48 protein-coding genes (1 of these 48 running past the window's edge) are annotated in these 57,671 nt (G+C 60.7%); 22 read left to right on the forward strand and 26 right to left on the reverse strand.

Annotated features, from left to right (window positions below; all coding sequences use genetic code 11):
* A partial coding sequence (locus BR24_RS00505) for an integrase core domain-containing protein (RefSeq protein ID WP_496539554.1) occupies nt 1-316 on the forward strand: 316 nt, incomplete at its 5' end.
* A 466-nt stretch (nt 317-782) separates the two neighbouring features.
* On the opposite strand, the gene BR24_RS00510 is transcribed toward BR24_RS00505, so the two are convergent.
* Nucleotides 783-1,454 carry a recombinase family protein gene (locus tag BR24_RS00510; RefSeq protein ID WP_496539555.1) on the reverse strand — a complete coding sequence of 224 codons (672 nt, stop codon included), beginning with the start codon at nt 1,452-1,454 and terminating at the stop codon, nt 783-785.
* A gap of 419 nt (nt 1,455-1,873) precedes the next feature.
* Here BR24_RS00510 and BR24_RS00515 point away from each other — a divergent pair, with 419 nt between their 5' ends.
* From BR24_RS00515 to BR24_RS00525, 3 genes are read left to right on the forward strand one after another with little or no spacing between them, the layout of a single operon-like run.
* Complete coding sequence (locus tag BR24_RS00515; protein ID WP_496539556.1) at nt 1,874-4,315, forward strand: DNA cytosine methyltransferase; 2,442 nt, start codon at nt 1,874-1,876, stop codon at nt 4,313-4,315.
* 1 nt (nt 4,316) lies between these two features.
* A complete protein-coding gene (locus BR24_RS00520; protein ID WP_496539557.1) occupies nt 4,317-5,783 on the forward strand; it encodes a hypothetical protein in 1,467 nt (488 codons plus the stop codon).
* Nucleotides 5,783-6,232 (forward strand): very short patch repair endonuclease, encoded by a 450-nt coding sequence (locus BR24_RS00525; protein WP_496539558.1) that lies wholly within the window; start codon nt 5,783-5,785, stop codon nt 6,230-6,232. The genes BR24_RS00520 and BR24_RS00525 overlap by 1 nt, the downstream gene beginning before the upstream one ends.
* Nucleotides 6,233-6,825: 593 nt before the next feature.
* Here the strand turns inward: BR24_RS00525 and BR24_RS00530 are convergent.
* The 5 genes from BR24_RS00530 to BR24_RS00550 form a co-directional block, all read right to left on the reverse strand.
* Nucleotides 6,826-7,653, reverse strand: a complete 828-nt coding sequence (locus tag BR24_RS00530; protein ID WP_496539559.1) for a DUF4198 domain-containing protein — start codon at nt 7,651-7,653, stop codon at nt 6,826-6,828.
* A 93-nt stretch (nt 7,654-7,746) separates the two neighbouring features.
* On the reverse strand, nt 7,747-8,067 hold the full coding sequence (locus BR24_RS00535) for a hypothetical protein (RefSeq protein WP_496539560.1): 321 nt from the start codon (nt 8,065-8,067) through the stop codon (nt 7,747-7,749).
* Between the two features lie 3 nt (nt 8,068-8,070).
* On the reverse strand, nt 8,071-10,581 hold the full coding sequence (gene feoB / locus BR24_RS00540) for a ferrous iron transport protein B (protein WP_496539561.1): 2,511 nt from the start codon (nt 10,579-10,581) through the stop codon (nt 8,071-8,073).
* Nucleotides 10,578-10,802 (reverse strand): FeoA family protein, encoded by a 225-nt coding sequence (locus tag BR24_RS00545; RefSeq protein ID WP_496539562.1) that lies wholly within the window; start codon nt 10,800-10,802, stop codon nt 10,578-10,580. The genes feoB and BR24_RS00545 overlap by 4 nt, the downstream gene beginning before the upstream one ends.
* Before the next feature lie 56 nt (nt 10,803-10,858).
* On the reverse strand, nt 10,859-11,083 hold the full coding sequence (locus BR24_RS00550) for a FeoA family protein (protein ID WP_496539563.1): 225 nt from the start codon (nt 11,081-11,083) through the stop codon (nt 10,859-10,861).
* A gap of 247 nt (nt 11,084-11,330) precedes the next feature.
* On the opposite strand from BR24_RS00550, the gene BR24_RS00555 reads away from it, so the two are divergent.
* The gene (locus BR24_RS00555) at nt 11,331-11,810 is read left to right on the forward strand and encodes a Fur family transcriptional regulator (protein WP_496539564.1); all 480 of its coding nucleotides are present in this window, start codon (nt 11,331-11,333) and stop codon (nt 11,808-11,810) included.
* Between the two features lie 80 nt (nt 11,811-11,890).
* Here the strand turns inward: BR24_RS00555 and BR24_RS00560 are convergent, their stop codons facing one another.
* From BR24_RS00560 to BR24_RS00570, 3 genes are all read right to left on the reverse strand, one after another.
* Nucleotides 11,891-13,150 carry a DUF4857 domain-containing protein gene (locus BR24_RS00560; RefSeq protein WP_496539565.1) on the reverse strand — a complete coding sequence of 420 codons (1,260 nt, stop codon included), beginning with the start codon at nt 13,148-13,150 and terminating at the stop codon, nt 11,891-11,893.
* 170 nt (nt 13,151-13,320) lie between these two features.
* A complete protein-coding gene (locus BR24_RS00565) occupies nt 13,321-13,818 on the reverse strand; it encodes a hypothetical protein (RefSeq protein WP_496539566.1) in 498 nt (165 codons plus the stop codon).
* A gap of 8 nt (nt 13,819-13,826) precedes the next feature.
* Entirely contained in the window at nt 13,827-14,714 is an 888-nt protein-coding gene (locus BR24_RS00570; protein ID WP_496539567.1) for an ABC transporter ATP-binding protein, read from the reverse strand.
* A 253-nt stretch (nt 14,715-14,967) separates the two neighbouring features.
* Between BR24_RS00570 and BR24_RS00575 the strand changes: the two genes are divergently transcribed.
* The 15 genes from BR24_RS00575 (at nt 14,968) to BR24_RS00645 (ending at nt 29,473) form a co-directional block, all read left to right on the forward strand.
* Nucleotides 14,968-16,068, forward strand: a complete 1,101-nt coding sequence (locus BR24_RS00575) for a sensor domain-containing diguanylate cyclase (protein ID WP_496539568.1) — start codon at nt 14,968-14,970, stop codon at nt 16,066-16,068.
* Between the two features lie 59 nt (nt 16,069-16,127).
* Nucleotides 16,128-17,321 (forward strand): PP2C family protein-serine/threonine phosphatase, encoded by a 1,194-nt coding sequence (locus BR24_RS00580; protein WP_496539569.1) that lies wholly within the window; start codon nt 16,128-16,130, stop codon nt 17,319-17,321.
* On the forward strand, nt 17,318-17,851 hold the full coding sequence (locus BR24_RS00585; RefSeq protein WP_496539570.1) for a SiaB family protein kinase: 534 nt from the start codon (nt 17,318-17,320) through the stop codon (nt 17,849-17,851). The genes BR24_RS00580 and BR24_RS00585 overlap by 4 nt, the downstream gene beginning before the upstream one ends.
* A 26-nt stretch (nt 17,852-17,877) precedes the next feature.
* Nucleotides 17,878-18,264, forward strand: coding sequence for a DUF1987 domain-containing protein (locus tag BR24_RS00590; protein WP_496539571.1), 387 nt, complete (start codon nt 17,878-17,880; stop codon nt 18,262-18,264).
* Nucleotides 18,265-18,287: 23 nt separating this feature from the next.
* Complete coding sequence (locus tag BR24_RS00595; protein ID WP_496539572.1) at nt 18,288-19,649, forward strand: methyl-accepting chemotaxis protein; 1,362 nt, start codon at nt 18,288-18,290, stop codon at nt 19,647-19,649.
* Nucleotides 19,650-19,812: 163 nt separating this feature from the next.
* On the forward strand, nt 19,813-22,023 hold the full coding sequence (locus tag BR24_RS00600; RefSeq protein WP_496539573.1) for a heavy metal translocating P-type ATPase: 2,211 nt from the start codon (nt 19,813-19,815) through the stop codon (nt 22,021-22,023).
* A gap of 4 nt (nt 22,024-22,027) precedes the next feature.
* Entirely contained in the window at nt 22,028-22,351 is a 324-nt protein-coding gene (locus tag BR24_RS00605) for a heavy-metal-associated domain-containing protein (protein WP_496539574.1), read from the forward strand.
* Nucleotides 22,352-22,361: 10 nt separating this feature from the next.
* Nucleotides 22,362-22,913 carry a hypothetical protein gene (locus tag BR24_RS00610; RefSeq protein WP_496539575.1) on the forward strand — a complete coding sequence of 184 codons (552 nt, stop codon included), beginning with the start codon at nt 22,362-22,364 and terminating at the stop codon, nt 22,911-22,913.
* A gap of 26 nt (nt 22,914-22,939) precedes the next feature.
* A complete protein-coding gene (locus BR24_RS00615; RefSeq protein ID WP_496539576.1) occupies nt 22,940-23,425 on the forward strand; it encodes a magnetosome protein MamC family protein in 486 nt (161 codons plus the stop codon).
* 12 nt (nt 23,426-23,437) lie between these two features.
* Nucleotides 23,438-23,833: a YtxH domain-containing protein gene (locus BR24_RS00620; protein WP_496539577.1), complete on the forward strand. Its 396-nt coding sequence runs from the start codon at nt 23,438-23,440 to the stop codon at nt 23,831-23,833.
* 4 nt (nt 23,834-23,837) lie between these two features.
* Nucleotides 23,838-24,083, forward strand: coding sequence for a hypothetical protein (locus BR24_RS00625; RefSeq protein WP_496539578.1), 246 nt, complete (start codon nt 23,838-23,840; stop codon nt 24,081-24,083).
* Entirely contained in the window at nt 24,080-26,227 is a 2,148-nt protein-coding gene (locus tag BR24_RS00630; protein WP_496539579.1) for a heavy metal translocating P-type ATPase, read from the forward strand. Before BR24_RS00625 ends, BR24_RS00630 begins: the two co-directional genes overlap by 4 nt.
* Entirely contained in the window at nt 26,227-26,961 is a 735-nt protein-coding gene (locus BR24_RS00635; protein ID WP_496539580.1) for a FeoA family protein, read from the forward strand. Before BR24_RS00630 ends, BR24_RS00635 begins: the two co-directional genes overlap by 1 nt.
* The gene (locus BR24_RS00640) at nt 26,958-27,398 is read left to right on the forward strand and encodes a Fur family transcriptional regulator (RefSeq protein WP_496539640.1); all 441 of its coding nucleotides are present in this window, start codon (nt 26,958-26,960) and stop codon (nt 27,396-27,398) included. The genes BR24_RS00635 and BR24_RS00640 overlap by 4 nt, the downstream gene beginning before the upstream one ends.
* Entirely contained in the window at nt 27,395-29,473 is a 2,079-nt protein-coding gene (locus BR24_RS00645; protein ID WP_496539581.1) for a heavy metal translocating P-type ATPase, read from the forward strand. Before BR24_RS00640 ends, BR24_RS00645 begins: the two co-directional genes overlap by 4 nt.
* Before the next feature lie 70 nt (nt 29,474-29,543).
* Here BR24_RS00645 and BR24_RS00650 read toward each other — a convergent pair whose 3' ends face one another.
* The 3 genes from BR24_RS00650 to BR24_RS00660 form a co-directional block, all read right to left on the reverse strand.
* Nucleotides 29,544-29,789 carry a hypothetical protein gene (locus tag BR24_RS00650; protein WP_496539582.1) on the reverse strand — a complete coding sequence of 82 codons (246 nt, stop codon included), beginning with the start codon at nt 29,787-29,789 and terminating at the stop codon, nt 29,544-29,546.
* Between the two features lie 246 nt (nt 29,790-30,035).
* The gene (locus BR24_RS00655) at nt 30,036-31,610 is read right to left on the reverse strand and encodes a 4Fe-4S binding protein (RefSeq protein ID WP_496539583.1); all 1,575 of its coding nucleotides are present in this window, start codon (nt 31,608-31,610) and stop codon (nt 30,036-30,038) included.
* A 1-nt stretch (nt 31,611) separates the two neighbouring features.
* Nucleotides 31,612-32,541: a DUF362 domain-containing protein gene (locus BR24_RS00660; protein WP_496539584.1), complete on the reverse strand. Its 930-nt coding sequence runs from the start codon at nt 32,539-32,541 to the stop codon at nt 31,612-31,614.
* Between the two features lie 577 nt (nt 32,542-33,118).
* Between BR24_RS00660 and BR24_RS00665 the strand changes: the two genes are divergently transcribed.
* Nucleotides 33,119-34,744 (forward strand): glutamate synthase-related protein, encoded by a 1,626-nt coding sequence (locus BR24_RS00665; protein WP_496539585.1) that lies wholly within the window; start codon nt 33,119-33,121, stop codon nt 34,742-34,744.
* 115 nt (nt 34,745-34,859) lie between these two features.
* On the opposite strand, the gene BR24_RS00670 is transcribed toward BR24_RS00665, so the two are convergent.
* The 13 genes from BR24_RS00670 to BR24_RS00730 all read right to left on the reverse strand — a co-directional run bounded on the left by BR24_RS00670 (nt 34,860) and on the right by BR24_RS00730 (nt 55,645).
* A complete protein-coding gene (locus tag BR24_RS00670) occupies nt 34,860-35,135 on the reverse strand; it encodes an amphi-Trp domain-containing protein (RefSeq protein ID WP_496539586.1) in 276 nt (91 codons plus the stop codon).
* A gap of 107 nt (nt 35,136-35,242) precedes the next feature.
* Complete coding sequence (locus BR24_RS00675; protein WP_496539587.1) at nt 35,243-40,051, reverse strand: AAA family ATPase; 4,809 nt, start codon at nt 40,049-40,051, stop codon at nt 35,243-35,245.
* A gap of 173 nt (nt 40,052-40,224) precedes the next feature.
* The gene (locus BR24_RS00680; RefSeq protein WP_496539588.1) at nt 40,225-40,734 is read right to left on the reverse strand and encodes a hypothetical protein; all 510 of its coding nucleotides are present in this window, start codon (nt 40,732-40,734) and stop codon (nt 40,225-40,227) included.
* A gap of 25 nt (nt 40,735-40,759) precedes the next feature.
* Complete coding sequence (locus BR24_RS00685) at nt 40,760-44,698, reverse strand: efflux RND transporter permease subunit (protein ID WP_496539589.1); 3,939 nt, start codon at nt 44,696-44,698, stop codon at nt 40,760-40,762.
* A gap of 16 nt (nt 44,699-44,714) precedes the next feature.
* A complete protein-coding gene (locus BR24_RS00690; RefSeq protein ID WP_496539590.1) occupies nt 44,715-46,838 on the reverse strand; it encodes an efflux RND transporter periplasmic adaptor subunit in 2,124 nt (707 codons plus the stop codon).
* A gap of 85 nt (nt 46,839-46,923) precedes the next feature.
* A complete protein-coding gene (locus BR24_RS00695; RefSeq protein ID WP_496539591.1) occupies nt 46,924-48,309 on the reverse strand; it encodes a TolC family protein in 1,386 nt (461 codons plus the stop codon).
* Between the two features lie 411 nt (nt 48,310-48,720).
* Entirely contained in the window at nt 48,721-50,235 is a 1,515-nt protein-coding gene (locus BR24_RS00700; protein WP_496539592.1) for a two-component system sensor histidine kinase NtrB, read from the reverse strand.
* A 99-nt stretch (nt 50,236-50,334) separates the two neighbouring features.
* Complete coding sequence (gene divK, locus BR24_RS00705) at nt 50,335-50,694, reverse strand: DVU0259 family response regulator domain-containing protein (protein WP_462966113.1); 360 nt, start codon at nt 50,692-50,694, stop codon at nt 50,335-50,337.
* A gap of 252 nt (nt 50,695-50,946) precedes the next feature.
* A complete protein-coding gene (locus BR24_RS00710) occupies nt 50,947-51,651 on the reverse strand; it encodes a DUF1641 domain-containing protein (protein WP_496539593.1) in 705 nt (234 codons plus the stop codon).
* 18 nt (nt 51,652-51,669) lie between these two features.
* On the reverse strand, nt 51,670-52,905 hold the full coding sequence (gene sqr / locus BR24_RS00715) for a type III sulfide quinone reductase, selenoprotein subtype (protein WP_496539594.1): 1,236 nt from the start codon (nt 52,903-52,905) through the stop codon (nt 51,670-51,672).
* Between the two features lie 84 nt (nt 52,906-52,989).
* Complete coding sequence (locus tag BR24_RS00720; RefSeq protein ID WP_496539595.1) at nt 52,990-54,609, reverse strand: FAD-dependent oxidoreductase; 1,620 nt, start codon at nt 54,607-54,609, stop codon at nt 52,990-52,992.
* 13 nt (nt 54,610-54,622) lie between these two features.
* Nucleotides 54,623-54,880, reverse strand: coding sequence for a hypothetical protein (locus tag BR24_RS00725; RefSeq protein ID WP_496539596.1), 258 nt, complete (start codon nt 54,878-54,880; stop codon nt 54,623-54,625).
* A gap of 339 nt (nt 54,881-55,219) precedes the next feature.
* The gene (locus BR24_RS00730; protein WP_496539597.1) at nt 55,220-55,645 is read right to left on the reverse strand and encodes an RrF2 family transcriptional regulator; all 426 of its coding nucleotides are present in this window, start codon (nt 55,643-55,645) and stop codon (nt 55,220-55,222) included.
* Between the two features lie 323 nt (nt 55,646-55,968).
* Here BR24_RS00730 and BR24_RS00735 point away from each other — a divergent pair, with 323 nt between their 5' ends.
* Entirely contained in the window at nt 55,969-56,607 is a 639-nt protein-coding gene (locus BR24_RS00735; RefSeq protein ID WP_496539598.1) for a hypothetical protein, read from the forward strand.
* A gap of 50 nt (nt 56,608-56,657) precedes the next feature.
* Here the strand turns inward: BR24_RS00735 and BR24_RS00740 are convergent, their stop codons facing one another.
* A protein-coding gene (locus BR24_RS00740; RefSeq protein ID WP_496539599.1) for an EAL domain-containing protein crosses the window boundary here: on the reverse strand, nt 56,658-57,671 show its final stretch. The gene runs 2,049 nt beyond the window's last position; the window shows 1,014 of its 3,063 coding nt (coding positions 2,050-3,063); its start codon lies beyond the right edge, outside the window — the gene reads right to left on this strand; it ends in the stop codon at nt 56,658-56,660.

The raw sequence follows: 57,671 nt of genomic DNA on the forward strand, positions 1-57,671 counted from the left end.
CAGCACAGCAATGGAAATGTGGGCTGCCGAGCACGGCGTTGAGCTGGACTTTATCCAGCCGGGCAAGCCGACACAGAACTCATATATCGAGCGCTTCAACAGGACATATCGGGAGGAAGTATTGGATCTGTATATCTTCGACAGCTTGAGCGAAGTCCGCCAAAGCACCGAGGAGTTTGTCAGGGAGTACAATGAGGAGCGGCCTCATGAATCTCTCGGCAACATGACGCCAATCGAATTTGCAGCCCAGAGGGCAGGGGGGACCCCCTGCCCTCTGGGCAACCTCAAAAAACCGGTCGGAAATCTCTACACTTAACTGGCCCTAAGATGGGGGGACTTTACAACTCCATTGATGGAGTCGGATTCCAAAAGAGAAACCCGCCAAGACGTGGTGTGTGCGTCCTGACGGGCTGTCTTCTTATGCTTTGGTGCAACCTAAATCGTTGCTTGTGCTTTAGTGCAACCTAATTGCCTGCTTGGTCGTTAGTGCAGGATGAATTTTTGTGGGCTGTCTTATTGTGCGTTAGTGGCACCTAAATCAGGTGGTTTGCTTGTGCTTTAGTGAGTGCTAAATATAATTGCTTGAAATGTAAGGAGAATGAGGATGAGCGAGGATGTGCCCATGTGCGTTCGTGTCCAAAAATACAACCTCCTGGCATTATTGAATTTGTGAGGGTGTCTTGGAAAGACGGTGACCGAAGAAAAGAATGTATCAGTTGTGGCTGTTTGCTTGTGCTTTAGTGTCGGGTTATGGGAAATCCAGGAATGGCGGTGGGTTCAGCCTAGACGCCAAGTCGTTTCAACACGCGCTGCACCCCGCACAGCGTCCAGGCGCAGCCCCTGGCCGTCTTGATCCCCAAGGCGTTGAGTTCGTCCACCATCTTGCGCTGGGTCATGCCTGTCGCCTTGAAGCCCTCCAGTGTTGGCTTGAGACGTTCCGCAAAGGTGTCTGCAGCTTCCACTCTGGCCTTGTTCAACTTGTCCACCTGGGGATTGCCCAGCTTTTTCCCTTCGGCCTTGGCCCTCGCCAGCCCGTTCTTGGTCCGTTGGCTGATCAGGTCTCGCTCGAGTTCTGCAGCCATGCCGAAAGCCCACACCAGCACTTTGGTTTGCATGTCCATCTCACCATTGACCTTGGTCTGGATGCCCTGCTTGATGATATGAAGTCGGACCTTGCGCTGCTTGGTCAGCTCATCGAAGAGGCTGAACACCTCCTGCATCGACCTCGCCAGCCTGGAAAGCTCGGACACGATCAGGGTATCCCCACGCTTCACCGTGTTCATGAGGACATCCAGCTTCCGTTGCTTCTCGTCCTTCCTGGAACTCGCCTTGACCTCAAGCCAGCCGTCCACCTCCAGGCCGTTCTCCTGGGCATACTGGCTGATCTCAAGGCGTTGGTTCTCCAGGTCTTGCTGGTCGGTGGAGACTCGTAGATAGGCGTAAACGTTGGGCATGTGGTTTCTCCGTATAGTGTACGCGGTAAATGCTTTGCCACGATTACTGTTCCAAATCATGACGGAAATAGCCGATTTGACATCATCATAAGGCGATCGTTTGTTTAATGTCAACGTGGTGTTGAATTTGGTCAGTCAATTTTGTGGGATTGTCTTTATTCTGTTTAGTCGCACAGCGTTGTTCTTGGTTCCCAGGGTAAAGTGGATGTTGGCATGTTTTGTATGTGTGTAGTTTTTGTCGTCCTAGTTGAGCGAGGTGGGGGGCAAGGGGGGGAGATCGGTTTATATGTTTAAAGAAAGCTGCTCAGATTTTTGCGTTAAAAAAACAAGTTTAGATTATTTCCAGAAATATATTGAGCACTAGCTTGAGCCTGTGTATTCTTCAAAGCGCTATAGCAAATAAGTTTATGGGAGAATGCATGAATCCGTCCAAAGCAATTAAAATTATAAGAGAAAAATTCGGATATACCCAAGAGGATTTAGCTTCCCGGTTGGGAGTATCTTTTACATCTGTTAATCGTTGGGAGACAGGCAAATCCAATCCTCGTAAAGATACTGCAAAGCGTATTGAAGAGTTGTTGCAAAAGGCAATAGGTGAGCGAAGACCTGTGGAGCGCAAGGGACGGCAGCCCAAGGCTTATTCACTTTTTTCGGGTGCTGGAGGGTTCCACCTAGGAATGGAGGCAGCAGGCTTCGACGTTGTTCTTGGGCTTGACCTGAATCCTCACGCAGAGAAAACGCATAAAGAGAATTGGCCCGATACACCTTTCGTCTGTGAGGATATACGCAAAGTCACTCCAGAGATGTTGTTAGAGGCAAGCGGGGGAAAGAAGCCTGACTTTGTTTTCGGTGGCCCTCCGTGTCAGGGGTTCAGTACGTTGGGTGATAAACTCTCGTGTGATCCAAGGAATGAGTTGTTCGGAGCATATTTCAATGTTGTCTCTGGCTTGTCCCCCAAGTGCTTTTTGATGGAAAATGTGAAAGCTCTGTCAACAATGTATAAGGGACGGTTCCTAAAAGAGATTATTCGGAAATTCACCGAGGAAGGTTATGCTGTCTACAAAACAATCATTAATGCAGCAGACTATGGGGTGCCTCAGGTCAGAAATAGGGTCTTCTTGTTTGGTACGCGTTTAGATCAACCATTTGTTTTTCCAAGGAAGACGCACGGCTGCAACGGAGACAAAACCCTCAAGCGCTATGTGACTGTGGGTGAAGCAATAATGGATTTGGTTGATAAGGGAGACGAAGTCTCAAACCATATCGCATTAAATCATTCGGACGTTGTTGTCAGAAGATACCAGTACATCCCCGAAGGGGGACGTTTGCCTGCACCCGAAGAGCTGCCAGAAGATATTCGCAGGAAAAATTTCGGAAATACTTACAAGCGGCTTCACAGGAAAAAGCCATCTTTAACCATGGTTCCTGGGAATAATGCATTCCCTGTTCATCCTGTCTTGGATAGGAGCCTTACACCCCGTGAGGCCGCGAGGATTCAGACATTCCCTGATAGTTTTGTTTTTGTCGGGGATCGTCGAAATCAGTGCATCCTTGTGGGCAATGCTGTGCCCCCATTACTGGGCGAAGTGCTTGGCCGACAGGTTTTAGCGCACATGGCGGGCGATATTCGTGAGGAAGACAAGCAATCCCCTGAAAGGGTCATCGTCGCTAACAGCAGCAAGTACAGTCAGCTTGAAGCCAGCCTATCTCTCCCAGACTTGCAAGCGCAGGGCGACGAGATGAGTTTTGTTGATTTGTTTGCTGGAGCAGGGGGATTTACGATTGGCTTTAGTCGGGCAGGCTGGAAGCCTTTGCTGTGTGTCGATAACAACAAGTCAGTTGTAGAGACGCATGCCTTTAATTACCCTAATGTCCCATTTTTGAATGCAGACTTGTCAGAAGAGGAAGTCCAATCATTAGTCATAGAAGCCGCAGCAGGGAAGGATGTTGGGGTCATCGTTGGTGGACCTCCATGTCAGGGGTTTTCTGTCTTTGGCAAAAGGCGTTTCGTGAACACAAGAGGTTATGATCCTCATAAAGACCCAAGGAATAAGTTGGTATACTCATACTTGGCTCTTGTTGAGAGAATCCAGCCTCGTTGGTTTGTGATGGAAAATGTCCCCGGTCTAGCAAACCTGGATAACGGTCTTTTCCTTGAAGCTGTTGTAGAAGAGTTCAAGTCCATTGGTTACGACAACACTGAATGGATGATTATGAATTGCGCAGACTATGGTGTCCCTCAATTGCGCAAGCGTTTAGTCGTCGTTGGTAACCGTACCGGTCATATTATTCCTTGGCCTAAGAAGAAGTTTTTTAACGATCCCAAAGATTGGCAGGATAAATATAGAACTGTTGGCGAGGTCATCTCTGACCTTTCAACAGAGAAGTCTTATGAGAAGCAAACCTGTCATGTTCCAATGAAGCACAAGCCCCTGCTAGTAGAGAGATATACCTACATACCTGAAGGGGGTAGGCTTAATGTTCAGGAGCTTCCAGATCATCTCAAATTTGGATACAGAACCGATAAGGTAAAGAACTACAGCCATATCTTTAAAAGGCTCCATAGAGAGAAACCCTCAATAACAATGGTTCCTGGACATAATGCTTTCCCCATTCACCCCTGGCTCAACCGAGCGTTGACAGTGCGAGAGGCTGCAAGGATTCAGACTTTCCCTGACGCAATTGAGTTCAAAGGGTCGAGGCAGAATCAGTGTATCCAGGTCGGCAATGCATTTCCTCCTCTGTTAGCGGAAGTGCTTGCTGCCAACATAAAGAAAGCAGAAATTAATGGTTGGGTTCCAGGAGATGTGCCGCCCCTCGCTTATTACTCTTTAGTGGAAAAGCCGGAAGAAAGGAGCTGATATGAGTCACGATATGTATGCCTCGTGGGCAACGACAGAAATTGCAGCTATATACAAAAATGACCCTGGTTGTTGCTACACAACGCCTCCAGACGCAAAAGATTTATCGGTCGTAGCTACCAGGGAGAGTGGAAGGTCATGGCCGATCAGTGATGGGGTGATCAGCGTAGAGCACAACAAAGATGAGTATAATGTTGCCCTTGAAATTAAGAGGACGAATGAGGGGCTTCATGGAACCCTTACTGCAATTGGGCAAAGCCTTGCCTATCTTAATAAAGGCTTCGCGGGTTCTTTGATTGTGATCCCTGATGCCTATGATAGTCATAGCACTCCAGGCGAACACGTTGCGAAGGTTTTAGCTTCAGTTAATGAGAATGTGCCTGTTGGTGTTTACACCTACTCTGATCCTGACCCACAGATCGCCTCTCCGTTTAGAGGGAAGTTGAATTGCGTTCGGCCTTTGCAGCTTGATACTCAGCAAATAGCGGCTGAAAAGCTTGAAGTTGGAAAGACTAAAACCTTGTGGGGGCATGTCAGGGAGGGGAGTACCGACCTGGACGCTTTCTATAAGTATTTGCTTACAGCCCGTCGATTGCCAATGGACTCTCCCCCAGAGCCTACTCCTAAGCTACCTGACGAGCTCGTACGAGCTGTTGCCAAGTTGCGGCCAGGAATTGATCCCGTTAAATATCTTAGCAATGCTACCGGTGATGATTTCCACGATGTTGTTTGGAGGAATTTTTGGTTTGAGAATATTCTTTACGATGAGAATATTCCAATTCAGCAACAGGTGAAGGGGACGGCTCCTTGCAATGACCGCCCATCAAAGATTCTTCAACAGAATGGTAGCCCTAAGTATTTTTTTTCGGGCAGGAAAGATTCCATTAAAAACAAGCTGACAGTAGCTCTCGTGACTAAGAAAATTAGCGAAGATGAAGCATGGAAGAAGTACGCCCAAAACCTACATTTCAGGGCGCATAGTTATCGAGAGGATGTTGATTCAGGGTTGTCTGCTTTAGGCATGCTTGAGGATGACGGCAAGCCCACAGGACTTGGCTATGCTTTTGTCGATGCATGCGAGCGTAGTGGGGATAGCAATTCGGGCAAGCCGATGGCTTTGTTCAGGAGCGCTTTGGTGCAGCATGGTGGGTACGGCGTGTTTTTGCATTACGTGTACAAACTGTCAGAAGAACTGTTTTCAAAAAAACCGATGCACTATGCAATCCTGAAGAAAGCGAAAGTTAGTTTTAATGGTACTGACTATAGCTATTGGTTGGAAGACAAGCTGGCAAACGAGTTGGCTGTAATGAGAACAGTCTCAAAACGGGGCGGCCAACAAAGGAAGCCATTTCAAGCAGAATTCGCTGTGCTGAGAAAGGCAGGGCTGGTTAGCGGCTTCAGGGTCGGGGTAGGATTAAATATCGACTGGCCCTTGCTGCAAGATGCTTTGGAGTATGACCTTCCATAATGGCAGACATCTTTTCTAAGGAAGCCCGCCATGCGATAATGGCTGGAATTAGGGGGAAGAACACAAAGCCGGAGTTGTTGATTAGGAAGGCCCTTCATTCAAAAGGGTTTAGATTTAGGCTTCATGACAAGCGGCTTCCAGGAAGGCCGGATATTGTCTTGAAGAAGTGGAAAGCAGTTATTCAGGTCCATGGATGTTTTTGGCACAAGCACGACTGTGAAGGATTTCGGTGGCCCCAAACCAATAAAGCTTATTGGCGAGAGAAGATCACTAGAAACGTCGAGCGAGATCGTGACTCCATTTTGAGATTGAACGAGTTGGGGTGGAGAGTCTTGGTTGTGTGGGAGTGTGCTCTAAAAGGGAAAAGCGGAACCTCTTTCCCTTTGGTTGTTGATGCCATTGAACGGTTTCTCCTGTCCGATTCAGTGCAGGCAGAAATTCCAGGCTAAACTATAAACCGGGACGTAAATCGGGACGTAAAATTATCCGCAAACCGCCTTTTTGAAACACCGTAAGCCACGGTGAAATGCGGGTTAATGCGGGGAGTGCGCACGCTGCAATATCCTGTCACGCCGGAGGCCGAGGGGTCGAGTCCCTTCGGCTCCGCCACAGAAGTCAAAGGCTAAGGAGATTCTCCTAAGCCTTTTTTGTTTGCTGGTGGGTCCGGACATCTGGCCGGGATTAAGGTTTGCCTTCACCCCCGCCCTGTGGCGTAATTATCAAATATTCCTTTTCTTATCCGTGCTCTGCGGCACCAAGTACCGATTCGGTACTGTAGTTGTTTTAAGATCGCAATTTTCATTCATAGTCTGCGTTACCCAAAACCCCCGCGATCCGTTCAGGCCGAGTCTGTGGCAAGCTGAGCTTCCACAGTAGAGCGGCCTGCTTTCGAGCCTGCGCGGTTATCGCTTTTTGCGGAATGCCGTGGTGACTCAAAATTCGATTGTACAAGCCTTGCAGCCGTTCTGCCCAACAGAGTGTAACGCGGCGAATGCTGGAGAAGCATCCGCCGCGCAGGTTGGATCGCTTGCTGAACTGTAGTCTACTTCATGTCAACGGCCTTGACCCAGAGAACGGCGTCCTGAGACAGTTCCTTGCCTTTGTGTTCCTTGTCCGGGCCCACGCCGAGGGCGGCGAAGCCCCACCAGCCGGATTTGGGGATGCCGAAGGTGATGTAGCCGTCGGCATCGGAGAAAATGGTCTGGGTCACGAAGGCGTCGTGCGGATAGTTCACGGAGGACTCTTCGTGCATGGCGTTGGCCTTCATGTCGGGCATGTGGCTGAGATACTCCACTTCCACTTCGGCGTTGGCGACGGGCTTGCCGTCGGAAAGGACGCGTCCCTTGAAGACGTTGCCGGCCCACATGCCGTAGGGCTTGATCAGCGGCACGATTTCGCACGGCAGCCCGGCGGGTTCGGCCCAGTTGCCCGGGATGCCGCCCACATTCACCACCAGCTTGGTGATCTGCTGCATGTAGATGCCCTCTTTCTCCTCGAAGTAGTAGCCGGGCTTGAAGACATAGGTGTAGTCGCCCATGGAGCGGACTTTGCGCTTGGGAATCAGTGCTTCGTAGCCTTTGCCCTTGGAGTGCGGGTTGCTCCAGTCGATTTCCTTGAGGTAGGGCTTGAGGTCGATCTTCTTGGCCTTGTTCTCGCCGCGCTTGTAGAGCGCGTAGAAGTCCTGCACCCCGCCGATGTCCATGGTGTGCCCGGCTTCAGCGGGGTGGGTGAACACGATGCGGAAGTCCATTTCCGACCCTTTCTCCTTGGCGATTTCCGGGGTGTAGAGCATCATGAAGTGGGCGGACGCGGGAACTGCCATGGCCAACAGGGCCGCGAGGCAGAGCGATACGATGAGTCCTTTTTTCATTGGGGTTCTCCTCTTGAGTTTGACAATCGATTTCAATGATGGTTGCAGAAAAGGCCGCCGCGCGGAACGGACCGCACGGCGGCTGGAATCCGTTTACTCGACGATGTCTGCTCCGTTGACTTCCACGATGTGGCCTTCACCTGCATCGAAAAGCACCTTGTAGTCGCCGGAGGGCTTGTCGAAGGTGAATTCGCTGAACTCGCTCATCTTGCCTTCGTTGAGGATTTCTCCTCCGCTGGCTACCACGGTCATCTTGACTCCTGACGCGGAAGAGCCGTCGGAGAAGCCGCCTTCGCAGGTGACGGTGCCGTCGCCGTTGTCGAAGCAGTCGCAAAGGGGAGTGTGGGCGAAGGCCTGTCCGGCGAAAGCCAGCATGGCGGCCACGAGAGTCATCATAAGCATCATCCGTTTCATTCGTTACGCTCCTTCCGGGCAGCTTTCGGTGCCCGTTTTCGTTATGGTTTTGTCGTCGCAGGTCACCCGATCCGGCACCACGGCCATGATCAGGGTGGCGGCGACGCACATTCCGTAAAAGCCCCACATGGTCTGGAAACCGCTGAGTCCGAGCAGGCTGCCGCCCGTGAAGACCAGCGAGGCCACGCCGAGTCCCAGAAGGGTCTGGTAGCCGATGGAGAACAGCATCCACTTGTTGGAGTTGGACTGCATGCGGACCATTATGGAGGTGGGGACGCAAGGCGGATACAGGGCCATGAAGAGCATCAGCGCCAGCGCGTGCAGCGGCGTGAATCCGGCTTCCTCGGCCCGCATGCTTTCCTCCACCGAGGCGTTGTCACCATCGATGCCGTAAATGGCACCGAGGGTGGCGGCGCTGTTCTCCTTGGCCGCAAAGGCCGAGAGCAGCGCGATGTTGATGCGCCAGTTGAATCCCGCGAACTGCGTCACCGGCTCGAGGGCACGCCCGGCCATGCCGAGGAAGCTGTTCTCGAAGCGTTCGGCCCGAATGTCGCGGCGCAGCTGCTTGCGGGTGCGGATGACCCGTTTGAGCTGACGATAGAGCTTCCTGCCGTCAGCGCCCTTGCGCTTGACCACGCTGTAGTACACCGGATTGGCGGCCTGAAACTCGTCGTTGATGGCGCTGGCTTTGGCCTGGTCGGAAACACCGCGCTTGGCGTTCTTGAGCGCTTCGCCGAACAGGATCATGGGCGTGATGTCCTCGGAGCGGATCTCGCCCTTGAAGTCGGTTTTGGCCACGGCCTGCATGAAGGTGTGCATGCTCTCTTCGCGCTGCGCCTCGTAATGCTGCATCCGCTCTTCGGGGAGGCCCGGAAAGTTGATGAGCACGAACACGACCACGGCCACGGCAACCACAACGGTCACGATCTTCTTGAGGAAGAGCCAGACCCGCTCCACGGCGCGCCGAAGCACGCCCTGAATGGTGGGGAGGTGATACGGCGGCATTTCCATGATGAACGGGGCCTTTTCCCGATTCTTCAGCACGGTGAGGGAGAGGACCTTGGCCACGGGCAGAGCCATGAAAAGGGTCACGGTGGCGATGAAGAACATCGCTGGACCCGCAACGTCCGAGAAGTAGGCGCCTATCAGCAGCAGGTAGAGGGGGACCTTGGCGAGGCAGTTCATCATGGGAGCGATGAGGATGGTCGCCAGCCGGGCCCGCTCGTCCGGGATGGCCTTGGTGGCCATGACGGCCGGGATGGCGCAGCCGCCGACGTAGACGCCCCCGAGGATCAGGGGCAGGGTGGACTGCCCGTGAAGTCCGAAACGCCGGAACAGTCGGTCGAGGATGAACGCCATGCGCGGCATGTAGCCGCTGTCTTCCAGAATCGCGATGAGCGAGAAGAGCAGGAAGAAGATCGGCAGGTAGTTCAGGATGGCCGTGATGCTCTTGACGGTCCAGATGCCGAGCGAGCGCAGCAGCGGGTCTTCCAGAAATCCGGCGTCGGGCAGGACGTCTGCCGTGAACGCCTCGATAGCGCCCCACATGGGCCACGCCTTCAGGGCCAGCCAGTTTCCGAAGACGATGGAGACTTCATAGAGGATGAACAGGATCGCGATCAGGATGAGAGGGCCGATGAAGCGGTTGCAGACATACCTGTCCGCAAGGTCGGAAAGCGTCTTGCGCCTGTTTTCCGGAAAGCTCACGAATTCCCGGGAGAGTTCCGCGGTCACGCGGTGTCGGGCAAAGGCGACGTGCCGCTCGGCAGCCTGTCCGGTCTCTTCCTCAAATCGCGCGCGGAGCCTGTTGATGGCCTCGAGCACTCCGGGGGCGTCGAAGTGGTTGCGCTCCAGAAGGGAAACCGCTTCGGCGTCGTTTTCGAGCAGCTTTACGGCCAGCCAGCGCGTGGGATACGTGGCGGCCATGCGCTGGTCTTCGTTGAGCAGTTGAGAAAGTTCCTCGATGCAGGGCTCGAGGCTCGTGTAGTCGACGTGAAAGCCGGGGCGTTTTTCGCGCAGGGCGAGATCGGCCACGCTTTCCTTGAGCTCCCGGCCGCCGACACCCTGCTTGCCGACCGTTGGCACCACGGCCACGCCGAGCCGCTCCTCGAGTCCCTTCTGGTCGATGGAGATCTGCCTGCGCTCGGCAACGTCCATCATGTTCAGGTTCAGGACCATGGGAATTTCCATCTCGAGCAGCTGCAGCGTGAGGTAGAGGTTGCGCTTGAGGTTGGAGGCGTCCACGACGTTGATGACCGCGCCGGGGCTGTCGTGCAGCAAAAAGTCTCTGGCCACGCGCTCTTCCAGTGAATAGGAGGTCAGGCTGTAGGTGCCGGGCAGGTCGACCAGCTCGACCCGCGAGCCTTCCACGGAATAGCGGCCGGTCTTTTTTTCCACGGTGACGCCGGGGTAGTTGGCCACATGCTGCCGCGCGCCGGTCAGCATGTTGAAGACCGTGGATTTCCCGCAGTTGGGTTGACCGGAGAGCGCCACGAGAACGTCGTTCATGCTCATGCCGCGCCGACCTCCACGTGTTTGGCCTCCTCGTGGCGAATACTCACGTGATATCCGTCCAGCTCGAGCTCCACGGGATCCACGAGGGGAGCGTTGCGCACTACGCGGATGTTCGCGCCGGGATAGAAGCCGAGGTCCATGAGCCGCTGGCCCAGCGCTCCGGTGGCAGTGAGATCGTTCATGACGCATGTCGCGCCGGGGTTGATTTCGTCCAGTGTCATACCCTTCCCCTCCGGGGGTCTAGTTTCTACGACGGTTGCGGTATCCCGGATGGCGTTCACGCCACCAGAACCTTGTTGGCCACGCCTCGCTCCAGCATGACCCGTCCCTCACCCAGAGAAATGATCATGGGGCCCTTGCCGTTGTTCAGCACCTCGATCCGGGCGCCGGGATATACTCCCATGGCCTCCAGCCGGTTGCGGACCTTGCGGCCTCCCTGCACTCCCACCACCATGGCGGATTCGCCGCACGGAGTCGCTTCAAGGGTTTTCTGCGTCGTCATGATTCCTCCGGTCTTTGCAAGGCATTCGTTGCAAATGAAAATGAATTTCGCTATCACTGATAAACCCGCACATCGCATACGGTCAACGAAAAGTGGATTTTGCAAATCGTTGTCAGTTGGATGGGAAAACAGCGGTCTTGGAGGGCGGTTGTTGCGAAACTGATGCAGGAAGGTCGAGTCCTGCCCTCACACAGCGAGAGCGGTTCTGAAAAAATGGCTCGGAGATGCATAAAACAACGAAGAGAACATGAAAGACCCGAGAGACATTTTCAAAAACTACCTGTCGTCCAATGGTCTCAAGCTGACATCCCAGCGCAAGCTCATCCTCGATGTGTTCATGACGCTGGACAAACCGGTCACGTGTGAAGAGCTGTTCAACGAGGGGCACTCCATTGACCGCTCCATCAGCCTGTCCACGGTCTACCGGTCGCTGAAGCATCTGGCCAACGCCGGAGTGGCGCGCTGCGTGCGCCTGACGGACGGCGTCAGCCGTTACGAGTGCGTGCGCGACCAGACCGGCTGCCTTGTCTGCGAGCGATGCGGCAAGCGAATCCCGCTGGATAATCCCTATCTGGACTGCGTGCAGCGGGAGGCGGCCCGGCAAGAGGGGTTCATGGTCTACAACTGCCTTGTCGAGATGCGCGGCATCTGCCACGAGTGCGCCGAGTGTTGCGACTGCCCGAGATGCTACCGCGAAGTCGAGAGGGGCGATGGTCGCCAGCCATGACCTGCGGGCAACGCCCCTGCTCGCAAAAAAGGCGCGGCATCCCATGCCGCGCCTTTTTTGTATTCCGGAGCTGCGCCGAGTCAGTCCATCGGCAGCAGAAGCACCGCTATCAGCCCGTATACGCCCGTCATGCCGACCAGCGCGCCGTCGGCCACCACGGTTGAGGACATTCGGCGGCGTCGCACCAGCACGAAGTATGCTGCAAGGGCGGCGATGCAGGACAGAAGCCCCGGCCAGCCGTGATGCACGGCTCCCGCAGTGAGGTACCCCGAATTGGGGTCGTGCAGCCTGATCTCGAACGGAGTGGCCGCATGAAAGAGGGCTTCGGCGGCGGTTGTCCCGGCGCCGGGCATGATATGCCGGTACCGGGCGATGGGCTGATAGTCGGAATTCATGACCACGGCCCTGATGACGGAATCGTCCGAATAGACCGCCGTTCTGTATAGCGGGTTGACGATCATCTTGAAGTCCATGGTGTCGGGATCATACCCCTCGAGGGGCAGCGGAGTGAGCCGGTAGCCGTCTGTGCCCAGCAGGTTGAGGGTGCCGTCGCCGGTCAGCAGCAGGCCGTAGTATTCCCGCCGCGAGCTTTCCGCCACACGGATGCTGCGGACCCCGCTTTGTGGGGACACCGGCGTCCTGACGACCTCCGGCCGCCCTTGCACTTTCCTCACATGGAAAAGCGCCCCCTCGGCGTCCAGCAGGAACACGCCCGAATCATACGGCTTGAGGATGGTGGGATTGGAAAACGCGGCCTTGCCCGGGAAGGTGAAGCCCTTTTCCCTGAGAGCCCGCGTATACTCTTCGGTCATGGCATCGTCCCGACGATTGAAGTCGGCATTGATGAATTCCATTTCATCGCCGAGCCGGAACCGTTCTTCAGGGAAAACCAGGCGGGCCTTGCCGGGGACGGATTCCAACAGGGGGCGCAGCTTTTCCCTTGGCGCGCCGCCCGCAATCCATTCCGGCCTGAACTCGGTGACCTGTCTGTTCGCGCGGATGGTCTCCTTGTCGAAGCGCCGGCCCTGCAGTTCGAGCGGCAGGCGGCCCCAAAGGTCCATGTTCCGGTAGTAGATGAACGGCAGCAGTTTTTCGAACTCCTTGCGAGAGTATCGGTTGCCGTCCTCGTCCATCTGCACGAACCGGGCGTGGTGCTTTTCGCCGCTTTCTGGCAACTCCAGCAGTTTGTCGCGCCAGACGAATTTTTCGATCACCGGACTGTAGAAAAGGTGCGTGGTCTTGATCCGCTCACCGAAGGCCATGTCGAACAGCAGCGGGGTATATATGGCCATGACCAGCACGGCGCCGAGTGTCAGGGCGTATCTTGAAACGAGCGTCATTAGGACCTCCGGTAGCGGAAACGGTAGGCGGGATACAGCACCCCGGGCACGAAGGCCGCGGTGGCGAAGAGGAACAGCGGCAGCACGTGCGCGTATGCGCCAGCGGGTTCGCTCCAGAGCAGGAGGCCCGTGAGTCCGGCGGCAATGACCGCGTTGACTGCGCGCAGTCTTCACGTTGGTTCGAGCAGCACCAGCGCGCCGCCGAGGTAGGACGTAACCCCCGCCAGACCCCACGGCAGGGCGGTCAGCACTGCGGAGACGACCGTCTCGTGCGGAAAGCGCGAGGCGGTCATGAGCGACAGGGCCGCGAGGTCCAGCGCGACGATGGCCGCCAGCGCCGCAAGTCCCACCATGATATGGCCGAGGACCAGCACGTGGGGCGGCAGCGGCAGGTGCAGGGAAATGCGAAACCGCTGGCTGACGGTCTCGGGCAGGAACTGGGCGGTGGCGATGAACAGGCCGGTGATGGCGGGCAGGTACATGAACGGATCGTAGAACAGGGTGCCGAGATGCATCACGCGGTACCAGACCACTTCGGCGTGATCCATGAGGAACAGCTTGCGCATGGCCGTGTAGATGTAGGCCATGACCGCCAGATTCAGGAGCAGGGCCGCCGCCGCGTGACCTCGCAGCTTGAGATATTCCTTGAGGAGTATGGAGCGTATCATGATGTCTCCTAGTATCTTCCGGTGAAACCGATGAAGGCGTCCTCGAAGCTCATGTCGCGGCGGGACATCGCATGGTCCGATAACCCGAGCGATTCGAGATGACGGGTGACGCTGCTTCGGTCCTCGAAGGTGTAGAGCTGATATTCGTCTCCGGTCTCTTCCACGTTCCGCAGGGGGCCGCCGACGGGCGGAGGTGCGGCAGAGCCGTTCTTGGGCAGGACGAACTGCTTGAACTCGCTGAGGAATCCGTCAAGCGACACTTGCGTGGTGTTCCCGCCGCGTTCCAGGAAAACGATTTCATCCACGAAGCGTTCGAGGTCCTGCACGATGTGCGAGGTGACGAGGACGGTCCTGTCGCCTTCGCGGAGGTACTCGGCGAGGTGATCGAGAAACAGGCGTCGGTATCCGGCGTCAAGACCCATGGTGTAGTCGTCGAGGATCATCACGTCCGGCTGCTGGGCCATGAGCAGGCCGAGCACCACCTGCGAGCGCTGCCCCTCCGACATGTTGCCGATGAGGTGGCTGCCGGGCAGGTCGAGCTTGTCCGTGAGCGCGTAGTAGTGGTCGCGGTTCCATTCAGGGTAGAAGGGCGCGAAGAACCGTTCGACGCTTTCGATGCTCATGAATTCATAGGCCAGATGTCCCTCGAAGAGCAGGCCTACCCGCTGCCTCGTCTCGGGAGAAAGCGCGTGGGAGTCGTCGCCAAGGATGCGGCAGGTGCCGCCGCGAGGCCGCAGAAAGCCCATGAGTATCTTGATGAGCGTGGTCTTTCCCACTCCGTTTTTGCCAAGCAGGCCGTATACCTTCCCGCGTGGCACCGTGAAATTCAATCCGTCGTATATCACCCGCCCTCCATAGGCGTGCCTGAGATTTCGGACTTCTATGGCGCTTGTCATAAATGGCTCCTTGGTGTGAAAATGATTTTCATCATCACGAGCTAGGCCAGCGGTACACTCTCTGTCAAGCGGGAAGAGCAATGTCTTAGCTTTGCGTATGGAGAAGGGAAATTGGCGAAGCAGTGCTTCATGCGCCCTGTTTCTTCCGGATGCATCTCTCGAAACAGGAAAAACAATTTGCTCCTTGACGATGAAAACGAATTTCAATATCAATTCAGCCTGACATGCAAACAAAGAGCAAATCGGGAATCTGATGCAGAACGGTACGGGCTTCGAAAGGGAAGAGGCTATCCTCGAGAAGGCGCTGCGGTCCCTTGAAAACGATAGGGAGGCGGTGTCCTTCGCGGGGCTGGCTGACGAATACGCGAGGCTGCTTCGGCAGGCCAGAAGGCTGGTGGCCATGGGCGACAGGATGCAACGCTCCCTGAGCGACCTGAATCGCGAACTGGCCGTCAACGAAGAGAAGTACCGCACCACGTTCGAGCGTGTGGCGGAAGGCATCTACCGTGCGCGGCCCGACGGGAGGCTGGTTGAGGTCAATCCGGCCATGGCATCCATTTTCGGCTTCGCCTCGCCGGAAGATATGCTCGAGACTGTCCGCCGGGTCTCCGAGCTGTTCCTGTCACCGCAAATGTCCGGGCGTTACGAGCAGGAGCTGAAGCTGGGACGCAGCTTTCGCGGAATGGAGGCGGAGATGCACGTTCACGGCGGCGGCGTCTGCTGGTGCGAGCTTGGCGCGACAGCCCTGCATGCTGAGGGTGCCGGGAATGCCTCCTGCGGCATGGTTGGTGTGGTGGCCGACGTGACAGAGCGGCGCAAGGCCATGGAGGACATGTGTCGGCTGGCCCGCACCGACGCACTGACCGGCCTCTGGAACAGGGGCTACTTCATGGAACTCACCAGACGCGAGCTCTCGCGCAGTGCCCGCAGGGACCAGCCGCTCGCGCTGCTGATGGTGGACGCGGATCATTTCAAGTCCATCAACGACACCCATGGTCACGATGCCGGAGACCGCGCGCTCTGCCGGCTTTCTGATATCTTCGCGCGCAGCCTGCGAGAAGAGGACGTCGCCGCACGTTACGGGGGCGAGGAGTTCGTCATCCTGCTTCCGGATACAACCCGCGAGCGGGCCTGCTGCGCTGCAAGGCGGCTGCTGGACGAGGTCCGGGCGGCCACCGTCGTCAGCGGGGCGTGCGAGTTCGGCCTGACCGTCAGCATCGGCGTGGCTGCGGAGCGGGGCGTGACCACCGACCTCGACGGACTGCTCAAGCTCGCGGACATCGCGCTTTACGCCGCCAAGAAGAACGGCAGGGATCGGTTCGAGGTGTATCGGCGGCGGGACCGCTGTGCCTGATGTTTTTTTTGAGACCTTGATGAAATTGAGTTTCAATATCGAAAGTGGAGGGGGAGACGATGACCGTACTGACCAAATCGTTCCGGCGCGTGGGCGGCATGAGCATCCGCAGGAAAATGGACTTCATCCTTTTCTCCGCGCTGGTGCTGCCTCCGCTGGCGTTGCTCGTGCTTGCGCAGACGGGGGACACGGGGCTGTTCAACAACGTCCTCGCGGTCTTCCTGACTGCCGTCGTGATCCTGTTTGTTCCGCTTTCCAGACTTTTCAGCCATCTGCTGGCGCTGAGAAACATCCGCGAACTCAACGAACAGTGCATGCGTCTCAAGCAGGGCGACTACGCGCTGGAAAACCTGCCCCCGGAGCGCGGGGAGGAACACGACTTCATGCGTCTCAAGCGGAATCTGCACTGGATGGGCTACGCCATTGCCTCGCGCGAGAGGAGGCTTTCCCGGGCCATGGAGAGCCTGTCCGACGCCCAGAAGCAGATCGTTGAGAGCATCGACTACGCCAGCCTGATCCAGAGCTCCTTCCTGCCGGACCAGCGACAGCTCGACGCGGTGTTCAGCGATCATTTTCTGCTCTGGGACCAGCGCGACAAGGTCGGCGGCGATTCCTACTGGTTCCGCCAAAACGAGGACGGTTTCTTCGTGGCTGTCATCGACTGCACCGGTCACGGCGTCCCCGGCGCGTTCATGACCCTGATCGTCCATTCCCTGTTCGAGAAGGCGGCCTCGGCGGAGTGCGGCAACAGCCCAGCCATCGTCCTCGGCAGACTCAACCGGCTGGTGAAGGACGCCCTCGGCCAGAACGAGCCCGGAGGCATGTCGGACGACGGGCTGGACTGCTCGCTCTGCTTCGTGGACCGACTTCGCTCCAGAATGGTTTTCGCCGGTGCCAACAATCCCCTCTACGTCCTCGAAGACGGCGAAGTGAGCGTCGTCAAGGGCGACCGCTGCGGCATCGGCTACGTGCGCTCCGGCAGGGATTTCGCGTTCACCGATCACGAAGTGGAGACCGGGCCGGGGAAGCGCTTCTACATGACATCGGACGGCGTCATCGATCAGGTGGGCGGCCCCAAGGGGTTCCCGTTCGGCAAGCGCAGGCTCAAGGAGTTCATGGTGCGGCAGGCGGACCTCCCGCTGAAGGGGCAGGACCGGCTGCTGATGGAACACGTCGACGCCTTCAGGGGGGACGAGCCCCGGCGTGACGACATAACCGTTCTCGGTTTCGAAACACAGGGAGGATCGGCATGACCCCGAAAATGTACGACTGCTACGAATCCCTCAGGGGCGAGGGAGTCATTCTCTATTTCAACGGCCCCGTATCCCAGTGCGTGGTGGAAGGCATGGGTGATCTCATGCGGCGCAAACTGCGCAGCGAAGAGGCCGAAGCCAAAGTCTCGCACCGAATATTCGCGATCCTCGTGGAGCAGATGCAGAATATCGTACGCTACTCCGCCGAGCGGGATGCCACCGGACTCGACGGGGGCGACATGGCCAGCGGCCAAGTGGTCGTGGGGCGCGAGGAGGATGGTCGCTTCTATGTGGCCTGCGGCAACAGAATCGGCGCGGATTCCGGCCGACGCCTCTCGGACAGGCTGAACAAGGTAAGCAGCATGAGCAAGGACGAGCTCAAGCGCTACTACAAGGAGTGTCGCCGCAAGGGACCGGACGCCGAGTCCAGAGGGGCAGGGCTCGGTTTCATCGAGATGGCGCGCAGGGCCGAGGGCCCCATGGATTACCACATCCGCCCCGTGGATAGTGAAACAGCTTTTTTTCAATGAAAGTAATCGCCTGAAGGAGGCTCGCAATGACCAAATTCTGCGTAAGGGAAACCAAGTCCTCCCCGCTTATCGACTTTGATCCGGCATCCGGCATCATGGAGATTCGGGGCGAATCCTATCCCGAGAACTGCTCGGGATTCTACGGTCCCATGTTCGACTGCCTGAACCGCTATTTCACCGAATACCACGGTGAGCGCATGGAGCTGAACATGGAGATCGTCTACTTCAACAGCTCCACTTCCAAGACCTTCATGGACCTCTTCGACATGCTCGACGATCAGGCCGGGCGGGGCAAGCGGATAGAGGTCAACTGGCGCTACCACGAAGACAACGAGACCGCGCAGGAGTGCGGTGAGGAGTTCATGGAGGACGTTGAGAACGTCCGCTTCAACCTGGTCGAGATAACCGGCTGATCCTTCGGGGGAGGGGGAACGCTATGGGCAATCCTTTGAAACTGTGCCGCCTGAGCGGCCTCGCGCGGCGGCTGCTGGCGGGAATCACCATGTCGGGAACGGTTCTTTTCGCGGCTGCGCTCTTCGGCGGATACGCGGCAGGGTCCGCGAGCATTGCGGGAGCGCCGCTCGTGCTCGGAGCCGCGGCGCTCGGGGGCGGGGTTTTTCTCGGCGCAGCGGCCCATCTGCTGCTGCGCCACTACGTGTGCAGGCCCCTGTCCGGCATCTGCGACTCTTGCCACCGCGCTGTCGCCGGAGATTACGATCACCCGCCCAGCTCCGCCGCGCCGGCCGAGATGGGCGAAGTCGGGGAGGCGCTCGGAGAGGTCTTCTCCGGCGTGAAGGAACAGGTGGAACATTCCGAGGCGATGCGCAAGGAAGCGTTTCGGGAGTCCCGCAAGGCGGCCAAGGCCGTACGAGGGTTGGAGAAAGAGGCCGCCCGGGCAAGGCAGGCGCGGGCAGAAGGTCTCGAGCAGGCGGCGCATCAGCTTGAGCGCGTGGTCACATCCATTCGCACCACGTCGGAGAAGGTCTTCGACATGGTGGATGAATGCGGCGTGGCCGCGTCCGCCCAGCAACAGGATCTTGAAGCGGCCGCCGATGCCGTGGAGGCCATGAGCGAAGCCGCGGCACGCGTGCGGGATAGCTCCGGCGAGGCCGCGGCCATCGCGCAGGGGACCTCCGAGCGCGCCCGGGGCGGGGCGAAGGTCGTTGAGGACAGCATCGAGGCCATGGGCCGGCTGGAAGATTCGTATGGCGGCGTGGCGCGACAAATGGAGCGCCTCGGACGCGAGACCGAGAGCATCGGAAGCGTCATCTCCGTCATCAACGATATCGCGGACCAGACCAATCTGTTGGCGCTCAACGCCGCCATCGAGGCGGCCCGAGCCGGGGAGGCCGGGCGCGGATTCGCCGTGGTCGCGGACGAGGTCCGCAAGCTGGCGGAAAAGACCATGAACGCCACTGGCGAAGTGGGCACCATGGTCTCCTCCATCAGGGAAGCAGCCCGCGAAAGCGAGGGAGGCATGCGCGAGGCGGGTGAGGCGCTGGAGCATGTCGTGGGGCTCGTCCGCAACTCCGGGGAGTCACTCGCGAGCATCGTGGATCTCTCCGGCAGCGCGGAGCGGCACGTCCGGGCCATGGCCGATTCGTCCGAGGCCCAGACCGTGTCCGCGAACGGGACGCGTCAGGTAATCAGCGCCACATGCGAAGTCTCGGCCGACACCGTTGCGGCAACCCGCCGCGTGCGCAGCGTGCTGGAACAGATGGTGCGCGAGTCGGGCGAGCTTCAGCGGCTGGTGGACGGCCTGCGCGGTGACAAGTCCTCCATGGAACGTGCGGCATGAGCTGCGCGTCAGTCACGGAGCGTCCGGCCCCCGTGGTCGAAAAAGCGAGCGTCGCGAAGGGATTATTTTGGGGAAAAGGTAATCGGCGGCCGGCTGCCCTCGCGGGGAAAGCCTGCCAGATTGTATGGTCGAGATTATTCACCTCTAGCAGGCCGTGTTCAATATGAGAAAAGTGTTCAAGGTGCGACATTCCATCGCCGGACGAGTTCGGCTCGTCATAGGCGTCATGCGAAATAACGAGAAGCTGGCGCGTCGGCTTGAGGCCGCGATCGGAGAGTTGGAGGGCGTCAAGTGGGTGCGCGCCGGAGTCCGCTCCGGCAGCCTCGTGGTGCGGTACGACGCCGCTGCCGCGCGTGAAGACGGCATCGTGGCGGCTGCCGGGGAAGTGGCCGGAGCGGCCTGCGGGCCGCGTCCGCTCTCCGGGCCTTCCTGCGCATCATCTCTTTGCGAATGCACGGCCTGCAAGGTCACGGAGAAGGGGTGCGATCCTGTCCGCCCCGCCCTGCGGCGTTTCACGGTCATGTCCGCCATCATGAGCGGCGTCTTCGTCCGCAGGAGCCTGCTTGGGCTGACAGTCGCCCAGACCGCGTTCAGTCCGCTGGGTCTGCTCGCCGTGGGCGCCTCGCTGCCCCTTTTACGCAAAGGGATGACGCAGGTCCGGCAGCGACGATTCACGCTGGAGACCTTCCTGGGTGCGAGCTGCCTCGCGGCAGTCGCCGCGGGGGAAGCTCTGACCGCCTTCGAGGTGCTCTGGATCGATTCGGGCGCCGAGCTGCTCAAGTCCTGGATAACCGAGCGCTCCCGCGAATCCATTTCCGGTATCCTGCAACAGAGTGCGCATCACACCTTCGTGCTCAAAGGCGGGGTGGAGGTGGAGGCCGAGGTCCGCGACCTCGAAATCGGCGACGTGGTGGTGCTTCACACCGGGGAAAAGGTCTGCGTTGACGGCGAGATCATCGACGGCGAAGCGCTGTTCGATGAGTCCCCCATAACCGGGCGGCCTGATTTCGTCCCCCGCAAGTCGGGCGATGACGTGCTGGCCGGAACCTTCGTGCGGCAGGGCGTGGTGTATGTCCGCGCGCGGGAGGTGGGAGACCGGACATACCTCGCGCGGGTGCTCAAGCTCGTGGAGGACTCGCTGGAGAACCGCGCCCCCATCGAGGGCGTGGCGGACCGGCTTGCCGCTAACCTCGTGAAGGTCGGCTTCGTCGTGACCGGAGCCACGTTCCTGCTCACGGGGAGCTTCTGGCGCGCGTTCACGGTCATGCTGGTCATGGCCTGCCCCTGCGCCACGGCCCTCTCTGCATCCACCGCCGTGAGCGCCGCCATGAGCGCGGCGGCTCGCAGGAACATTCTCATCAAGGGCGGCCGGTATCTGGAGGAGCTGGGCGGCGTGGACACGGTCTGCTTCGACAAGACCGGCACCCTGACCACCACGGAACCGGTACTCTCCTCGCTGGTCCCTCTCGAAGGCGTGGACGAGCGCCGCCTGCTTCAGCTCGCGGTTTCCGTGGAGGTCCACAACCACCACCCGTTGGCGCAGGCCGTGAAGATCGAGGCCGACCGGCGCGGCGTGAGCCCTGTGCCGCATACCGTGTGCGAATATTTCCTCGGCATGGGAATGCGCGCCGAGATAACGGGAGCTGAAGTGCTGGTGGGCAACCGCAAGCTCATGGAACGCTACGGCGTCCGCGTGGGCGGCGTCTCCTCTAGGGTCTCGGCGTTCCGCAAGCGCGGCCTCACCGTGCTCTACGCTGCGCGCGGGGGCGAGGTCATCGGCCTGCTGACCTTCGACAACACCATTCGTCCCGAGAGCGGGGAAGTGGTGTCCCGGCTGCTGCGGGGCGGGGTAAAGCACACGGTGCTGGTCACCGGCGACGAGCGCAACACCGCGCTGGAGCTGGCCGACCGCATAGGCATCCGCGACTGCCACTCCTCGGTCATGCCCGAAGAGAAGGCCCGAATCGTGGACCAGCTTCGCGACAGCGGCCGCTCGGTGCTCATGGTTGGCGACGGTATTAATGATGCGCTCGCCCTGACCCATGCGGACGTGGGCGTGGCCATGGGCGCGGGCGGCTCCGAGGTGGCCATCGAGGCCTCCGACATCGCGCTGGTCAACGACGACCTCGGCGGGCTGGTCTACGTCCACTCCCTGAGCCGCCAGACCATCCGCGTGGTGCACCAGAATTTCTGGATAGCCACCGGCTCCAACATAATCGGCGTGGTGCTCGGCGCCGCGGGCGTTCTTTCGCCCGTGACGGCGGGCCTGCTGCACATAATCCATTCGCTCGGTGTCCTGGCGAACTCGTCCCGGCTCCTGCGATACCGCGCTCCCGCGATAGCGGGCTGCGGTGAACTACCCAACGGAGAATGAAGGCATGGATTTCAATCTACTGATGGACCTCCGCCGGTACCTGACCGTGGCGCATCACGTCCCGGGCAGGATCCGCGTCAAGTTCAGCCTCAAGCTGCTGAGCGATCCGCGTGCGGGCGAGGCCATGAGGCAGGCGGGGACGAAGGAGCTGCCTCCCGCCATCCGCAGCATGCGGACCAATCCACTGGGACGCTCGGTAGTCATTGAGTATGACCCCGACGTCCTGAACCCCGACAAACTTGCCGAGCTTTTGACCACCGGAGACGGCGAACGGTTCGAGGCCCTTGCGGAAGAATTGAGGGAAACCCTGCTCCCCGAGCAGGCCTGAGGAGGAACCCATGGACTATCAGGAACAGATGTACGCAAACCGGAATAATGCGTCCGACGAGCAGGGCGCAAGCGCTGCGGCCGGGGCTCAGCAGGGCGGGACATACCATCAGGCGCCGCCGCAGCCCGGCGGGCTGTACCAGTACCAGCCCGGACTCGGATTCGTGGCGGTGCAGCCCGGCCCCGCGCCGGGAGCTCAGCAGGGACCGCCCCCCGGAATGCACCCCGGAATGCAGGGCGATCCCGGAGCCCAGTATGCCACGGGACACGGCGGACAGGCTCCCGGGGCTGGGATGCCCGGAACTCCCGAAGGAGCAGAGCCCAAATTCGATCAGAACCGCATGGGCGAGGTCTACGGCATGGTCAACGACGTCATGAACGGCGAGGCCGACACCTCCAAGCTGTTCGGAATGCTCTCCGGCAACGGCGGCGATTTCTGGAAAGGCGCTCTGGTTGGCGCCGCAGCCGTCTTCCTGATGAACAACGACGCGGTCAAGGATGCGGTCTCCGGGACCTTCGGCGCATTCTTCGGCGGTGAAACCGAGGAGCCCGAAGGCGAATAGTCGCTTCTCGAAACCGGGAGATCATCATGAGCAGACATTACCTGAGAAAGCCGGGAATGGCGGGCGGCGCAGCCGTCGGCGCCACGGTGTTCGGCGCGGTGCTCGGCGGCGCGGCAGTCGCGGCCGGGACGTACCCCAAGGTGCGCTCGGGCGAAATGGCCCGTTGCGATGCGGTCCGCGAAGTAGCGCGCGAAGCCGGGACAACCGGGGTTTCCGCAGGGGCGGGCGTCGCCGTTGCGGGGGCGCTCGGCCTCGGCGGTGTCCTCTCTTTCGTGGGCATTGTGGCCGTTGCCACGGGCACCAAGTACGCGCTGGACTCCGCTCTCAAGCACGCCCGCCCGAAAGAGGCCGCCGCAGTGGAAGAGCAGGAGAAGCCGGCCGAGACCGCGGTGCCGGAAAAACCCAAATCCAAGGCTGGAGCCAAGGCCGCGACAAAAGGCGCGACCAAGACAAAGGCCAAGTCGGCCAAGAGCAGGAAGAGCGACTCCGAACCATCCGACGAAAAACAATAAGGGGAATCGATCATGAGCGATCATTACAAATATCAGCCCGTGCCGGGCGAGTCTTCGCAGGAAGGAGCCTACATGCGAAATCCACAGCAGCCTTCGTATTATTATCACGACGCCAACCAGTATGCCGCCGGTTCTCCTCAGCAGGGGGCGCAGCCGCCGGGGCAGGGCGCGTATCAGCAGCCTCCGGCCACCCGGTCCGGCCTCTCGTCATGGGTCAACTTTTCCAACTCCGACTACCTCAAGGGGCTGGCGCTCGGCGCTGGCGTGGCGCTGGTGGCCAGCAACCCCAAGGTCCAGCAGGCCGTGGTCTCGGGCGCGGTGAAGCTCTGGGCGTCCGTTCAGGGCGGTTTCGAGGAGGTCAAGGAGCAGATTCAGGACGTGAAGGCCGAACTCAGCCAGCAGGAGTAGTCCCATGGCAGGAAGAAACAAGACTCCCGCCGAGCGCGGCGGACTGGACATGCAGACCAAGCGTTCATGGGCCAAGACCGGCATGGCCGTCTCGCTGGGAACCCTCGTGGCGACCAGCCTCATGGAGTCGGACAAGACCCCGCAGGTCAAGAAGGTCCATCTCTGGTCCGGCTTTGCGCTGGTGGGCTTTTCCTATTGGCACTACTCGCTCTACAAGTCCCCCGGGGGCAAATCCGGAGAGAGGACATGAGCGCAGGGATTCGCGCCGCGAGAGTGAGGCGCGCGTTCTCGGTCGTGCATGAGCTGCCCCGACGGCTGCGGCTGCGAAGTCGCAGGCTGTACGACCCCTCGCTGGATCACGACTACCTCGTGGCGGTGCTTGAGGCGCTGCCCGGGGTGGATCGGGCGACGGTGAACACCGCTGCCTCCTGCATGGTGGTGGAGTACGACGGTTCCGGCGAAACGCGGCGGCGTCTTCTTGATTTTCTGGAGAACATTCCGGAGGACGCCTACCTGCCCGAGGTGAACCGTCGCGACCCCATTAAGCCGGGAACGATGATCTCGCAGGCGGGAGCCGCCCTGTCGACGCCGTTTCTGCCGCAGCGGGTCAAAGCGCCCCTGAGTACGGTCCTTGGGCTTCCCACCATGCTGGAGGGTGCCCGGACGCTGGTCTCCGAGGGCCTGAAGGTGGAGGTGCTCGACGCTGCGGCCGTGGGGCTCTCCCTGTTGCGGGGTGACTACGCCGCGGCCAACGCCATCGTGGCCATGCTCGGGCTTGGCGAATACCTTGAGCAGTGGACGGAGCAGAAATCCGACGACCTGCTCAAGAACCTGCTCAGGCCGCAGGTGGAGAGCGTCTGGGTGGAGCGGGACGCCCGGGAGGTGCAGATCCCCTTCGGCGATCTGGCCGTGGGTGAAATCGTCATCTGCGGTTCGGGAGAGTTGATCCCGGTGGACGGCGTGGTGACGGACGGGGAGGCCGCCGTGAACCAGAGCTCCATCACCGGCGAGTCCCTGCCGGTCCACATCCGGCCCGGTGACGACGTGCTCTCCGGGGCCGTGGTGGAGGACGGGCGGCTCAAGGTCGCGGCGCACAGCGTCGGCGCCGAGACAAGCATGGCCCGCATGGGGCGCTTCCTGGAAAGCTCCCTGCGCACGCGCTCTCCGTCGCAGACGAGAAGCGACGAACTGGCCGACAGGCTGGTTCCCGTGACGTTCGGGCTCGGCCTGGGGCTCTTCGCCCTGACCCGCGATCTGCGAAGGGCCGCCTCCGTGCTGACCGTGGACTATTCCTGCGCCATCAAGGTGGCCGCGCCCGTGGCGGTCAAGTCAGGCATGTACGCGGCGGGGCACTGCGGCGTGCTGCTCAAGGGCGGACGCGCGCTGGACAATCTGGCCCGGGTTGACACCGTTGTCTTCGACAAGACCGGGACTCTCACCCGTGGCGACCTCAAGGTCACCGACCTTGTCCCGCTGAACGGAATGGACGGCGAGGAGCTTCTGGCTCTGGCCGCGGGTGCCGAGGAGCATTACTCCCACCCCGTTGCCCGCGCCGTCGTCGCCGAAGCCCGGGCCCGCGATCTGGAGCTTCCGCCCATCAGTCAGGTGGACTTCATCGTGGCCCATGGGGTTTCCGCATTCGTGCAGGGGAGGCGGGTGCTGGTGGGCAGCAGGCATTTTCTCGAGGACGACGAGAGCGTGGACTGCTTCGAGGCCGCGAAGCTCGGCAAAAAACTTCGCGGCGAAGGCAAATCGCTCCTCTACGTGGCGCGCGAGGGAGTGCTCGTGGGCGTCATCGCCCTGCGCGACGAGCTGCGGCCGGAGGCTGCCGAGGCCCTCGCCATGCTCAAAAAGCGCGGCATCCGCAAGATCGTCATGCTCACCGGCGACCATCGAGACACCGCCGAGGCCATTTCAGGATCGCTCGGCTGCATCGACGAAGTACATTGGGAACAGCGGCCGGAGGACAAGGCGTCGGTGATGCGTCGGCTCACCCGAGACGGGCATTTCACCGCCTTTGCCGGGGACGGCGTCAACGACGCTCCCGCGCTCATCTCGGCCGATGTCGGCCTGTGCATGCCCGGAGGGGCCGATCTGGCCCGCGAGGCCGCGCAGGTGGTGCTTTTGGATGAGAATCTCAAGGCGCTGGCCGTTGCCCGGGACATTGCTCAACGAACCGACAAGGTTCTGCGGCGGTCCTTTCAGGCCGCGGTGGGCATCAACTCCGCCGTGCTGCTGCTCGCTGCCGGAGGCAGACTGTCTCCCGTGGCCTCGGCGTTTCTGCACAATGCCGCTACGCTGGGCATCCTCGGATATGCCGCGGCCTCGGCCGGTACGGCGCCGGAATCGAAGAAACACGTCCGCTTCGACGGACGAAGTGTGGAGGGGGCCTGATGCATTCAAGTCTGGCGGACGCGCCGTGCGGCGTCTCCCTAACGATTGTACGGGTCGCGGACCGGGAGCTGGCTTCCCGGCTTGCGTCCATGGGGCTGGGCGACGGCAGCGTCGTCACGCGGCTGGATGAGGAGGTCGCGCTGCACACGGTCCGCGTCAGGGGACCCAACGGCGAGGTGGTGCTCGGCGGCGGCATGGGCGGCAAGGTCGTCGCTCATCTTCCCGACGGCCGGATGATCCCCCTTACCGAAATGGTCCCGGGCGAGACCGCGCACATCGAGGCCGTTACCGCTGGTGAAGAACTCACCGATGCGCTGGCCGTGCTCGGGTTGAAGAATGAGGACGAAATCACGCTGGTGCGCAGACTGCCGCCGATGGAATACATCACCCTCGCGGACGGGCGGCGCATCCGGCTGGCAGAGGGCATGGCGGCCAAGATCCTGGGCGAAATGAGCGGCGTGGGCTGCCAGTTCGCCAACGCCCGGGCCGGAGCGGACTTCACGGTGACCCGCATCCTCGGCGGGAAGCGGGCCAGACGGGCCATCTCGTCGCTGGGCATCGCCAAGGGCAGCGTGCTGCGGCTTGAGGCGGTGGAGAGGGCTCCCGATTACCGCATGAGCCGGGGGGAACGGTTCGTGGTCTCCAGTCGCGAGGGCCTCCGGCTCTTCCTGCGGCGGGACCAGGCCGATGTCGTGATCGTTGCGCATCAAGCTGACGGAGGGACCGCATGCTGAAGTCGGCGAGGGAGGTGTTCATGGATTATCTCAACAAGCACGACATGAACCTGACTCCGCAAAGAGCGCTGATCGTGGAAGCGTTTCTGAATGAGGAGGGGCATTTCACGCCCGAGGACCTGTACAGGAGAGCCCGCCTTTCGGACCCGACAATCGGTCAGGCGACCATCTATCGCACCCTGAAGCTGCTGGTGGATTCGGGATTGGCAGAGTCCTTCGACATCGGCGAGGGCGTGGCACTGTACGAACTCAGTTACGGCAACGAGCATCATGATCATCTCATCTGCTCGGAGTGCGGACGCAAGGTGGAAGTGGTGGACGAGGAAATCGAGCGCCGTCAGGAACAGCTTGCGCGGGCGCAGGGGTTCTCCCTCACCCGGCATCGCATGCTGCTCTTCGGCGTATGCCCGGACTGTCGGAAAGGCGGCGGGGAATGACCACAGCCGTGACCCCGCGGATAGTGCACGAGACGCAGCGACGCATCCGCCTGCGCTGGCGTAGGTTGCTGCATCCGAATCTGGCCCCGGATTATCTTGAGGCCTGGCTGGAGAATCTGCCCGGCGTGGAGTCGGTGCGGGTCAACGGAGCTGCCGCGACCGTCGTGGTCGTCTACGATGGGCGCGAGTCCGTCCGAACGGCCGTTGTGGATTCGCTGGGCCACGTGCCTGAAGAGGCGTTCGGGCGCAGGCACCCTGCGCGCCCAAGGCGCAGCCTCGCCGATGCCGCCGTGCACGGCGGCCTGGCCGGGGCATCTCCTTTCCTGCCGCCGGGGCTGGGAATGCCGCTTGCCGCGCTCATGGGCGCGCCGGCCGTTCTTCAGGGGCTGGATACGCTTTTCAATCAGGGTCTCAAGGTGCGTGTGCTTGACATGGCAACCGTGGGCTTCTCTCTGCTCAGGCGCGATTACGTGGCGGCTTCCTCCATCTCCGCCATGATCGTGGTGGGCGAGTATCTGCGCCGCGTAACGGAAGACCGCTACAACGGTCTGCTTCGCGGGCTGATGGCGGCTCCGGTGGAAACGGTCCGCGTCGAACGAGACGGCGTCGAGTCCGCCTTGCCGTATGACGCTGTCAGGCCCGGTGACGTGGTCCATGTGGATGCCGGAGAGCTCGTGCCGGTGGACGGCGCCGTCCGCGACGGCGAGGCCGTACTGGACCGCAGCTCGATCACCGGCGAGTTCGACCCCCAGCAGGTGCACGCCGGCGATGCCGTGACCTCGGGCTCGAGCGTTTCGGAAGGACGCCTCGCCATCTGCGCGGAAAAGACCGGACGCGAAACGGTCATGGCGCGCATCGCCGAGTTCATGGAGCAGGCCGTTGCCGAAAAGTCGGACCCGGAGCGTCGGAGCGACCGGCTTGCGGATCTGCTGGCTCCCGTCACGCTCGGCATGGGCTCCGCCATCTATGCGGCCACCCGCGATGCCAACCGCGCGCTTTCCGTGCTGACAGTCGACTACGCCTGCGCCGTCAAGCTCCCTGCCCCGGTGGTGATAAAGGCTTCCATGCACGCTGCGGGGCAGCGCGGAATTCTGGTCAAAAGCGGCTCCGGGCTTGACGCCTTCGCCGAAGCCGACACCCTTGTCTTTGACAAGACCGGGACCCTGACCACCGGTGAATTGACGGTCGCCGAGGTCGTGCCATGCCGTGAGCTGGAGCGCGGTGAGCTGCTGCGGCTCGCGGCGTCCGTGGAAGACCGCAACGGGCATCCCGTTGGCCGTGCCATCGTGCGGGAGGCCGCTTCACGCGATTTGGCGCCTCTCGAAGTGCAGGACTGCGAGTGCAGCATTGCCCACGGCGTCAGCGGCCGCATTGCCGGACAGCGCGTTCGGGTGGGCAGCCGCCACTTCATCGCCGACGATTGCGGCGTTGATTGTTCCGAACTTGAGGAAACCGCAACACGGTTGCGCGCGAAGGGAGCCAGCCTCGTCTACATCTCTCGGGATAAGACGCTGCTCGGCGTATTGGCGCTCAGGGAAACGGTTCGCGACGAGGCGTCCCGAACTCTCGCAGCCCTTCGGGGGCACGGTGTGAAACGAGTGGTTGTGCTGACCGGCGACCATCAGGAGACTGCGTCGCAGCTTGCCGAGCGCGTCCCGGACGTGGACGAGATTCGCGCGGGACTCATGCCCGAAGACAAGGCCGAGGCCGTCCGGGAGCTGCAGCGCGCCGGTGCGAAGGTGGCGGTAATCGGCGACGGTATCAACGACGCCCCGGCTTTCGTGGCGGCGGACGTGGGGATATGCATGTCTCGCGCGACGGGGCTGGCCCGCGAATCCGCGCAGATAGTCCTCATGCACGACAGGCTGGATGGGCTGTCGCATCTGCGGCGGATTGCCGAACGGTCAGGGCGCGTGCTGAAGAGCTGCTTTGCAACCGGCGTGGGTGTCAACACCGGCCTGCTCTTGGCTGCAAGCGCGGGGCTGCTGACGCCGACACTGGCCGCAGGTATTCATAATCTGACGACCTTCTCCATCCTCGGCGGAGCCGCTCTCGCCGCGGGGAAGACTTCCTGACCGCACCGGGAAACCGAATTGAACGGTCCGGCCGGATGCGGTCGGACCGTCTTGTCGGGCTTTTTGAAAACTATTTTTCGGCTTTCTGCTCGATCCCGGAAGCGGAAGGCTTTCTGGCTTCTTCCACCATACCCTTGAACTCGCTCCCGGCGGACCGGTACTTGTCGCCGACCCAGCCGGAAAGTTTCATGCCGCCGCGGATCACGCCGACAGCCACGGGCCGGAGGGCGCCGGTCTTGTAAAGCGCGTAGGCCGCTGCCCCGGCAAGGGCCACGCCGGCCGTGGTGGCCGTGCTGCTGCGAAGGTAAAGGCTCATATGTTCCTCCTTGGTTCTTTTATTTGACCATACCCTAAGACTTGCTGCGCAACAGGCGCAAACTCTGAAAACGGATATCAGTCATCCGCATGTGCGTATGCCGGCGGCCTCACGGTATTCTGGTTGCGCTTGTATTCCGTGAAAGGGAATCAATAATGCCGTTGTCTCGACGGAGTGCGTCGCGGAGGATTTGCCCGGAGGGCCTTGATGCCCCTTCTGTCCGTGAGGGTTCGGGATCTTTGAAGATCAGAAGGGAAAATCCTCTTCAAGGTGCGGGGCCGGTTTCAGTTTCTTGATGACAGGTTTTTCCGCGCGTTGATGAACGGGGTTTCCATCCACGAAGATCGCCCTGTAGGGCCGGGTGGGGCAGGCGTGTTCGCAGCCGCCGCAGCCGACGCATATCTTCCGGTTCACTTCGGGAATGACGAGTTTTCGGCCTTTGGCGTTCTCGTAGGGCACCATGCGAACCGCCTTGGTGGGGCAGTGTTCGGAGCAGGCGCCGCAGTTTGTTTCGTCGGTGTATACAACGCAGTTTTTCTTGATGAAGTGTGCCTTGCCGATCTGGGTGCGGTGCTTTTGTTTTTTGGTCAGGGGCAGGATGGCGCCGCTGGGGCATATCTGCGAACAGATGGTGCAGTCGTAGTTGCAATGTGCCGAGGCAAAGCCCATTTTGGGCTGCATGATGCCGGATGGACCGTAGTCGAGCACGGAGGGGACCAGCACGCGTGACGGGCAGGCGGAGACGCAGAGGTGGCAAGCCGTGCATTTGGCCGTGAAGTGAGCGATGGACATGGAACCGGGCGGCGAGGCCGGACCGGTTCGATTTTCGGGGATCGTCGTGGGGCGGCTCGGAACAAAGCCCGGCGGCAGGGCGGCTTCTACGCCGGTCGCGGCGAGTCCCAGTCCGCCGGTCGCCAGTGCGATGATGAATTTCCTTCTGCCGGAGGCTTTGTTGCCCGTCCGGGCTTTGGGCGTGGACGCGGTCCTCAGGTGCAGGACGTTGTCCGGACACGCCGAGAGGCAGTTGTAGCAGGACACGCAGCGGCTGACGTCAACCTGCTTTTGTTTGAAATCAATGCAAGCTGCCTTGCAGACACGCTCGCAGCGGCCGCACTCTCGGCACATGTCCGCTTCAAAGCGGATGCGAACCGGCGACAGCTTTGAGACTAGCCCCAGCAGCGCACCGACGGGACAGATGGTATTGCAGTAGAGGCGCCCGTGTCGGGCGCTGAGCCAGCCCGCCAGCAACAGCATCGTCGTGGCCGCGGCAATGGAAGCCGGCGCGATGACCGGCCACCGGACCCTGTACACGGCGTGCGATCCGAAGGCTTCGAACATGGGGGCGAGGGCGTTGTTTACGGCGATGAGAGCGGGGCGGGCGAGGTTGGAGAGGATGCGTCCGAAATTGCTGAATGGATCCAGAAGATTGACCAGTAGCCCGCTCCCGACGAGAAACAGCAGCACGGTCAGGGTCAGCAGCGTGTATCGCAACATGTTGTGCGGCTTGGTGAGGGCGAAGCCGCTACGTCTTCGGCCGGTTGCGCGGCTGATCGCATCCTGCAGTGTGCCGAAGGGGCAAACCGTCGAGCAGTAGACACGCCCGAAGAGGAGCGTGACGAGCAGCACCGCAAGGCAACCGGCTGCCGCCAGCGCGGCGTTATCCAGAAAATCGAGCAGCGACGGGACGAATTGCAGGTACACGACTGCGTCGGCAAGCCTTACTGCCCCGACCTCCCTGAAATCCAGAAAGAGAAGCGAGGTCGAGACCAGAAAGGCGAGGGCGGCTGCGACCCGGAGGCGTTTCAGTCTGGAGCGGCGCATTCTATCCGAGCTTGATGCGATTGATGGACAGGTTTTTCAGGTCCATCCTGCCGAGCTGCATCTGCGAGGCGAGTTCGATGTGGCGCACCTCGTCCGGTTCCACACCGTAGAGTCTTGCCCCCGCGGCATCCGCAGCAACGAAGTCCGTCGACAGGACCTGTGCCTTCATCTGCACAACGTCTTCCACCGAGACTCCCCGCGGGCCGTTTCGCATCATGACGTGGTAGGCGTCCAGAATGGTGAGGTCGGGTTTGCGCAGTGAGGCCATGTCCGCGATGCACTGGTGCAGGTCGTTGCGGTGGAAGTACCAGCGGTCCCAGACCACGCCCATCAGGTTCTTCATGCCGGCGGTTATCAGCGATGAGCTGTGATCCTTCAGGACCGGGACGTTGAAGAACACGTCCGCGTCCAGAAGCGCCTTGTGCACCTGCGCCCTTTTCAGACGGCGGCCTTCGGGGATCGGGACTTCTCGGTAGTATCCTTCGCTGTCCGCCGAGATCATCCTGCCGCCGGCGGCCTCCACCGCGTTTTCTATGCCGCTGTTCAGGTAGCACTGCCGCCAGTTGTCGCAGGAATGGTCGAAGACGATCACTTCCGCGGCTCCGGCGTCGTAGCAATGTTCGACGATACGCCCGACCAGTCTGGGGTTGGTGTTGCCGCCCCGCTGCGGAGACACGTCCCAGCCGATGTTCGGCTTCACGACGACCCTGTCGCCTCGGGACACGAAGGTCTTCATGCCGTTGTAGGCACTGATGGCGCTGTCGAACATTTCGTCCGGCTCGCCGCCGCGGATGGCCACGAGGTCCCACGGGTTTTCCGGGGCGGCCATGGCGGGCGTGTTCCAGAAGGCCTGCACGCCGCCGAAGGCGAGGGTAGACCCGGCGACGATACCGCCCCGGATGGTTTGTTTCAGAAAATCACGACGATCCATGGTTCTCCCTCCATTGCTTGATGGTGCTTCATGATGCTGATCGGCCTTCGTGTGGTGCAAAGAGGATGAACGTTGATTCGCAGTCGGCTGGATTCTCACGCAATTCCGCGGAACAGGCATGAGGAATCCCTGTCGGGTATCTGCCTCCGAGCCGGAATATCGGATTCCTTTCCCGGACGCAGGCGCTGGAGCCGTTTCAGGGCAGCGTCCGCCGCGGCTCTCTTCATGGCGGAAAGGCCTATGTTCGAAGAATACTCATTGCCGGACTGTTTGACTAGCCTGACTTGAAAATCTGTTTCTCCGCCGGGCGCGGGTGCGTTGCCGAAGTCATCATTTCCCAATTGTGTAAGATTGTGCGGAATGGGTGGGGTGAGTGTATGCTGGAGGTCGTGAATTATGTCTTGCTTTTGTCGATATTGTAATTTTTGGCTGTCGCGGCAGCGGATTTAAGGAGTCTTTTGACGGAAAACAGGGTTTGAAATGTCGAAAAAACGGATTTTTGAGTGACACCGGGTTGCGATATTGGTATTGGCCTCTGCGCAATTACTCATGATCACACGGAAGGAGATTCGAACGAATGAACTGGTCAAAAAGCAATGATGTTCTTGGAAGCGTAAACCGTGGTAATGCCGTGGAATCCGGCCTTTGCACCCTTTGCCGTGCCGACTGTCAGGGCAAGTGCGAGACCTGGATGTCCTCCATGCGCGGTCGTGAAATTCTCTACCCCCGCGACTTCGGTCTGGTCACCGCGGGCAGCGGCAACACCACGCATGTGGGCGTTTCCTACAACTCTCTTCGTATTCAGGGCCTGAACTACGGTGCCAACGGTCCCGTCAACAGCGATGAAGATCTGCTCTTCACCGATGTGAACCTGGAAACCTCCTTCGGCGCGTCCGAAAAGACCAAGTGTCGTGTGCCGTTCATGACCGGCGCCCTCGGCTCCACGTTTATCGCCGCCAAGTACTGGGACTCCTTCGCCGCCGGTTGCGCACTGGTGGGCGCGCCCATCGTGGTCGGGGAGAACGTTGTGGGCGTGGACCGCGAGGCCGAAATGAGCAACGGTCGCATCACCAAGGCTCCCGAGCTGGAACGTCGCATCGACACCTACATGCGCTACTACGACGGCTACGGGGCCATCATCGTCCAGATGAACGTCGAGGACACCCGCAACGGCGTGGCCGAGTACCTTGCCGAGAAGTACGGCGACAAGGTCATCGTCGAGCTCAAGTGGGGACAGGGCGCCAAAAACATCGGCGGCGAAATCGAAGTCTCCAGCCTCGACTACGCGCTCTTTCTCAAGAAGCGCGGCTACCTCGTGGACCCGGATCCGGAAAAGCCCGAGGTCCAGGAAGGCTTCCATCAGGGCGCCATCAAGCACTTCGCCCGCCACAGCCGTCTGGGATACACCAACCTCGCCTCCTACGAGCAGGTGCGCGACGAGTTTTACGAAACCGTCAACTACCTGCGCGAGCTCGGCTTCAAGCGCATTTCCCTGAAGACCGGCTCCTATGGAATGGAAGCGCTGGCCATGGCCATCAAGTTCGCCTCCGAGACCGAGCTGGACCTGCTTACCATGGACGGCTCCGGCGGCGGAACCGGCATGAGCCCGTGGAACATGATGGAGAGCTGGGGCGTCCCGTCCATCCTGCTGCATTCCAAGGCGCACGAGTATGCATCGCACCTCGCCGCCAAGGGCCAGCGCGTGCCGGACATGTCCTTTGCCGGCGGCTTCGGCAAGTGCAGCAACATCTTCAAGGCCCTCTCGCTCGGCGCCCCGTTCACCAAGATGATCTGCATGGGTCGCGCCATGATGATCCCCGGCTTCCTCGGCGCCAACATCGAGGGCGTTCTGCACCCCGAGCGGCGCGAAGCGCTCAACGGCAACTGGGACAAGCTCCCGGCTTCCGTTGCCCGCTACGGCAGCACCGCCGAAGAGATCTTCACCTGTTATCAGGACGTGCAGAAGAAGGTGGGCAAGGACGAGATGAAGAACGTTCCGCTCGGCGCTGTGGCCATCTGGTGCCTCGTGGACAAGCTGTCCGCCGGGCTTCAGCAGCTCCTGTGCGGCGCACGCAAGTTCTCTCTTGATGAAATCTCGCGCTACGACATCGCCTCCGGCAACCGCGAGACCGAGCGTGAGACCGGCGTGCCCTTCATCACCGACGTCATGGACGAGACCGCCAAGCGGATTCTCGACATGTAGCATCGCACCTCGAGGCACACCGAGACCACGCCGATCAAGATACCAAAAGGCCGACGGAGTATCCCGTCGGCCTTTTTTCATCACGTTTCATCCGGGCTCGGCGTCGAGGTCGGGGTCAGTCTATTGCGACACCCGCTGCCGCCGCTTCGCCTTCACCTTCGGCCCATTCGATCTCGACTTCCAGCGAACGCTTGAGGGTGCGTCCTTCCTCCTCTTCGGCCTTGATCTCAAGAGTGACCTGCGGGGGAATGGAGAGCATCACCTGCGAGTCATGCGCGGTCAGGGTTATGGAACCGGCCTCTACCTTGTCCGCGATGGTGCGCAGCACGGCCGCCGCCTCTGCCGAGGATTTGCTTTCTTCGCTTTTGAAGAGAATGGTCTCGCGTCCCATGGAAACCTCCTGAAAATGGTATTGGTCCGATCATATTTCAAGGAGGTATCCGGGGCAACCGGTTTCGGCGAAAAAAAGGGACTGTCCGGGGAGCGCCATGGCGGACCTCAGGGGTTCATCACCGCGGCGAGCTCTTTTTTCAGGTCCTTCAGGTCCACCGGCTTGGAGAGGTAGCCATCCATGCCGCAGGCAATGAACCGCTCCCTGTCGCCGGACATGGAGTAGGCGGTCATTGCGACGATGGGGATATCGCTGGATGCTTCTCCGGCATCGCCTCTGCGGATCGCTTCCGTGGTCTCCTCGCCGTCGAGCAGGGGCATCTGAATGTCGAGCATGGTCAGATCGAAGGTGTTCTCCCGCAGAGCCTGCAACGCTTCCTCGCCGTTTTCCACCGCAAGGACGCGGTGGCCCATTTTTTCGAGCATGCGCTTCATGCTGAGCTGGCTTATGCGGTCGTCTTCGGCCAGCAGCACGTGCAGGTTTGCCAGGGCAGGCTCTTCGGAGGGGCGGACTGCGGAGCTCGTATCCCGGTCGACAGGTTTGCAGGGGATGCCCACGTGAAACTCCGTGCCTTCACCCTCACGGCTGGCGACTTCTATGGTGCCGCCCATGAGTTCGAGGAGATCTCTTGAGATTGCCAGCCCAAGCCCCGCCCCCTGAAAGTGGCGTTTGTACTCTCCTTCGGCCTGCGTGAAGGCTTCGAAGAGCTTGCTCTGCATGTCTTCGGCGATGCCGATGCCGGTGTCCGCCACCACGAAGAGCAGCTGGGGGGTCTCGCTGTGCGTGGCCGGGATGTAGTGGCTTCGGAGTTCGATATGCCCGGTGTCCGTGAATTTTATGGCGTTGCCGATCAGGTTGCTGAGAATCTGCTGGATGCGCAGCGAGTCTCCGGAGAGAAAGGCCGGCGTATCGGGGTCGATCCACGAGCGCAGCTCCAACCCTTTCTGGTGAGCCACCGGACGGAAAAGCTGAACAAGGGCGTCCATTGCTTCATGGAAGTCGAACGGCGCGTCGGCGAGCTTCATCCTGCCCGCCTCGACGCGCGAGAGGTCGAGAATGTCGCTCAGGAGCTGTGTCAGCCGCCTGCTGGATTGCAGGGCCGTCCGGGCGTACTCTGCCTGCTCTTCGTCGAGCTCGGTTGTCTGCATGAGTTGCAGCATGCCGGTGACTCCGTTGAGCGGCGTGCGGATTTCATGACTCATGTTGGCGAGGAAGATGGACTTGGACTTGTTGGCGGCCAGCGCCTGATCCTTGGCCTCCAGCATGGACTCCTCGGCGCGCTTGCGGGCGCTGATATCGGTGCAGGTGCCGACCATCCGGGCGGGGGCACCTGCCTCGTGACTGACGACCTGTCCCCGGCTCTGAACCCAGAGCCAGTCATCATCGGCGGTCATGTACCTGAACTCGATGTTGAAGGCCTCCATTTCCCGAATCTGCTGTTTCATCGAGGCGACGGTTTGGTCCCTTTCATCGGGGTGCAGCAGCTCTGTCCATGTGTCCATCTTCAGTTCGAAGGCGTTCGCCTCGAACCCGAGCATCTCGTAGGAGCGGCGGTCCCAGCTGATCTCGTCGGTGAGCATGTTCCAGTCCCACATGCCGTCGCGCACCGCCACGATGGTCAGGCGGTAGCGTTCCTCGCTCTGGCGAAGCTCCTCCTCGACCTTCTTGCGCCGGGCCACTTCCTCGCGAAGTCGGCCGGTGGCTTTCGCAAGGTCGCGGGCCTGTCGTTCGGCGTCCTGCCGCTTGAGGGACTCTTCGGAGCGGATTTCCTTGGAGCGCAGCAGATCGATCTGCCTTTCGATGAGGGTGGAGCGGACCACATTCAGGTGCTCGGAGGAACTCTCGTCCCCGGCGTCCGGCACGGCATTCGTGAGCAGCTGGCGGAAACGGTCTTCCATGGCCCGCGTCTTGGCGTGCGCGCCCCAGTCGTCATATCCGTTGTACGCCTGCTGCCAGTAAGTCTGCGCGACCTGTCCGGTGCCACGCCCCTCCCAGAACAGCGCGGCCCGCTCGTTGGCGAGCGCCTGCCAGTGGAGAAAGCCTTCCTGCTGCGCAGCGGCAACGGCCTTTTCGTAGTGAACCATGGCCTGTCCGTGGTTTCCCCACAGGCGGTCCATTTCCGCTTTGGCGAGTAGCCGCTTGAATTCGTAGTTGGCGGGGCAGTGGAGGGCCCAGCGTTCCAGCAGGCCGAGGATGTGCTCCATTTCTCCGTGCGCGTCCGGCCCTGTGCCGCTGTCGTTTCGTGCGGCGAGGATCATGAACCGGATGAACAGGTGTTCCGGCCACGGAAGGAGCCCCTGCGTGCCCACCGTGTAGATGATTTCATGTGCCTGATCGGAGACGGCTTTCGCGTGGGAGTAGTCGTTCATGATCAGCAGCTGCAGCGAACGCAGCACGTTGTAGATGCACTGGACCTGAATATTGTGGTTCCGGTCCACGCGTTCGAGGTAGTCCTCCTCCCATCGCAGGGCGGAGGGCTGCGCTTCGTCGGGGGAACAGAGCCTGTCGACGATGTGGATGCCCCCTTCCAGAAGGTCTATGGCCCACTGGTTGAAGCGCGTGCGGCTGAAGTTCAGGGAACTCTGGGCTTCCTTTTTCAGCACTGCGAGGGGGGTCCCCTGAAAGAGGCGGCAGTACATGTTGTGGCCGAAAGCGTATGCCGCGTACTGGAGGTTGCCGGATCTGGAACCGATTTCGTAAGCATCGGCGTAGTCCTGCGAGCTCTCCTTCATGTGCCGGAACCAGTGGCGGGCGGAGCTGCCGATCATGAGGTAGAAGACGCTCCGGTCCGAAGGGGAGTCGAAGGTTTCGGTCATGAGCCTTTCGGCGAGGTCCGTGAACTCTCCGGCGAGTTCGAGGTCGTTGTCCACCCAGACGAGCAGGCCTGCCAGTGCGGTGTGGCTGTATCCAGCCTCGGGCATGTTTCCGTGCTCAAGGATCAGGTTGATCACCTTGGGAACCAGCACGGACCAGAGCCGCTGGTGCGCCCGGTAGCAGGGCGGCCCCATGGTGATGAGCAGTTGCGTCGCCATGCGGGTGTCTTCGCGGCTCATGACAGGCATGTCGTGGAACGAGGAGACGTCGCGAGTGCTGAGCTTGTCCCTGATCAATCGCAGTTCGCGGTCGCGCGCGGCTTCGTAGTCATCCTCCGGGAGCTTGACACCCAGCGCCTCGAGACCGCTGATGCCTGCGGCAATGGCTTTGGGGTACCGGGCCAGCAGGGTGTATTGGACGATGAGTACCCGCTGCGCTTCGGCACGCTCCAGCGGGGTTCGCGCGTGCTCCATGGCGGTCTTGATATGGTGCCGGAACTCGGACTGGTCTCCTTCGAGGAACTCGCTCTCCGACCAGCCGAGATACAGCGCCATGGTGCTGTCGTGTCGTTCCGACCAGGCTCTTTCGGCTGCGGCGGGGTCTTCGAGCAGGCTCCCGGCGGCGCGGTGAAACTGAAGCACAGCCTGATACGCCGTGGCGGCCCGGGCCTTGGTCGCGGCCCGGATGTTGAGCTCCAAAAGCCTGAGTCGTTCTTCGGCGTCATGGATGAGCGGCTGCCCGGCGTTCATGTGCTCGGTGATTTCGAAAAGGTGCTCGTCCACCTGCGGCCTGCTCAGGGCGGAGAGCAGCGCCCTGCCGATGGCGAGGCGTTCTTCGGGCAGGTCGGCATCTGGCACGAGACCGTAGGCGGCCTGCTGGACCCTGTCGTGGACAAATTGAAACGTGACGATGTCCGTATCGCCACTTGCGGCGCTGCTTCTTCCGTTGTTTTGCCTGATGAAGAAAGGGCCCACCGCCTCGGACGAGAGAATCCGTAAGCACTCGGAGGCCGGGTGTCCGCTGACAATGGACAGAATATCCGTCCGAAAACGGCTTCCCAGACAGGCGGCTTTGAAGAGCAGGTCCTGAAGGGGCTTGTCGTGGCGTCGGAATTCTCTTGCGAAAAGCTCCACGACGTCGGCAGGCAGTTGTTCGCAGTGCTTTCTCTCGTCCATCCATATCCAAAGGCCCTCTTCGGCATCGTACCGGAGAATGCCCGTCTGGTGGATGAAGCCGAGAAAGGCGTGCATGAAAAACGGGTTGCCCCGGGTGCGGTCATGGATGATCTCGACGAGTCCGGACTTGGCTTCCACCGCGGGGCGCAGGCTGTCCCTGACGAACCGGTCCACGTCTTTGAATTCGAGAGGGGCGACGTGCTCGATGTCGATCGGGGTTTCCTGCAGGCGCAGGTCGTTGAGCACGAGCTGAAACGGGTGCTCCTCGTCCACTTCGTTGTCCCTGTATGCGGCGATGACCAGCAGGTAGCGCAGGTCCTCGCCGATGCGCAGCTGCTTCAGCAACTCCAGCGATGCCGGGTCCGCCCACTGCCAGTCGTCGATGAAAAGCACGAGGGGGGTGTCCGGCTTGCAGAATACCTTCAGCGCGCTGCGCAGAACCTTGCTGAACCGGTGTCTGGCTTCCTGCGGGCTGATGCCGGGAACGCTAGGCTGCGGGCCGATGATCCTTTCGAACTTCGGGGACAGGTCCAAGAGCAGCTGGCCCAGCTCGCCCACGGCCTCCATGAGCTGTTCGCTCCACATTGCAAGCTGCTCGGGCGGCTCCCGCAGCAGGTGCTCCAGCAATTCGTCAACAGCCTGACGGATGGCGAAGTAGGGGACGTTTTTGCGAAACTGGTTGAACTTGCCTTTGCAGAAGAAACCGTTTCGTTCGGCGATGGGCGACTCAAGCTGCATCACCAGCGCGGTCTTGCCGACGCCGGAGTATCCGGGGACCAGCAGCAGCTTTCCCTCTCCGAGGCATACGTCTTCGAAGGTGCCGAGCATTCTGCCAATGGCGTCTTCACGCCCGTACAGCTTGGTCGGAATGTTTAGCGCGAAGGAGGGGGAATAGTCCCGGCACGTCTGCAGGTTGGTTTTGTCCATGGACGTTACGTACCATCCCTGTAGAAAACTGGTCTTTTATAATAGGTGTCGCTTTGCTGATAATAAAACGTCAGCACGAATAGTTCCGGGCCTGCGTGTCGAAACGGTGCGGCAAGAAAGATGACGGGGCGCGGACAAGCCGCGCCCCGCCGGGGTCCGAACGCCGGACGAGCCTACATCTGGCCCTTCATGGAATCCACGGTGGACTCCATGCCTTCGAGGCCTTCCATCATCATGGGAACGGCCTGATCCGGGTCTTTCTTCATGAGGCCCATGCCCTTCATGGTGGTCATCATGTCTTTGTCCAGACGCTTCATGGACTTCTGCATTCCGGTGTTGCCGGAGGAGTGGGCGTGGTCCTTCACGGACTTCATGCCCATGTGCATGTCCATCATGTGCTTGTTCATGGCTTTCATGGCGGCGTCGCGTCCCGCGGGGCTCTTCATGGCCTCCACGTCCTTTTTCATGAGTTCGAGGTTGGTCTCCATCTGCATCATGCCCTTGTGGGCGTTGCCAGCGCCCTGCATGTCCATGTTCCCGTGATCCATGGAGCCGTTTTCCATGCTGCCGTGGTTCATGTTGCCGTGGTCCATGTTGCTGTTGCTCATGGTGCCGGCCGAAGCGAATCCGGCCATGGAGAGGGTCAGGGTAAGCGCCAGCGCGAAAAGGGTCGGTTTCTTCATTTCGATCTCCTTTGGAGTTTAGGTATTATGCCGAGGCCGAGTCGGATGGTTCCGCTTCGGGCCCGGACGTTTCTTGTGCGTTTTTCAGTTTTATTTCCTCGACGAGCGAGTAGAGGACCGGCACCACGAACACGGTCAGGATGGCTATGGTCATGCCGCCGAAGGACGGGATGGCCATGGGGACCATGATGTCCGCGCCGCGACCTGTGGAGGTGAGCACCGGAATGAGTGCGAGGATGGTGGTGGCCGAGGTCATGAGCGCGGGCCGGATGCGACGCTTCGCGCCTTCGACGATGGCCTCACGCACCGCTCGCCTGTTGGACATGTCGCGCGTGTCGCGGCTTTCGTCGAGATAGGTTGCCATGATGACCCCGTCGTCCGAGGCGATGCCGAACAGGGCGAGGAATCCCACCCAGATGGCCACGCTCAGGTTGATGGAATGCACCTGAAACAGTTCTCGCATGTGCGTTCCGAACACGCTAAAGTTCAGGAACCAGTCCTGCCCGTAGAGCCAGATCATCAGGAACCCGCCTGACCACGCCACGAGGATGCCGGAGAAGACCATGAGCGTCGTGGCGATGGACTTGAACTGCAGGTACAGGATGATCACGATGACCAGCAGTGCCAGCGGCAGAATGACGGCCAGCTTCTTCTGGGCCCGCACCTGATTCTGGTAGTTTCCGGCGAACTCGTATGAGACGCCGCTGGGAACGGTCAGCTCGCCCGCCGTGATCTTGCTCTGAAGGTAGGCCCGGGCCTGCTCCACGACGTCCACCTCGGCGAAGCCGGACTTCTTGTCGAAGAGCACGTAGCCGATGAGGAACGTGTCCTCGCTCTTGATGACCTGCGGGCCGCGCACGTAGCGCAGCTCCGCCAGCTGCTTGAGCGGAATCTGCTCACCCGTCGGCGCTGCCACGAGGATGTTCTCCAACTCGTCGATGCTGTCGCGCAGTTCGCGCTGATAGCGCACCCGCATGGGATAACGCTCACGGCCTTCCACGGTGGTGGAGATCCTGCTGCCGCCCACGCCCACCTCGATGACGTCCTGCACCTTGGCGAGCTTGATCCCGTAACGGGCGATGGCCTCGCGGTCGATGACGATTTCAAGGTAGGGCTTGCCGACGATGCGGTCCGCGACCACGGCGGCAGGCTGTACCGAAGGCACCTGCTTGAGCAGCTTCTCGAGCTGCAGGCCGAAGGACTCGATGGACTTGAGGTCCGGCCCCTTGACCTTGATGCCCATGGGCGCGCGCATCCCGGACTGCAGCATGACGATGCGGGCGGCTATGGGCTGCAGCTTCGGGGCCGAAGTGGTCCCGGGCATTTCGGCGGCCTCGGTGATGGCGTCCCAGATGTCGTCGGGGTCGTCGACGCCGTCCCATGCTTCGCGCCCGGGGTTCAGGGCCGGGTCGAGGGGGCTTCTCCAGAGCCGGAAGGGTTTGCCGTCGGGGTCAGGAATGAGCCGTCCCTGATCGTCACGGGGATAGTAGCCGCGTACCAGATACGGGAGACCGTCCCCCGCAGGGAGCGGTTTGCCGTCCTCGGAGCGGAAGTAGTCCTTCTGGTTCGGGTCGAACCGGAACCGTTTGCGGGAGCCGGACTCGTCCACGAGATATTCAGGCTTGTAGTTGATCACCGTCTCGATCATGGAGACCGGTGCCGGATCCAGCGGGGTGTCGGCGCGGCCGAGCTTGCCCACGGCCTCCTCGACCTCCGGTATGTCCAGCATGGCCATGTCCTGCTTGGCGAGCACGTCCTTTACCTCCCCGATGGAGGCGTGGGGCATGGTGGTGGGCATATACAGGAACGAGCCTTCGTCCAGCGGCGGCATGAATTCCTTGCCGAGGCCCGGCATGGCATGCACCAGGGCGGTCACGGGGCGCGAGGCGCGCACCGAGTCGGGAAGCCACGAGGTCAGCGCTCCCGCTCCGAACCACACAAGTGCGCCGAAGAGAATCACGCCCGACGGCAGGCACAGGAACGCCGCCTTGTGGCTCAGCGCCCAGCGGAGCATGGTCGGGTATGCCCTCTGGAATATCTGGAAGAAGCCCATGATTCCGCCGATGAGTGTCGCCACGAACAGGAAGTTGAGCAGGTCGCCCTTTTCGGGGCCAAGCGGCAGCCAGTGACTGGAGAGCACCACGGCCACCAGAAGGATGACGCCGATGTTTTCCGTGTGGCCGAACAGGCTCTCGATGCGCCGGGGCATCCGGTTGGCGAACATGCGGTGCACCGCGGGCAGGAGCAGGAACGCGCCGAGCCACCACTTCACGTAGAATCCCGCGGCTGCGGCTGCGGCCAGATACATGGCCGTCACGAGGTGTCCGGAGAAGCGGAACCCTTTGCCGGTCCTGCGCTTGTAGATGAGGTGCGCGATGGTGGGCAGCACCGTCAGAGCCACGATGATGGAGGCGATGAGCGCGAAAGTCTTGGTATAGGCCAGCGGCTTGAAGAGCTTGCCTTCGGGGCCTTCCATGGCGAACACCGGCAGGAAGCTGACGATGGTGGTTGCCACCGCCGTCATGATTGCGCCGCCTACCTCCGAGGCGCCTTTGAAGATGAGCTTCATCCTGTTGCAGTCGAGGGCGGCGCGCTCCAGTTTTCGCAGGATGTTCTCGCAGATGATGATGCCCATATCCACCATGGTGCCGATGGCGATGGCGATGCCCGAGAGCGCCACGATGTTCGCGTCCACCCCGAAGACCTTCATGCCGATGAAGCACATCATCACGGCCATGGGCAAAAGTGAGGATATGAGCAGAGAGCTCTTCAAATGCATCACCGCGATGAGGACCACGATGATGGTGATGAGTATTTCCTCGGTCAGTGCGCTGTCGAGGGTCCCGAGCGTCTCCTTGATAAGCCCGGAGCGGTCATAGAAGGGGACGATGGTCAGCTTGCTGACCGTGCCGTCCTCAAGGGTCTTGGTGGGCAGGCCCGGCGAGATCTCCTCGATCTTGGCCTTGACGTTCTTGATGACCTGAAGCGGGTTCTCGCCGTATCTGGCGACCACAACGCCGCCGACCGCCTCTGCGCCGCCCTTGTCGAGCACGCCGCGCCGCAGGGCCGGGCCGAGGGTCACGTCGGCCACGTCCTTCACGCGGATGGGGACGTTGTTGACCACCTTGACCACCGACTCGCCGATATCTTCCAGATTCTTGACGAAGCCGATGCCGCGGATCAGGTATTCGACGCTGTTGACCTCGATGGTGCGCGCGCCAACGTCGAGGTTGGACATCTTCACGGCCGAGAACACGTCTTCAAGGCTCACGCCGGCGGCAAACAGTTCGTCCGGGTCGACGTCGATCTGGTATTCCTTGACGAAGCCGCCCGCCGAGGCCGCCTCGCTGACGCCGTCCGCAGAGAGCAGGGCGTACCGGACATACCAGTCCTGTATACTCCTCAGTTCGTCTAGGTCCCAGCCGCCGGTGGGGTTGCCGTCCTTGTCGCGTCCTTCCAGCGTGTACCAGAAGACCTGTCCGAGGGCGGTGGCGTCTGGCCCGAGGGTGGGCTGCACCCCCTGCGGCAACGTGCCCGGCGGCAGGCTGTTGAGCTTTTCCAGCAGCCGCGAGCGCGACCAGTAGAACTCCACGTCCTCCTCGAAGATGACGTAGATGGTGGAAAAACCGAACATGGAATAGCTGCGGACGGTCTTGACGCCCGGGATACCCAGCAGGGCGACCGTGAGCGGATAGGTGACCTGATCCTCCATGTCCTGCGGAGAGCGGCCGGTCCACTGGGTGAAGACGATCTGCTGGTTCTCGCCGATATCCGGGATGGCGTCCACGGGGACCGGGTCGCGAGGCACGCCGCCGATGTTCCAGTCGAACGGCGCGACCATCATGCCCCAGCCCATTGTCAGCAGGACGAGCAGCACCACGATGAGCTTCTGCTCGAGGCAGAATCGGATTATCCTGTCGGTGAAGCTTTTCGCTTCTATCCTGTTGTCTGTTTTGTTTTCCATGGGATTCCGGCCCCGATCAACGCTTGAGTTGGCGGTTTACCTCGCCGCAGCCGAGCATGGCCGCGCCGAAGTAGGGGTTGCGCACTTCCTCGTCGCTCTGCAGCCAGGTGGCGCCCTCGTAGTCGAAGGCCATGGGGCAGAACATCTCGAAGGCGGGGCCGCCCGTCTCGGCGTCCAGCTTGAGCACGGCGTCGGTCAGGCCGGTGGAGAGCGGCTCGAATCCGGCGCGGATGTCCACCAGATCGCTTGACTCGCGCATGGCGGACAGGCCGTCGTTCATGCGGGTCAGGGCCGAGGTCCAGATGTTGTGAGAAGGCCCGTCGAGCACGGATGGGTCAACTTTCTGCAAGGCGGCGTGCACGGCCTCGGTGGCCTGACGTGCCGCCTGAAGATCGTCGCCCGCCAGCGCCTCCGCCAGCTTCACGTATTCACGGTAGACCGCGCCGAGCTGTTCACGAAAACTCCGGGGAACAGTGGACTCCGCGTCGCCGAACCGCAGATCGAAGGCGTTCCGGAGCTGTGCGTAGTGCTGTTTCATTTCGCCGAAGATCTCCCCGAGCCGCTTCGTGTCCGGCGCCTCGGCGGCGAGGATGGCGTCGTTGCTCAGGAGCATGGAGTATTCCCGCCACTTCAGGGCTGCGTCACCCTCGAGCGAGTCGTCGTCGATGGTGCGAATTTCCTTGTTGAAGCTGCCGAAAGCCAGATGGGTCTTGTCCAGATCGCCGGTGGCGACGGTCTTCTCCAATTCGATGAAGCTCTGGTGCAGCAGCCGCAGCTTGGAGCGGAACAGTTCGGGAAGCTCCTGCTCCACAGTCCCGGCCGCAACGCTCGAAGGATTCATCATGCTGGGCTTGGCCACGATCTGCACGGCGCTGTCGATCTTGAAGTTGCCCTTGGTGACAACGAGCTCGCCTTCCTCAAGGCCGTTCTTGACGATGTAGAAGTCTCCGGCCTTGGGGCCGAGCACGATCTCGCGTCCCTCATAGGTGCCGTCGTTGCCTTCGCCCGCCACGTAGACCACGGCGCGCTTGCCGGTAATCAGCGGCGCGGAGGCCGGGATGACCAGCGGAGAGTCCTTGCCGCCCTCGGCCGGGGAATCGCTCTGCTGCACGGCCTTGACCAGCATGCCGGGCTTGAGGCTGCCGTCTTCGTTGGAGACCGACAGGCGCACGCGTACCGTGCGGGTGTCCTCGTCCACGAGTGGGTCAATGTAGACCACTTCGCCGGAAAACTTTTTGCCGGGGTAGGCCTCGGTGCGGAATTCGACGGTCTTTCCCAGTTCGATCCACGGCAGATCGGACTCGTAGGCTTCGAGCTCCACCCAGAGCGAAGACAGGTCGGCCACGGAATAGATGGCCGTGCCGGTGTCCACGTACTGGCCCTCGTTGACCTTCTTTTCGATCACCACGCCGCTCAGGGGCGAGTAGAGGGTGATGTGGTCGCGCGGCTCGCCGCGGTCCACCACGCGCTGAATCTGCTTGCGGGTCAGGCCGAGCAACCGGAGTTTTTCGCGAGCGGCCTTTTCGGTGCGGGTGGCGCTTTTGCGGACGAGGTCGAGAGAGCTGTCCTTGAGCTCCCGCACGGCCTTGATCGCCTGAATCAGCTCGACCTGCGCGGTGAGCAGCTCGGGGCTGTATATCGAGACCATCGGCTGGCCCTGTTTGACTTCGCTGCCCGTGAAATCCACGTACATGCGGTCTATGCGGCCTCCGGTCCACGCGGTGATGGCCCGGACGCGGGTCTCGTCGTAGTTGACTTTGCCCACCATGCGGGTCTGGACCGCGACGTCCAGCCGCTTGACCTTCTCCACGCTGATGCCCGCGAGCTTGCGGGCCTCCGGGGAGAGCCGAATTTCGCGAAGGCTCTGCTTTTCGCCGCCTTCCTCGGGCTCGAGGGGGATCAGGTCCATGAAGCATATAGGGCACTTGCCCGGCTCCTTGAGCTGAATCTGCGGGTGCATGGAGCAGGTCCAGATGGTTTCTCCCGACTCGTCGACGGAAGCCTCAAGGCCGTGTTCGGCGTGTTCCTCGACGCTTTCGATCTGACTCTGCGGAGCCTGTCCGCCGCGCAGGACATACCCTGCCAGAAAAGCTGCGGCTATGAGGATGGCCGCGAAAAGGATGAGTTTCTTTTTGCTCATGATTCGGTCCGGGATGTTTCGCTGATGCGGAAAACACTCCGCAGAGCAGACGGTGTGAACGGTTCATGTGGTGAGATGCGGCGCATCAGGAATCTCCTTCCTGTCCGTCGAGAGGGTCGGTTTTCAGCAGCGAGCCGTGGAAGGTGCACGGGAGTTCGCGGCCCACCAGCATTTCGATCTCGGCCATGCGCTCGGCCTGATTGGTCAGGGCGCGGTAATAGGAGAGCTGCAGTTCGAGCAGGGTCTGCTCGGCGTCCACGAGGTCGAGCGAAGAGCCGGAGCCGGTCATGAAGGCTTCCATTATCACGCCAAGAGACTGCTCCGCCTTGGGGATCAGCGCATTCTTGTAAAGTTCGAGCTTGCGACCGGCGTCGCGGTACTTGTAGAGCGCCAGCTGCAGGTCGGCCTCCAGCTTGCGTTCCAGCCCGGCCCTGCTGCGGCGGGCGGCTCTGGCCTTGGCGCGGTTCTCGTCCACGGCCGCCTGCTTGTCATTGAACCAAACGGGAAGATTGAAGGACATGGAGACCATGACCGGGTTCTGCCCGTCGCCGGTGACCTGCGTGGGGGCGCGGGAATCGTCCACTTCCGTGGATTCGACGCCGAGGGTGAAGTCGGGATAGTAGTCATGTTCCGCCAGCTCCGCGCCGGCCTGCTCCCCGGCTTCCTTCATGTCCCAGTAGCGCAGGCCGGGGTTCGACTCTTTCATTTCGGCCGCAAGAGTTTCCTCTTCCTCGAGGATGACCATGACCGGGATCGACGGCGGCAGGGGAACCTCGGTGCCTTCCGGGCGATCCAGCAGGGCGTTGATGCGTGCCGCCTGCGGACGCTTGAGGTCGCGCAGGGAGCGCAGTCGGTCTTCCAGCTTGCCGAGCTCCACCTGTGGACGGATCACGTCGGAATGAGAGGCGGAGCCGGTGCTGAACCGGGCATTGGCGATCCGCTCCAGATATTCCATCAGCGCGATGGTCTCGCGGGTGATGTCGATGGCCCGGGCGAGGTAGGCGTATTCGTAGTAGGCTTTCTTGACCTCGTAAAAGGTCTTGAGCTTCAGCTCGTCGAGCTTTGCCTTGAGGCCGTCCGCTTCGCGCAGGGCCTGTTGCTCCTTGAGGTCCAGCTTACCGAAGAACGGCAGGGTCTGGGAAAGGCCGTACTTGTAGCGAGCGGGGCCGCCGCGCGTCTCAAGCGGCGTTGTGTAGTAGGCGAAAGTGAACTTGGGGTCGGGCAAGACGTCGGCGTGTACCGAGCGCTTGACCGCCGCCCGCCAGCGCTGGAAAGCGGCCCGAAGTTCATTGTTGTTTTCCGCGGCGCGGCTCAAATAGCTCCGCAGGTCCTGCAGTTCGGGTCTGTCGCCGATGTAGTCGCCGACCGTCGTTTCCGGAGCGGGAGCCTGCTCCGACTGGGCGGCGGCCGCGTGCGCGGTGCCTATGAGGACAAGCAGGGCGAGTGGGATGATGATTCTTGTTGCGTACATGGGTGCTTCCTTTGTGTATATCCCTTAACAATAAGCGTGCCGTGTGTGAATGTACCGCAAAAATGGATACTTACATGTGTAGCCAGTCTTTTCTATACTCGAAAAGTATAAAAAAGTGCAAAGTCTTTCCGATTGTTGTGCAGCTGTGTGCAATCAAATCAGAAGCATGTGCACGAAGGTTCTGTTCTTGAAATGTTCGGACGAAAGGGCACGAGATGATATTATAACACGAAACGTGCAGATTCAGCCATGGGATGGCGTTCGCGATTAGACGGCAGTGGCCGCGCGCGTAGGAAGCCGCTTGAAGGAGAGAAGAAAAGTCGGGGAGCGAGCGGCGGGGACCGGGAACGCCCCTTCCCGGTCCCCGCCTTCAGCCCCCCGTTGAGCGGGAAATATTCGGCCTGCCGTCCGTCAGGAGACCGGACCGGGGCTCATGCAGGCGAGTTCGGAGGTCTTTCCGTGATGCCAGCGGCAGGTGGCGGGCAGCAGGATGGTGAAGCAGGTGCCCTTGTCGAGCTCCGACTCGACTTCGATCTTGCCGCCGTGTTGCTCGATGACGTCGTTGGCGATGAACAGCCCGAGGCCGGTGCCCTTGCTGCCCTTCGAGGAGAAGAACAGGGAGAACATTTTGCCGAGCGTCTCGCGGTCCATGCCCGGACCGTTGTCGCAGACCTTGAAGATGACGTGTCCGTTCTGGCGGGTGACGCTGAACAGGATCTCGTGATCCTTGTCGGGTTCGTCATCGCGGCAGGCTTCGATGGCGTTCTCGAGGATGTTCACCAGCGCGCAGGAGACGACCGAAGGATCAATCTCGAACTCGCCCAGCGAGTTGTCTATGTCCCTGACGAGCCGGATGTCCTCGTTCTTGGCCTTGGCGTCGACAACTGCGGCGATCTCGCTGGCGAATTCGACCACGTTGACATGCTCCCAGTTCAGGTCGCGCTCCTTGGCGTAGAAGAGAATGTCCAGGACCGTGTTGCGCACGCGGTTGGCCATGAGCTTGATAAGGTCGGCGCCTTCCTCGATCTTTTCGTAGTCCTTGCGTTTGACGCCGGACTCCAGCTTGTACATGCCGCCGTCGAGGGCGGTGAGCATGCCCTTGATGCCGTGGGAGATGGAGCCGATCATGAGGCCGAGGTTGGTCAGGTGGTCCTGCAGCTCGCGAATCTGGGTGATGTCGGTCGCGATCTCCATGACATGGGTGATCGCGCCGGATTCGTCGCGGATGGGCGCCGTCCAGATGAGCACGTTGTGCTGCTTGCCGGACATGGTGGTGACGATTTCCTCTGTCTGGTGAGGCTTGCCGTCGAAAAACGTGTTCTCCACCGGGCAGTTGGGGCAGGGGGTCGTGCGGTGCTTGTAGATGCGGTAGCAGTGGCCGCCGATTTCGTCCCCGAAGTCTTCCTTGAAGCGTCGGTTGGCCCGGGTGATGCGCAGGTCCCTGTCCTGCACGGAAATATAGCAGGGCACTTCGTCGAAGAGCTGTTGAAAGGTGAGCTGCGGCGCGTCATGCGGAGCCGGCAGCTGAGCCGAGGCTTCGCACCCGTCGGTGCGAAGCCTCTGGTCGGCTCGTCTCAGGCACACATCCAGCGCGTCGCGGGTGACCGGTTCCACCATGAAATCCGAGGCGTCGAGTTGGAGCGCCTTGACGCCCTGTTCGATTTCATCGGGACCGACCGTGACCACGGCCCGGGCATTGGCGTGCTTGCCGCGAATCCGCTCGACAAGGTCCAGTCCAGTCATGTCGGACGGGTGCAGGTCGCACAGGACTATGAAGTCGCCGCCATCGGTTCCGGAGTCGAGCGCGGACAGAATCTCGGCGCCCGACGCGCAGAGCGTGACGTGCCGTCCGGATTCGGCCGCCATGGTCGCAATGGCTTCGGTTTGAGATGTGTCGCCGCCCGTGAGGAGAACCCGTGTCTTCATAGTTGCCTTTCTGCGGTCTCGGAGTTGCTGGATTGAATCCGGCCCGGCGGAGGAGATGACGTTGTGAGGCGTCCACCGGGCCGGAAGGTTGCCGGAAAGCTACTCGCCGAGCGTCTCTTTGACGATCCCGAGCAGTTCTTCCCTGTCAAAGGGCTTCGAGAGGCTTGCAACAGCCTTTTGAATGGCGTACTGATTGCTCTCGAGGCCGGAAATGACGATCACGGGGATGTCCCTGTATTCGTCGCCCTGCTGCGTGAGTTTGCGATAGAACCGCGGGCCCCATTCCTTCGGCATTTCAAGGTCGAGGGTGATGAGGTCGGGCTTTTCGCTCTTCACGAGGTCCACGGCCCCGGCTCCGTCACTGGTGGAGCAGGTCTGGTAACCGTTGTCCGTGAACAGGTCGTCGAGATACGAGACGATGTTCGGATCGTCGTCGATGATGAGTATTTTTTTAGCCATAATGCTCCTCGCATTGTGGCCCCGGCCGGACCGATGGTCCGCAGCCTGAAGGCCGGTAGCTATTTTCAGGCCCGCAATGATTCCAGAGCGGGCCCATGCCGCCAAAGGACCAGTTCCAGTCCTTGAGGTTGAGGTGAGGAAGCGGCATGGGCCGTCATGGAGTCCTGACTGATTGGCAGAACTATTGCGGCCTGTATGTGAACCCCGGCGGGAGCGGCGCTCGATGCGTCGAAACCGCCGGGGTTGGCCTTTTTATGCCTCTTCCTTGGTCTCGGCAGCCCTGCCGTGACCGTCCACCTTGGGAACTTCCATACCGATCTTGCCAAGCGTCTTGGTCATCTCGAGCATGATGCCCAGGCCGCGCTTGGCGTCCTTGGAGGCCATGCCGCCGACCATGCCCAGCGGGCCGGTGGGCTTGACATCGGTGAGGTCCAGTTCCGAGAAGGCGTTCGCCGCGCCTTCGATCATCATGCGCACCTTCGGGTCGCTCAGCTTTTCCAGCATGCCGATGAGGAAGACGAAGGAGTCGCCCATGTTGCGGATGTTTTCGACGCCGTAGGTCTCGGCGACCTTCGCGCGGATGTCGATCATTGCGCGGTAGGTCTCGAAAACGCCCTTCTGTTCCAGTTCGTCCAGGTACTGGATGAGCTGGGGGACCGAGGAGTGCAGGAGCGGCTCCATGGTCTGCCAGAGGTCGATGGCGTCTTCCATCTTGTCCAGCATGTAGGTCAGGTTGTTGATGTTGAGCATCAGCTTCTTGATGAACTCGGTGAGGTCTTCAAGCTGAAAGCCGTGCTCGATGCTGCCGAATTCCGTCATCAGCACCTTGAAGCCGTCGTGTACGATGGGCGACAGGTCCTGCTTGAGCTCTTCGGTGGCTCTCGCGCGTTCGGTCAGGAACGCTATGTTTTCCTCGATCTTGTCGAGGCGTTCCATAATAGCTGCTTCGTTACTCATGATATTGCCTCCGCAGGGTTATTTGCCTGCCATGTGGCGCATCTTGCCTGCCATGAACATCTGCGGTTCGAGCGGCAGTTCGTGTCCCTTGAGCATCAGGTTGAAGTAGGCCCACTTGAACATCATCTTGCCCCAGTAGTTCTGGTGGTTCTCGCCGAGCAGCGCGAAGGGGCCGAGACCCGGGAACGGGTACTTGCCCGGCAGCGGCTCGACATCGTAGTTGAAGTCGATGAGGTAGGCCTTCTCGTAACCGGAGACGATGAAGCAGGTGGAGTGTCCGTCGTAGTCCGGACGCGGCTCTTCGCCGTCCATTTCGCGCAGCATGTTGTCCACCACGATGTCGGCTTCATAGTGTGCCACGGAGCCGGCCTTGGAGGTCGGGCAGTTGGTGGCGTCGCCGATGATGTACATGTTTTCGTACTGGGCGGACTTCAGGGTGTGCTTCTCGGTGTCCATGTAGCCCATGGGGTCGGAAACTTCCGAGTCCATGAGGAACTGGGCGCCGAAGTTCGGCGGGATGGAGACCAGCAGGTCGTAGGGGACCTGCTCGCCCATGACGTCCTCGATGATCTTCTTGCCCGGGTCGACGTTGTCGATGTTGAAGTTGGGGACGACGTTGATGTTCTTTTCCTTGCACACGCGGCCGAGAATCTCGGCGGCGACGGGCTTGGTGAACGCGCCGGTGAGCGGGGTGACGAGGTCGATCTCGATGTTCTCGCGCACGCCGTTGACGGTGAAGAACCAGTCTGCGAGGTAGACGAACTCGAGCGGGGCGACCGGGCATTTGATGGGCATTTCCGCGATGTTGAGAACCACGCGGCCTTTCTTCATGTACTTCCACTTCTTGAACAGGGCTTCCGCTCCGTCGGGAGTGTAGAAGTCGTGAATGTCGCCGCGCCAGTCGTCCATCATGCCGTCGATTTCGTCAGGCACGATGCGGCAGCCGGTGCCGACCACGATCCAGTCGTACTCGTATTTGCCTTCCTTGCAGGTGACGACCTTCTTTTCGGGGTCGAGGTTCTGGATGGTGTCCTGCACGAAGTTCACGCCGTGCAGGAAGTCGGCCTTGGGCTTTTCGCAGTCGTCGAGGGTGTAGATGCCGAAAGGCACGAACAGCCAGCCCGCCTGGTAGTGATGCTTCCAGTCGCGGTCGATGACGGTGATTTCCCATTCCTTGGGATCGAGCTTTTCGCGCATCTTGGTCGCGACCATGGTGCCGCCCGCGCCCGCGCCGAGAATAACCAGTTTTTTCATTTCAGGACTCCTTTGAAACTGTATTGATGCTTCTCCAGCCCCTCCGGAACTGTGGAGAGGCCTGTTGCCTTGGTCGTGAGCGGCCTAGAGCTTGACGCCGCTCTGCTTGAGGGCGGACATGCCGCCGTCAACGTTGATCACGTCCTCGAATCCGGCGTGCCTCAGGATCACCTGCGCCTCGTAGGAGCGGGTGCCGGTGTTGCAGACCAGAACGATCCTTGCGTCTTCGGGGACTTCATCGAGCCGCCGGGCCAGTTCGCCCTGCGGGATGTGGTTCCAGTGCAGGGGGTGCCGCTCCAGAAACGGCTGGGCGTTGCCCAGTTCCCTGCAATCCAGAAAAAAGTGGTCGCCGTTATCGCGCTCGGCCCAGAGGCGCTGGAAGTCGCGGGTGTCGATTCCGCTGTTGATCCCGGCCAGCATGTTGTCTGCCACGTTGGCCACGGTGTTGAGCACATCCATGGCCGAGGCGAAGGGGGGCGCGTAGGCGATTTCGAGGTTGGCAACGTCTTCTATGCTCGGCTTTCTGGTCAGCATGGCCGAAACCGCGCTGACGCGACCGCAGAGGGCGTCGCCCATGGTGCTGATGCCCTGAATGCCGAGGACCTGCCGCGTGTCGGCGTCGAAGACCAGCTCCAGCGTCATGAGCGCGGCGTCGGGCATGAAGTGCGCGCGGTCGAACTGGATTGCCGTGGAGCTCATGGCGCTGAACCCGCAGCGGCGCGCGGCGTCGACGGTGAGCCCGGCGCCGGCGGCCGTCAGCTCGCCCAGCTTTACGGAGTAGGCGCAGGCCGGGGCCGTGAAGACCGGCTCTGCTCCGGCCAGAGATGCGGCGAGGACCGTGGCCTGCCGAAGTTCCGTGGAGCGGATCGCGGTGCCCGGAATGGGCGTCTTGCAGTTGCTGTTCTTGAAGGCTGCGCAGCTGCCGCAGGCGAGGATTTCGGAAATATCGGTGCGCAGATTCTCGTTGACGATGATGGCGCCTGTCTGGCCGGTTGCAAGCCCGGCGTCGGCTGCAATGGCGGAGAGCGGGCTGCTGAACTGGGCGTTGATGATGCGGTCCGCGCTGACGGCTGCTCTGTCAGTCACGACTCTGAGCCTGTCCCCGTCGCGTTCGATGCCCTTGAGCTGGTGCCCCTCATGGATGGTCACGCCCTTTTCGGCCATGTGGTGGGCCACCATATCCATGAGGTTGCCGGAAAGCGGGTCGAAGCCCTGCGGGCAGGGGCCGGAGATGATCTCGATTTCACCGCGGCCGTGTTGCATCAGCGCGGATACCGTCAGCAGCAGGTTGTGTCCGCTGCCGATGACCACGGTTTTGCCGTCCGCCGGGCGGAGGCGGCGGGCGTCTTCGTCCGTGGCGATGCGGGTGATGTCGGTGAGGTGTTCGCCGGGAACGTCGAGGTCCGACGGGGCCGCCGCCGTGGCAAAAATGAGCTTGTCGTATTCGAGATGTGATTCGGCGCCGGAGACTATGTCGCGGACGAGAACGTGGCGGTTGGCCGTATCGACGCCCACTGCGCGCTGCCGTTCGGGGAAATCGATGCCGTGACCGAGATACTGCTCGATCGCGGTGCAGGTGAATTCCGGCAGGGGATTCTGTTCCGGGTAGAGGACGACAGCCTCCGCTGAACGGGATTCGATGTATTTCAGGACGCCGTTCAGGGCGGGTGCGTCGGCGCCTATGATGATGATTCGTTCCGGCATGGGGACTCCAGTTTTACGACTCGACAGCTTTGTCGCCGGGAGGTTCGCAGTGGGCGTTCTTCACTTCATGCGGCGACAGCGAGGAAGAAGCCCCGGGGGACAGTCGGACACCGGGACGATTGGGCAACTGAGGCAGGATGGCGTCGGGGCCGTCGCAGACGTCGGCCTCCATTGCGGCATGGTCGGCTGAAAAGGCGAAGACCTCGCGATGCCTCGGGGCTTCGCAATGGAGCGATTTGCTCGTGTGTCGATAGGTATCGGCTCTGTTCACGTCTCGCCCTGTCCCTCGGGACGGTGTCCCGTTTGTTCCATTGCAGGCCTGATTGCCTTCGGGATGGAACGGTCACGATATCTGATAAAGTCAATCGGGATTAATCTAGTCCGGAATGGAGGCAAATCGTACCGAGTTATTCCCGATTGGAGAGGTCCGGATTAACCGGAAAATTGTATACTTGTCAAGGGGGTGTATTTTTAGGATGTTCTTTTAAAACAGCATGTTGAAAAAATACTGCTCAAGATTGCGATTTTTTTAACATGAAATTTTGGTGAAAAAGCAGACGGGGTGCCGTGGGCACGCGAGGGGCGGTGGAGGGTGGTTCGGGCTGGCGGATCAGTCGGTGAAAGGAGTGCCTTCCGGTGATTCCATGAGGTCGGCAAGGGTGATGGAGTCGAGTTCCTCCTCAAGAACCTTGGACGCCCGCTGCCAGACCTGACGAGTGCGGCAGACCGGGGTTCTTTCGCACAGGCCGTCATCATTGATGCAGTCCGTGAGGCGGATGCCGCCTTCCATGATGCGCACCACGTCGCCGACGGTGATCTCGGCCGGGTCCTTGTCCAGAATGTGTCCGCCCGCGGCGCCGCGGACCGAGGTTATCAGCCCTTCTTTCTTGAGCGGGCGGATGATCTGCTCAATGAACTGGGCGGAGATGCCCGTGGACTCGGAGAGAACCGTGGTGCATTGCGGCATGTCGGTCTGTCGCAGGGCCAAATCGAGAAGCAGACGTGTCGCGTAGCGGGAGCGTGCGGAAAGTTTCATGTTCCTCGGTTGGATAAGAATTGATGGGCGTATTCCGTTTCGGACGCGTTATAATCTTACTTGATTAGGTAGATAAATCAAGAAATGACGTACATCGAGGGCGACAAACACGACGTCCCCAAGGAGCCGTTTTTCCGGGTCGTGAACCGGCCCGGGGGGAGTCTTTGCCGTAACCCCTTTCATGGATGGGAAATTTTCCTTGTGGGGAAATCGGCCTCACTAATTATTACCGAATTCGTTCCCTTCAAGTCCGCGGCTGACTGAGCCAATATGCCCATCATCGAAAACTTGGTTTGTATGAACCGCAAAGACAAGGAGGTTCCATGCGATACATCAAGATGACGACATGTATGGCAACGGCAATGATGATGATAGTGTTCACCGCTGTCGCTGCAGCGGCTGCGGACCCTGCCGGAGCCAGAAACGATTCGTGGATCACTTTCGGCGGCACCGTCGAGGAGGTGAAAGCGGACTCCTTCACCGTTGACTATGGTGATGGAAAGATCACCGTGGAGATGGATGACGGTGACAGAGACGCCGACGGATACAAGCTGGTAAAGGGTGACGAGGTGACCGTATCCGGCCGCGTTGACGATGACGTGTACGAAAAGCGGACCATTGAGGCTTCGAGCGTGTACGTCGAGAAGCTGAACACCTATTTCTACGCCAGCCCCATGGATGAAGAGGATTTCGCCCTTACCTATTATGGCCGCGTGGAATATGGAGACATGGTCCTGCGAGGCGTTGTCACCGATATAGTGGGGTCGGAGGAGTTCAAGCTCGATACCGGCCTGCGCGAAGTCGTGGTGGAAGTTGACGAGCTGCCGTTCAACCCGCTCGACAATGAAGGATACCAGCGAATCGACGTGGGTGACGTGGTCAGCGTGACCGGCAACATGGACGAGGACCTTTTCGAAGGCCGCGAGTTCGTCGCCGACTCGGTGCTGACCATCGCCGAATAGTCGTCCGACAGCTAGAGCATGACGGGGCGGGAGGTTTTCCTCCCGCCCTTTTATGTGGCAGGGTCCGGTATTTCGTAGCCGCTCTGCTCAAGCTGCCGGCTGAAATCCGATGCGGGCATTGGAGGGGAGAAAAGGTAGCCCTGAATACAGGAACACCCTTCGGCCATGAGATATTTGAGCTGTTCCGGCGTCTCCACGCCCTCGGCCACCGTGTTCAGGCCCAGCTCGCGCGCGAGGGTCACGATGGTGCGGACGAAGGTCCTCCCTTCGGCGTCCTTGCCGTCGAGCATCCAGATGAAGCTCCGGTCGATCTTCAGGGTGCTGAAGGGCAGACGCTTGAGGTAATAGAGCGATGAGTAGCCTGTACCGAAATCATCCAGCGAAAAGAGCACGCCCCGCTTCGTAAGCTGGTTCATGACGGAGGCCGCAGTCTCGAAGTTCTTCATGAGGGTGGTCTCGGTGAGCTCCAGCGTCAGCAGCTCCGGAGGCAGTTGTGTGCGCTCGAGTATGCCGACCACTTCGTCCACGAGCCCCTCGCGCATGAAGTGGTTGGCCGAGAGGTTCACGGATACCGGACGGATTGTGCCGGTGCGCCGATACCACTCCAGCGTGTCGAGGCAGGCGCGTTCCATGACGAAAAGGTCTATCCCCTTGATCAGACCGGTTCTTTCCGCAAAGGGGATGAAGTCACCGGGGGGCACGAGCTTGCCGTCGCGTCGCCAGCGGACAAGCCCCTCCATGCCGACGATCTCTCCGGTACCCTCCGTGACATCCACCTTGGGCTGATACCAGACCTCCATTTCGTCGCGGTCCAGCGCGTGCCGCAGGGCGTTCTCGATTTCGAGATGAGCGCGAGAGCGCTGGTTGAGCGCATGGGTGAAGAAGCTGTACGTGTTCTTGCCCACCTGTTTCGACTGATACATGGCCAAATCGGTGGAGCGGACGATCTCTTCGGCGTTCTCACCGTCTTCGGGCGCGGCGGCGATGCCGATGCTCGCCCCGAGGTAGAAGCTCGCGTCGCCGACGTAGAACGGCGACTGGAAGCATTCAAGCAGCGTCTCGGC

The organism is Pseudodesulfovibrio halophilus DSM 5663, assembly GCF_059568665.1.

Excerpts from the sequence above, each read along its gene's own strand:
- BR24_RS00510 (WP_496539555.1), bottom strand. The coding sequence starts at position 1,454 with ATGCCCAACGTTTACGCCTATCTACGAGTCTCCACCGACCAGCAAGAC.
- BR24_RS00515 (WP_496539556.1), top strand. The coding sequence starts at position 1,874 with ATGAATCCGTCCAAAGCAATTAAAATTATAAGAGAAAAATTCGGATAT.
- BR24_RS00520 (WP_496539557.1), top strand. The coding sequence starts at position 4,317 with ATGAGTCACGATATGTATGCCTCGTGGGCAACGACAGAAATTGCAGCT.
- BR24_RS00525 (WP_496539558.1), top strand. The coding sequence starts at position 5,783 with ATGGCAGACATCTTTTCTAAGGAAGCCCGCCATGCGATAATGGCTGGA.
- BR24_RS00530 (WP_496539559.1), bottom strand. The coding sequence starts at position 7,653 with ATGAAAAAAGGACTCATCGTATCGCTCTGCCTCGCGGCCCTGTTGGCC.
- BR24_RS00535 (WP_496539560.1), bottom strand. The coding sequence starts at position 8,067 with ATGAAACGGATGATGCTTATGATGACTCTCGTGGCCGCCATGCTGGCT.
- feoB (WP_496539561.1), bottom strand. The coding sequence starts at position 10,581 with ATGAGCATGAACGACGTTCTCGTGGCGCTCTCCGGTCAACCCAACTGC.
- BR24_RS00545 (WP_496539562.1), bottom strand. The coding sequence starts at position 10,802 with ATGACACTGGACGAAATCAACCCCGGCGCGACATGCGTCATGAACGAT.
- BR24_RS00550 (WP_496539563.1), bottom strand. The coding sequence starts at position 11,083 with ATGACGACGCAGAAAACCCTTGAAGCGACTCCGTGCGGCGAATCCGCC.
- BR24_RS00555 (WP_496539564.1), top strand. The coding sequence starts at position 11,331 with ATGAAAGACCCGAGAGACATTTTCAAAAACTACCTGTCGTCCAATGGT.
- BR24_RS00560 (WP_496539565.1), bottom strand. The coding sequence starts at position 13,150 with ATGACGCTCGTTTCAAGATACGCCCTGACACTCGGCGCCGTGCTGGTC.
- BR24_RS00565 (WP_496539566.1), bottom strand. The coding sequence starts at position 13,818 with ATGATACGCTCCATACTCCTCAAGGAATATCTCAAGCTGCGAGGTCAC.
- BR24_RS00570 (WP_496539567.1), bottom strand. The coding sequence starts at position 14,714 with ATGACAAGCGCCATAGAAGTCCGAAATCTCAGGCACGCCTATGGAGGG.
- BR24_RS00575 (WP_496539568.1), top strand. The coding sequence starts at position 14,968 with ATGCAGAACGGTACGGGCTTCGAAAGGGAAGAGGCTATCCTCGAGAAG.
- BR24_RS00580 (WP_496539569.1), top strand. The coding sequence starts at position 16,128 with ATGACCGTACTGACCAAATCGTTCCGGCGCGTGGGCGGCATGAGCATC.
- BR24_RS00585 (WP_496539570.1), top strand. The coding sequence starts at position 17,318 with ATGACCCCGAAAATGTACGACTGCTACGAATCCCTCAGGGGCGAGGGA.
- BR24_RS00590 (WP_496539571.1), top strand. The coding sequence starts at position 17,878 with ATGACCAAATTCTGCGTAAGGGAAACCAAGTCCTCCCCGCTTATCGAC.
- BR24_RS00595 (WP_496539572.1), top strand. The coding sequence starts at position 18,288 with ATGGGCAATCCTTTGAAACTGTGCCGCCTGAGCGGCCTCGCGCGGCGG.
- BR24_RS00600 (WP_496539573.1), top strand. The coding sequence starts at position 19,813 with ATGAGAAAAGTGTTCAAGGTGCGACATTCCATCGCCGGACGAGTTCGG.
- BR24_RS00605 (WP_496539574.1), top strand. The coding sequence starts at position 22,028 with ATGGATTTCAATCTACTGATGGACCTCCGCCGGTACCTGACCGTGGCG.
- BR24_RS00610 (WP_496539575.1), top strand. The coding sequence starts at position 22,362 with ATGGACTATCAGGAACAGATGTACGCAAACCGGAATAATGCGTCCGAC.
- BR24_RS00615 (WP_496539576.1), top strand. The coding sequence starts at position 22,940 with ATGAGCAGACATTACCTGAGAAAGCCGGGAATGGCGGGCGGCGCAGCC.
- BR24_RS00620 (WP_496539577.1), top strand. The coding sequence starts at position 23,438 with ATGAGCGATCATTACAAATATCAGCCCGTGCCGGGCGAGTCTTCGCAG.
- BR24_RS00625 (WP_496539578.1), top strand. The coding sequence starts at position 23,838 with ATGGCAGGAAGAAACAAGACTCCCGCCGAGCGCGGCGGACTGGACATG.
- BR24_RS00630 (WP_496539579.1), top strand. The coding sequence starts at position 24,080 with ATGAGCGCAGGGATTCGCGCCGCGAGAGTGAGGCGCGCGTTCTCGGTC.
- BR24_RS00635 (WP_496539580.1), top strand. The coding sequence starts at position 26,227 with ATGCATTCAAGTCTGGCGGACGCGCCGTGCGGCGTCTCCCTAACGATT.
- BR24_RS00645 (WP_496539581.1), top strand. The coding sequence starts at position 27,395 with ATGACCACAGCCGTGACCCCGCGGATAGTGCACGAGACGCAGCGACGC.
- BR24_RS00650 (WP_496539582.1), bottom strand. The coding sequence starts at position 29,789 with ATGAGCCTTTACCTTCGCAGCAGCACGGCCACCACGGCCGGCGTGGCC.
- BR24_RS00655 (WP_496539583.1), bottom strand. The coding sequence starts at position 31,610 with ATGCGCCGCTCCAGACTGAAACGCCTCCGGGTCGCAGCCGCCCTCGCC.
- BR24_RS00660 (WP_496539584.1), bottom strand. The coding sequence starts at position 32,541 with ATGGATCGTCGTGATTTTCTGAAACAAACCATCCGGGGCGGTATCGTC.
- BR24_RS00665 (WP_496539585.1), top strand. The coding sequence starts at position 33,119 with ATGAACTGGTCAAAAAGCAATGATGTTCTTGGAAGCGTAAACCGTGGT.
- BR24_RS00670 (WP_496539586.1), bottom strand. The coding sequence starts at position 35,135 with ATGGGACGCGAGACCATTCTCTTCAAAAGCGAAGAAAGCAAATCCTCG.
- BR24_RS00675 (WP_496539587.1), bottom strand. The coding sequence starts at position 40,051 with ATGGACAAAACCAACCTGCAGACGTGCCGGGACTATTCCCCCTCCTTC.
- BR24_RS00680 (WP_496539588.1), bottom strand. The coding sequence starts at position 40,734 with ATGAAGAAACCGACCCTTTTCGCGCTGGCGCTTACCCTGACCCTCTCC.
- BR24_RS00685 (WP_496539589.1), bottom strand. The coding sequence starts at position 44,698 with ATGGAAAACAAAACAGACAACAGGATAGAAGCGAAAAGCTTCACCGAC.
- BR24_RS00690 (WP_496539590.1), bottom strand. The coding sequence starts at position 46,838 with ATGAGCAAAAAGAAACTCATCCTTTTCGCGGCCATCCTCATAGCCGCA.
- BR24_RS00695 (WP_496539591.1), bottom strand. The coding sequence starts at position 48,309 with ATGTACGCAACAAGAATCATCATCCCACTCGCCCTGCTTGTCCTCATA.
- BR24_RS00700 (WP_496539592.1), bottom strand. The coding sequence starts at position 50,235 with ATGAAGACACGGGTTCTCCTCACGGGCGGCGACACATCTCAAACCGAA.
- divK (WP_462966113.1), bottom strand. The coding sequence starts at position 50,694 with ATGGCTAAAAAAATACTCATCATCGACGACGATCCGAACATCGTCTCG.
- BR24_RS00710 (WP_496539593.1), bottom strand. The coding sequence starts at position 51,651 with ATGAGTAACGAAGCAGCTATTATGGAACGCCTCGACAAGATCGAGGAA.
- sqr (WP_496539594.1), bottom strand. The coding sequence starts at position 52,905 with ATGAAAAAACTGGTTATTCTCGGCGCGGGCGCGGGCGGCACCATGGTC.
- BR24_RS00720 (WP_496539595.1), bottom strand. The coding sequence starts at position 54,609 with ATGCCGGAACGAATCATCATCATAGGCGCCGACGCACCCGCCCTGAAC.
- BR24_RS00730 (WP_496539597.1), bottom strand. The coding sequence starts at position 55,645 with ATGAAACTTTCCGCACGCTCCCGCTACGCGACACGTCTGCTTCTCGAT.
- BR24_RS00735 (WP_496539598.1), top strand. The coding sequence starts at position 55,969 with ATGCGATACATCAAGATGACGACATGTATGGCAACGGCAATGATGATG.